The organism is Bradyrhizobium sp. UNPF46 (assembly GCF_006658625.1).
Lineage (GTDB): Bacteria > Pseudomonadota > Alphaproteobacteria > Rhizobiales > Xanthobacteraceae > Bradyrhizobium > Bradyrhizobium nitroreducens.
The window spans coordinates 1-40,452 of record NZ_LFJB01000064.1; the positions used below are offsets into that span (position 1 = coordinate 1).

Consider the following 40,452-nt stretch of genomic DNA (forward strand, 5'->3'; position numbering starts at 1 on the left):
AATTCGGCGACATCGATCACGGCGACCTCGCCGGCGGGGACCGGCGTGGCTGACGTCAGGGTCACGACCCCAGGCGGAACGTCGGCAACTTCGGCTGCCGACCAGTTCACTTATGTCGGCACGCCGACAGTCACATCGATCTCGCCGACGGCTGGTCCGCAGACCGGCGGCACGACCGTGGTCATCACCGGCACAAACCTTTCCGGCGCGAGCGCGGTCACGTTCGGAGCAACGGCGGCAACAGGCTTCACGGTCAATTCGGCGACCTCGATCACCGCCACGTCCCCCGCCGGCACCGGCACGGTTGATATCAGGGTGACGACTACGGGCGGCACGTCGGCGACCTCCGCCGCCGACCAATTCACCTACGTCGCAGCACCAACCGTCACCTCGATCTCACCGACGTCGGGTCCGGGTGCGGGCGGCACCACCGTCACCGTCACCGGCACCAACTTCTCCGGTGCAACGGCCGTGACCTTCGGCGCAACGCCGGCGACCGGCTTCACCGTCAATTCGGCGACCCAGATCACGGCCACATCGCCGGCCGGCACCGGCACGGTTGACATCAGGGTGACGACCGCCGGCGGTACCTCAGCGACCTCTGCTGCGGACCAGTTCACCTATATCCCCTCGCCGACCGTCACCTCGATCTCGCCGACATCGGGCCCGGCGGTGGGCGGCACATCGGTGATCATCACAGGCACCAACTTCACGGGCGCCACAGCCGTGACCTTCGGGGCAACGGCTGCGACGGGCTTCACGGTCAATTCCGCGACATCGATCACCGCGACCTCGCCGGCCGGGGCCGGTGTCGTGGACGTCAGGGTGACGACGACGGGCGGCACGTCCGCGACTTCGGCGGCCGACCAGTTCACCTATTTCGGCACGCCGACGGTGACGTCGATTTCGCCGACCGCTGGCCCGCTCGCCGGCGGAACGTCTGTGACCGTCACAGGCACCAACTTCACCGGCACGACAGCCGTGAAGTTCGGCGCGACGAATGCGACCGGCTTCACGGTCAACTCCTCGACCTCGATCACCGCCACGTCCCCTGCCGGCACCGGCACGGTTGACGTCACGGTGACGACGCCAGGTGGGACGTCGGCCACCTCGGCTGCCGACCAGTTCAGCTACGCCGCAGCGCCGGCAGTCACGTCGGTTTCGCCGAACGCAGGGCCTGCAGCGGGCGGCACCTCTGTCACGATCACCGGTTCTGCACTGTCGGGTGCGACCGCCGTGAAGTTCGGCGCAACCAATGCCGCGAGCTTCACGGTCAATTCGGCAACCTCGATTACGGCAACCTCGCCCACCGGCACCGGCATCGTCGATGTGACCGTAACGACACCGGGCGGAACATCAGCCACATCGGCATCGGATCAATTCAGCTACACGCCCGCACCGTCCGTGACCTCGATTGCGCCGGCCTCCGGATCGGCGGTCGGCGGCACGTCAGTTGCAATCACGGGGACCGGATTCACCGGCACCACCGCAGTAAAATTCGGCACCAACAATGCAACGAGCTTCACGGTGAACTCGGCAACGTCGATCACGGCGACATCGCCGCCCGGCGCCGGCACGGTCGACGTCACCGTGACGACAGGCGGTGGCGCATCGCCCACCTCGGCCGCAGACAGGTTCACTTATCTGTCCGCCACGACGGCGACGGCCCTCACCTCCTCGAAGAACCCGAGCAGCTACGGTGAGTCGGTGACGTTCACGGCGAACGTAAGCAGCTCCGGCGGGACGCCGACGGGAACGGTGACGTTTTTCGACGGCACGACACCGATCGGCACGTCCACATTGTCAGCCGGCATCGCCACCTTGGCAACCACGACGCTCGTCGTCGGCAATCACACGATGACGGCGACCTACAACGGCAGTCCCGCCTTCAATGCCTCGACATCCCCGGCGCTGACCCAGTCAGTCGACATTCCCGCCGACAGCGCCAGGCTGCGCGCGCTCCAGCTCAACGTCACCAAGGTGGTGGCGCAAAACTCCGGCCAGGCGATCTCCGGCGCGATCGACACCGCGATCTCGGAAGGGTTCAGCAGTGGCGGGCAATACGTCATGCCGGGCGCCGGCGGGCTGCGCGTCAACTTCGCCGCCGCGCCTGACGGTGACGAGGATGACGGCAAGCCCCAGTCCGCGTCCCAAAGCGCCAATGCCCATGCCGGGAGGGAAAGCTCCGGCCGGGGCGGCCGCGCCACGCGAGGCGCCTCGCGGATCGACGACGCCTTCGCCGCCATCGACCGGGCCGCGCCGAACACGGCGCCGGTCGCGCGCTTCAAGCAGCAAAAGGACTGGCTGTTCTGGATCGACGTGCGCGGCACCGGCATCGACCGATGGGGCTCGTCCGGTAATATCGGTCAGGGGGCAACCCAGGCCACGCTCTACGGCCAGCAGATCAACCTGCTGTCCGGCCTGACCTATCGGGCGGCGCCGAACCTGCTGGTCGGTATGACCGGCGGCTACGAGAACTTCCGCTACACCCAGACCGACATCAACGGGAAGCTGAAGGGCGACGGCTGGACTGTCGGCGCCTATCTCGGCTGGAAGATCATCCCGACGCTGCGCTACGACGTGGCGGTGACCTATTCCGGCATCGGCTATGACGGCACCGCCGGCACGGCCCAGGGCAATTTCAACGGCAATCGCTGGATGTTCGCGACCGGCTTCACCGGCACCTACAACTGGGCCAATTTCACCATCGAGCCGTCGGCCAAGGTGTACGCGCTGTGGGAGCATGAGAATGCCTATGTCGATTCGCTCGGCACCCAGCAGGCTGCCCGCACCTTCTCGAGCGGCCGTGCGTCTGCGGGCAACAGGATCTCCTATCCCGTGCCGTGGCTCGATAGTGTGCTGCTGGCGCCGTATGCCGGCGTCTATGCCGACTACTACTTCACCCAGGACGACGCGGCCGCGATCGTCGCTGCGGGCGGCATACCGCTGGCGTCCACACCGCTGCTCCAGGGCTGGTCGGCGCGGGTTACGGGCGGCATCGGTGCCAGGCTGGCGAGTGGGGCCGCGGTCGGCTTCGGCGCCGAGCTCGGCGGCATCGGCGGCAACACGCAGATATGGACGTTCTCGGGACGCGCACGCATCCCGTTCTGATCCCGGGAGATGACGGCGAACCGGTGCGCGCGACGCCGCCAGCCAGATCTGCTTGCTTGGTGCCTGCGGCTAGTAGAGCCCGCGACCGCTCAGGATGCTGCGGGCCTCGGCGGCGCCGTCGGCCGATGAGGACGTGCTCTCGGCGGCGTAGCGGCCGTCCGTGTCATAGGATACCGCGCGGGCGTTCTGGAGCGCCCGGCCCCGGCTGCGGCTCGAAGCCGACATTTCCGAGGTCGCATTGAGCGAGGCCATGTCGGCGGAGGTGGTTCCGAGATTATAGGGCCGCCCCTCCGGCATCGGCACGTCGCCGCGAATGGCACTGCGGCTCGATCCCGGCAATTCCGGCACGAAGGGTCTTGCCGAGGCGACCCGGACCATCGAGGGCGACGGCGCCGGAACGCCGGTGCGCAGGGTCGCCAGGAGCTGGCGGTCGTCGGAGCCTTCGAGCGGCGCCCGGCCGACATATTCGACACGGACCTTGGCGACACCATTTCCTTTGAATTCAAGGAGTTCGGCGGCCTTGTTCGAGACGTCGATGAGCCGGTTGCCGTGATAGGGCCCGCGGTCATTGACGCGGACGATCAGCGACTTGCCGTTCGAGATGTTGGTGACCCGGGCGTAGGACGGCATCGGCAGGGTCGGATGCGCCGCGGTCAGCGACGTCATGTCGAACACCTCGCCATTGGCGGTCAGGCGGCCGTGGAAGTCATCGCCGTACCAGGACGCCATGCCCTCAGCGCGGTAGTTGACGTCTTCCTCCGGAACGTAGGTCCTGCCCGCCACGACATAGGGCTTGCCGACGCGGTAGGTGCCGCCGCCCTTCGGGACCGGCTCGCCGAAAGCGACCACCCGGGGGCTCGAGGACACGCCGTATTTCGGATCGACGCGGTTGGCGAATTTGTTGGAGGAGGCGCAATTGGCAAGCGCAACGCAGGTTGCGACCGCCGCAACACCGCGCGCGGCCCGCAAAACCGAATCTGACCGTCGGATCCCCATTCGCCCCAAATACCATTCCGTCGGAGGTCTGCCCAATCCGCCTTGGCAGCGGCGCAGCCCGTCCGGTCCTTTGATCCGAGGCGGCCCACCACCGCGCCGGAAGCGGTAACGATAACGCAACCCGAACACGGCGGAAATGGGGAGCGCGCAGCGATCCCGCCGGGATGGTAAACGGGACGTTCGCATTTTTCCGTTGTTCTACGGAACATCCCGGACATTCTGTTGCGCCAAATCCTCACTCCACCCCCATTGTCGCCGGCTTCACTGGAATTCTTTTGACTGTGCAAGGCCGCACGCGTTCTCTCGGATGCAAGGGCGGGATTTGGAATTTAACGATGATCGAGACGGTTTCGGCACTGATGGGCTTGGTAAGCGCGGGGATCTTCCTGGCCCATGCGTTTGAAGGCTACCGCACGAGGGCCTGACGGCACTCGCGCGAGAGGCAAGCATCACCTCTTTCAAGACGGCACGTTCGGACAATTTTAATCGATCCGACCGAGCATCGAAGACGAGAGCGGCAGGTGTCCCATGCGCAACCATGATCTGGTCTCTGACGGCTTCCTGGCATTGACCGCCGGCGGTTTGGTCCTGCTCTGCTCGAGCCTCATGGCACTGGCCTTCGCCTGAGCGCCACACTCCCCTTCCGAATTTCCAACCCGCGGCACCACCGCGACGCGGCACGCAACGTGACCGGTACGGTCGCGCTCCCGTCTAGTTGATTGAATTTCCGAGTTCGGCGCCTCGACCTATTTCAAGAGGCCATCACCAACGAGGGTGACGCAAATGCTTGCCGAGAAGTTTTTCCTGGTTCTGGAATCGCTGATCCGCGGACACCGCACCTATCCCGACGGAAGCCCTCGAGTCATCAGCACCTCCCCGCACGTCCCGATGAGGCTGACTGGTCAGAAATAGTCGGACGATCGAGCGCACATCCGCTCAGCGCAGGCCCAGCAGGGAGCGGCGATAGCGGCCGTCGCGGGCCTCGGTCTGGCAGACGAAGCTGCCGTCGAATCCCTGGCCGTACCGCTTCTGGCCCTTTCGGTAGTAGACGCCCTTCCGAAAATCCAGCCAGACCACCCTGTCCTGCGGACAATGACGCTGTGCCTGCGCCTCGTAGCGAAACGGCGTCAGCGGTGTCGCCGACAGGTCCGTGGCGCCGGCGCCCATCATGATCGCACCGGCGAGCGCGACCCCGCCGGTCCACCTGCCGAAGCCGCGCTGAATCACGCCTCGCCTCCCGATCCGGGCCGCCACGCGACGGCCGCGGCACGCTAGCACGAAATGACGCGATCCGCCGACGCCGAGGCGCGCGGCGTCTTCCGCCGGCCATCTTGTCGGGCTAGATGAAAGCGAGATCGTTGCGATTGCGAGGATGCTGCCTGAATGTCGGTTGAGCCTGGGCCCCAATCCGAACCTCGTACCGAACCACGCCCGCCCCTGCCGCGCCTGGGTCTGCTGCCGATGATCATCTTCGGCTCGCGCTGGCTGCAATTGCCGCTCTATCTCGGGCTGATCGTGGCGCAGTGCGTCTACATCGCGTTGTTCCTCAAGGAGCTCTGGCACCTCTCCTGGCACGCGCTCGATCTCACCGAGCAGCAGATCATGATGAGCGTGCTGGCGCTGATCGACGTCGTGATGATCTCCAACCTGCTGGTGATGGTCATCGTCGGTGGCTACGAGACCTTCGTCTCGCGGCTCGACCTGCAGGGCCATCCGGACGAGCCGGAATGGCTCGGCCACGTCAATGCCAGCGTCCTCAAGATCAAGCTCGCCATGGCCATCATCGGCATTTCCTCGATCGCACTGCTGCGCACCTTCATCGAGGCTGGCAATCTCGGCTCGAACCGCGCCGGTTACACCGAGACCGGCGTGATGTGGCAGGTGCTGATCCACATCACCTTCATCGTCTCGGCGCTCGGCATCGCCTATGTCGACAAGATCAGCGACTCCGGAATGCGCAAACATGCCGAGTGACGCGCTCAATTTGCGATACACCTGCTGGATCCGGAGTCCACATGTCCACCGATGACGTCTCCTTCAGGCCGGCGCGTCCGGACGACGCAGAGACCGTGTTCAACATCACCAAAGCCTCGATCGCCGGCCTTGCACAGGGATGTTATTCACCGCTGCAGATCGAGAACTGGATGGGCGAACGGACACCCCGCTTCTATGAGGACCTCATCGCCAAGGGACGAATGACCGTCTGCCTTCGCAACGACGTCGTCGTCGGCTTCGTCGATGCCGAGCCCGGCGAGGTGACCCGATTGTTCATCCTGCCCGAGGCGGCCGGCTCCGGTCTCGGCCAGCGGCTGCTCGATATCGGCGTAGTCCAAGCGCGGCTGGGCCATACGGGGCCGATCCGTCTTGAAGCCACGATCAACGCGGAAGGCTTCTACCGACGATACGGCTTCAGAAGCACAGGCAGAGGGCAATTCTCGCACGGCCTCGGCGGCGAGCCCATCGAGATCGTGTACATGGAGCTGTGAGCAGCAAACCGCGCCTTGCTCAGGCCTTTGCTTCGAGTTGCTGAACGGCCTGATGCAGGCATTCCTGGAACTTCGCGGCGACCTGCTCGCGCGCCACACCCTTGGCGACGAGATCGCCTGACACCTTGTCCAGGACCTCGTCGATCGTCCGGCTCTCCAGATGGTCCGTCGCCAGCGCCGTCGCGTAGCTCGTCGCGGCATCGCCGCTGAGCCCGAGCTGGCCGGCAGCCCAGAGCCCGAGCAGCTTGTTGGACCGGGCCGTCGCCTTGAACATGAGCTCCTCGTCGTGGGCGAATTTGGCCTCAAAGCCCTGCTCGCGCTTGTCGAACGTGGTCATGGTCGGCTCCATTGCGTTTTCGCTGATGGGGATCGGACTGGCTGGGAGCGAACGTCTCCGTCATTCACGTCAGTTGAGGATCATTTGAATCTTCCGGCGGAAGGCAGACGGCGTCAAGCCTGCGCTGGTGGCAGGCCCAGCGCCTTTGCGGCGGCTACCAGCTTCGGGCCAGCCAGACCGGCTAAGGGAAGGTGTTTACCATTCGTTAAGCAGACTCAGCGCCGCATGGGTGCGTGGAAATCGAGAGCTGACGCATGAACAGAGAGCTGCGGGAGTTTCGACGACTTGAACGGGTCTGCCTGGAGCAGGCCGCCCTTTCCACCCTGGACCTTGCGCGAAGCGGATTGCTCAAGGTCGCCGACGATTGCCGCATCGCGGCGGAAGCTATCGAGGCCAAATCGCCTCGCGGCGCATTGGCAGGCGCCGTTGAGGCGCTGAAGCTGGCCTTGAGCGCGACGCGGGTCTCCCACCGGCACTAGCTCCGGTCATCCTCGGGCGATCAATCCAGGGCACGCCGACCGCGATCGGTCAGGCCTTTGCCGTTGCCGCCTCGCGTGCGAGCCGCTCGGCCCTCAGCCGCTCCTTATTGGCGTAGAACGCCTTCTGCGCCTCTTCGTGGTCGCGCATGGCCTTTTCGGCCTCGATCCGGCGTGCCGCATCGCGCGCCTGGCGCTGCTCGGGGGTCAGGGGTTTGCGTCGGAAAGAAAGGTCACCAGTCATGCCGAGATAACGCGGAGCTGAGGAAAGAGTTCCGCAGCGCCGCACCGGGCGCATCGCCCGAACCCAATTCAACTGCCCCCTACGCTCCCCGACAAAAACCGCAAAACAACCCCATGCACAGTAGCTAAGTCCCGGCGGCGTAACGTCTTTTTGAGTCCGCGAAAAGCACCCTCTGGCCCGCCGGGACCAGAAACTGACCGCCATCTTCGGAACATCCGTCCACGATGGAAAGTTCCCAAGGCTCGGAAAGCGTCGTCGTTGAGACAGGTCAATACGGGCAAGCCCAGGCTCTGCTGTCTTAGCTCCGGCAAGTAGATGGAGACGGCCATGTCACAGCAGAGCAGCATGCATTTCTACCTCAATTGGGCCAAGGAGCGGATCGACGAAATGGATGCCGCCTTGGCCTCGTTCGAGGTCAAGGCCGGCCAGGCCAAGGCTGAGTCCAAGGTCAAGACAGATCAGCTCCTGTCCGACCTGACGACGCGCCGTGACGCGTTTCAGGCAATGCTCAAGACCCAGGCCGAAGCAGGTGAAGCCGCCTGGACCGAGGCAAAGGCCGACCTGGAAAAGCAGTGGGCTGGCTTCGAAGCCCAGGTGAAGACCTATTTCGAAGGCGCCGGCAAACAATTCGAGCAGCAGCAGGCCACGTTCAAGGACGTTGCGGCCGCACAGGCAAAAGCCTGGCGCGAAGCCGCGGACAAATTCCGCGACGCCGCGGGCAAAGTGGCCTCAGCCCGCACCGTCGATGTCGATGCCGCGCTCAAGCAGATGAAATCCGATGCGTCCGAGGCCGAGGCGCGTCTGCAGAAGCTGAAGCAGGCCGGCAGCGAATCCTGGTCGGTCCTGAGCGACGCCCTCGCAGAGTCCCGGAAGGCCTTTGATCAAGCGAACCAGGCGGCATGGAACGCGCTGAAGGGTGCAAGTCCGAAGAGCTGAGGCTTTCGGTTCGTCGAAAGCCCCGAAGAGACGGGGCGCAAGAACCCGCGTGGCTCGTCCGGAGCCAAGCGCGGGTCACGCGCCCCTCTCCTCCACGACCAGCGCGCCGATCAATGCTGGCGGGCCGTGCACGACGACGATGAGCACTATGTCTACGAAAGCCACTCCAGCGGCACGTCCAAAGCCTTCGCGAGTTTCGCAATGGTTTCGGGGGTTCCCGTGCGACGCCCACTTTCGAGATCGGACAGATAGCCCTGACCGATACCTGTTTTGAAACTCAAATATAGTTGCGTCTCACCGCGCCAGTTGCGAATGGCTTTCAGCCGGCTCTCACCTCGAAGAATCGCAGCACTAACCTCCGGGGGCAGCACGACGCCGCCGGAAGCCAATTCGGCCTTCCGCGCATCGTAGATGGCGACGTCATCAGCATCCTCGGCCTCACGATCGGCGCGCTCAAGGAGTGCCTCATATTCGGCCCGGGGCAGCACCACGAGCTCTTCGCCGTTAGGCGTCCGAATGATCTGTGGTCCACTCATAGCCTTAGCTCCCTTTGTAAGTCGTCGTAGCCCTGCGGCCGATGTAGATCGCCAGGATCGTGGTAGCATCTTCATCGAAGATTACCCGGTAGCTGCCAATGCGAAGACGGTAGCCGTCACGGCCCTGAAGGGCCTTCACGTCGCCTTGGCCCGTCATGGCGTAGCGGTGAAGCCCAGCTTCGATCCGCTCGCGAGCGTCTTGCGGAAGGGCATCGAGATCCTTCGCGGCGCTCAACGTGAGGGCGATCGTTTTCATGGGCGATAATATCGCATTACTAGACGACTCGTCAAGCGATAATATCGCAAACCCCTGACCCATGAAAGAGATGTTCCGGCAGCATCGACGGGGCGCACGATTCACGGCGAGCCATCATAGCACCGGCCCAAATCGGCTATCGCATCGGGCTCCGACATGGGCCGTGGCGGACCGGAATTACGGTGATGCTGAATTACGGTGACACTGCTGGACTGCATTTCATCAGCACGCCGTCAGCATGGACGGCTGACATCGCCATGTTCTCAATTCCGGCCGAAGCCGCGCCCCTCAGCTTCCCTTGCGGACGGTCCCTGACTGCGTCCCGCCAAGGCCGGGATTGATGGCCAGCGACGCTCCGGCAGCGCCGCCGGCTTCATAGGCCGTCATCGAGACCATCCGGCTGGTGCTGCGCACTGTCCGGAGCTTGAGGTCGAGCTTGTCCAATTCTGCATCGACCACCGAGGTCTTGAGGACGACCAGCCCGCGGCCGGTGCTTTCGTTGACTTGATCGCGACTGGCCTTGATCGCCACCAGCCTGTCCGCGATCGAAGCCACCATCCCGAGCGCGAAGGAGGCGTTGGCCAGATGCCGCTGCTGGTGCCGGAACCTGCCGTAATCAACCGAGGTCTTGAAGCGTCCGAGTTCGGCGCGCACGGCGCCGTCGATCAGTTCGGCCAGATAGTGCGCGACCTCGACATCCGCGCCGAGACCGAAGAACACATAGATGTTCTCCCCGCTTGCGTTCTTCTCGCGCCAGACCCGGCAATCGCAGAAATGCGCGATCGCGCCGACGCAATCGTCCAGGGGAATTCGCTTCTTGCGATGGGTCTCGAAGACCCTCCGTTCGCACGGCGAGGCGCGCAGCTCGACGTCGGAGAGCGACAGATCGTGGCGATCCAAGAGCTCGGCGACCTTGGCGGCGGCCGACAGCGCCTCGTCCTCGGTGCAACCATTGGCGATCGTCTTGGCGCGCAACGCCTGAATGCGGAGCTTGAGCTTGTCGAGCGCGGCTGGACTGGACGTTTGATTCACTGGTCACCTGCTCGGGGAAAGCCTGGCCGACGGATCGCGGTCGGATCGAGTGGCGGATGGGCACCACATCTTCTCCTTGCCTTCACGATCGGGATATCGGACAGCGGTTGGTAGAAGGCTGTCATCACAGAAGGTCATGGAATGTCGAATAGGCGGTGGATGATCATCCTGCTGGTTACCGTGCTCGCCGTTTGCTCGATCGTGGCGGGCGCTCGGTACTATCTAAGCAGGTGCCATGGCATGGACGCGTGCGCAGCCGCCGAAGCCGAAAGCCATGAGCGCGATAAGCCAGCCGAGCCACAATAGTTTTTTGGTCCAAGGACACAATAGTTTTTCGGTCGAAGAATCAGGCTCGACACATCTTGCGCACGCGCTCCACGCCCATGCGCGCAGCTCGCCCATGAAGTTCGACATGATTGGATGGCCCGAAGGAAGAGGCCCGTCAGCCTGAAGCGCGCGCCTCTCTATCGAGCCGACTGGCGAGGGCAGATCTCAACGTTGCCGCCCGTGGGTACCGCACCTCCAGCAATGCCGGTTCGATATTCCAGTCGGCATCCACTTTTGACCGGACGACATCCTCTCGCGTCGCAAAGCACCTGTCCCGTCGCAGCCGCTGCATGTTGTGCCGAAGGCGCGGCAACTGCTGTGGTCTTGGCACCCAAGACTGCAAGCAATATCACTGCGTTCGTAGCCAAAAAACGGTTCAACATCGCATCATCCTGCCGCGGACTTCCTGTCCCCATCGGATGCCATTTGAGATTGCAGGGGAAACGGGGTCAAGACCAATGAAGCTTAGAACGAGATAATAGGACGCTTGCCATGTTCGCCTCCACAGAGCGCGCAATCGCGCTGCGGAAGCCCTCTCCTGAGTCGCGGCGGTAATGAAGTAGCCGCGAGCTTCCCACCTAAGAATGACAACATCCGGTGCGTTACGGCTTGCGCTATCGTTCCGGTTGCGATTGGATGACGCTTTAGGTCCGGGGGGCCAAAATGCGTAATTTGGGAATTGTGGTGCTTTGCGCGGCACTGGGCGGCTGTGCCGCCGCGCCAAAAATGGGATGGGTGCGGGTCGACGGCCAATCCTCTCGTGACAACCCCGTTCTACAAACGCAATTCGAAGTCGATAGGACTTCCTGCCTTGGAGAGCGTAACAAGGCCGCACTGTCTGGCGTGTCCGTTGCTAGCGGTGGTTTGGCGGCTGCTATGGCTGCTCAGGAGCGATCAAACGCCGCTGATACCGTTGGCCAAGGCTGCATGGCGGAGAAAGGATACCTCCTGGTAAAGGAGGAAGAGGCCGACGCTAAGCGCGCAGAGCTGGCAAGGGTTGCCGAGTTGAAGAAGCAGCAAGAAGCTTCGGCCGCAGCACCAGCGCCAGGCCAAAGAAGCCGGCCTCCACAGCAAAGCCGTCAAGCTGATCAGAAGAAATGAAGATTGCGATTCTATCGGCCGCCGACGTTGCTGGTTGTACACAGCGACGCTAATGGGGCGCGGACTATCTAAAGTAGACTTCCGGATTCGTGAAAGACCGATCGTTGATCGCGCGGGCCGCACTTGGCGCTTGGACGTTCTTGCTTAATAAAGTGACTGCCAATCGTCAATCAAGGTAGCGAGCTACGTTGCGCGGAATGAAGCATTTTGAACACGCGCGTTCGGAAGACGGAGGACCTATGACTGATCACGAGTTTGGCGACCAGCACACCGAGCTAAAGCTTTCGATAGTCGAAAAGTATCTTCACTTCTTTACGACCGCCCTGCGTAGGAAATTCCCAGAGCTTTGGTATATCGACGCCTTTGCAGGTACCGGCTATCGGACAGTTCGTCATGAGGCTATTCCAGCCAACTTGATTGACGCTGGTGAACCAGCGCGGATTGAGCGCCGCCGCGGCTCCGCGAAAATCGCAATCGATGTTACCCCCCGCTTTGATTTTCTGGTGTTCATCGAAAACAAACCGTCATATGTGCGAGCGCTCGAAGACCTGCGAGCGAGACACCCCAACAGGCGCATCGCAGTCGTGAAGAAAGACGCGAACGAAGGACTGAAGTCCCTGCTCGCGTCAAACAGCTGGGGATCGACCCGCGCTGTTCTCTTCCTCGATCCGTACGGCATGGAGGTCGACTGGTCGACTTTAGTGGCCATCGCGAAAACGCAAGCGATCGATGTCTGGTACTTGTTTTCGCTGGCAGGCTTCTACCGTCAAGCCACACGCGACCACGCCGACTTGGACGATGACAAAAGAGCAGCTTTAACGCGTATGCTGGGCACGGACGATTGGGAGCGCGATTTGTATTCTGCAAACACAACGTCCGACCTTTTTGGCGGCGATGACGGAGTGTCCCGGCGACGCGACGCTGATCTTGTGGCGTTAGAAGCCTATGCTAAGAAGCGGCTAGAGACGATCTTTGGTGCTGTCCTTGACCCTCTGCCGTTGCCACTGCACGAGCGGCCACAGCGTTTTTCTTTATTCTTTTGTATATCGAGCCAGAACCCCGCAGCCATCAGATTGGCGAGGAACGTCGGCAATCACATACTCAAGGCTGGCATCTCATCATAGGTGCGGCCGTCCAGCATGCGACCTGTAGCCTTCTTGTTCTTGCCGCCCCACTGTTTGAAGAAAAACGCTGTTTTGTGCCGTCGACAGGCGCGCTTGATCTCGCCAACCCACTCGGCATCCATCGGCCGGGCGCCGGGCCCGCTCTCGCCTCCCACAATTGCCCAATGAATATTCTTGAGGTTGGCGCCGGCCACTGGGCCGAGCAGCGGCTCAAACGAGATGAACCGTACCGCAGCGCGCACATTACGCAGTTCATCGATCCTGCCGAAATAATCCGCACTTTCGACACTAGTGCCTAGCCAAACGTTTTGCAGCACCGGCAGTCCTGATGTGATCTCAGCCATCCGATCCGGTCGCTTCGTGAGGATCTGGTAGGTGTGGCGTGGAGTCGCCGCCATAGTTGCCCAGACCTCGGCCACGAACGAAGCCGGCACGTTTGAATGGAAAAGATCGGACATCGAGTTTACAAAAATCTGGCGCGGTTTACTCCAACGCTTAGGCGTCTCCAGTGCCTTGCGATCAAGGAATAGTTTGCCGGTCCACTTAGCTCGGCCGCCAGTCTTACGAGTAAGGCCGCGGTACTTCTCCGCGCCCATCGCCTCCAAGCGTGCCGCCATCCGCATTGCGTAGCAATTGGTGCAACCAGGCGAGAGGATGCTGCAACCAGCCACTGGGTTCCACGTTGCATCGGTCCATTCGATGGAAGTTTCCGCCATGACGAGCACCTTTCAGGGCGTAGAGAATCACAGGAAAATGGTGAGATTTCTTTTAACCTACATGTCTCCTACGTCCTGCTCACCTTCCTACCAACGCTCGCCGTGGTTCTGCCTCGCCAACCCTAGGCCACGCGATCTCACTCTCGTCCTTTAGCTAGAAGTACGACGGCTTAGGAAAGAGTTTAGGAATTGATTGCTTATGCCGATTATTCTTTCAGCAGATCAACAAGTTATGAAGTTTTACTGGCGGAAGGGGTGGGATTCGAACCCACGGTACCCTTGCGGGCACGCCGGTTTTCAAGACCGGTGCCTTAAACCACTCGGCCACCCTTCCAAGCCTGGAATGGCTGTCGCTTAACGCAGTCGACGGCGCATGGCAACGCGAAGTTGGGCTGCTGTGTGATGGAGTTTGGGCGGCTGCGAGGGCGTTGTTGCCGCCCGGGACTTGGCGAGGCCCTGCTGCGGCCATCGTTTAAGACGCCTTGGCGCCTGCGGAGCGCACCTCTCCGTTGACCCGGATCAAAGGATTTCCGCCGCCCGTCGCTAGCGTGGGTTGATGCCATGGACGGAGGATGAAGATGAGGCTGAAGCGACTCCTGGTAGCCGTTGCGCTCTTGGTTGGATTTGCGACACCTGCAGTGGCGCAGCCGTTTCCGCGTCCGGTGCTTCAATTTACCGGTCAACTGGTCTTTGGCCCAACGCTCATTGTCGGGCTGACGGTGGTCAACTGGCGCAATTACTCGCCTGCGCTCTTCGCAGAATCACCAAAGCTGCCGCCGTGCGGGCTCAATACCTCGGCGTCGCGGACCTGGGTCGATATCTACAACGCCAGAAGCCAAAGGCTCTACGGATTCTGTGACTTCGCCGATCCGTCCAATCTCTCGCAACTCTATTTCTCGGTTCCCATCACCCAGCGGCCAAGGGCGGTTTACATCACGCTCACCGACCGGTTGCGGCGCCGCATAGTCGTGTCGAACAAGGTGGCGATTCCGTAAGCCGTGCAAAAGAAAACGCGGCGCCCGAGGGAGCGCCGCGTGAATTTCGTCGTTGCTGCGTTGGCCTCAGTACCCGCAGGACGCACACCCCATCTGCACCGGCGCGTAATACGAATAGCCCGGCGAGACCATCTCGACGCGCTGGCGCGTGGCGTATTGCGGCGGGATGCGCTGGTACTGGACGCTGGGCGGCGCGACCATCACGGTCTGCGGCACCATCACGGTGCGGTATTGCGCGGGCGTGCGGTGCGCGACTACGGCGCCCGGCGACACCATCACCGTCTCGTCGACGGTGCGGTATTGCGGCGCGACGTATTGCTGCTGATAGCAGGTCTGGCACGGCGGCGGTGCGTAGCAATTGTAGCAGCCGGCAGAGGCTGCGCCCGTCATGGAAATCGCAGCGACGGCGGTGGAGAAAACAACAGCAAGAGTACGCGACATTATGTGGTGCCCCAATTGCCCGAAATGGATTTGCGAAGGTTGGCGCAGTATACGCCGCAAAACCTTGCTTTGCCGAACTTCGTGGAGGCATCCTTAACGCGAACGGCCGGCGCAAGCCGGCCGTTCAGGACTCGTTGACCATTGATGCTGGCGCAACGACCAGATGAGTAGCCCGGATGGAGCGTAGCGCAATCCGGGACCGGTCTCTCGTCGCGCCTCGCATTTGCCCCGGATTACACCAACGGCTCGGCGCTTGACGCCGACCTGTTGGCTCCATCCGGGCTACAAGGCCCTTATTTCGGACGCCGCTTCACCTCGCGCACCGCGCCGCGCGCGGCGCTGGTGGTGAGCGCGGCGTAAGCCTGAAGCGCGGTCGAGACGTTGCGCTTGCGGCCCACGGCCTGCCAGGCGGTATCGCCCTTCGCCTCTTCCGCGGCGCGACGCTTGGCGAGCTCCTCGTCGGAGACCTCCAGCGTGATGCTGCGGTTCGGGATGTCGATGGCGATGATGTCGCCGGTGCGCACGAGACCGATGTTGCCGCCTTCGGCGGCTTCCGGCGACAGATGGCCGATCGACAGGCCGGACGAGCCGCCGGAGAAGCGGCCGTCGGTGACGAGCGCGCAGGCCTTTCCGAGGCCCATCGATTTCAGATAGCTGGTCGGATACAGCATCTCCTGCATGCCAGGGCCGCCGCGCGGGCCTTCGTAGATGATGACCACGACCTCGCCGGCGACGACCTTGCCGCCCAGGATGCCTTCCACGGCGGCGTCCTGACTCTCGAACACGCGCGCGGGGCCGGAGAATTTCAGGATCGAGGCATCGACGCCGGCGGTCTTCACGATGCAGCCGTCCTGCGCGAGATTGCCGTAGAGCACGGCGAGGCCGCCGTCCTTGCTGAAGGCATGCGCGAGATCACGCACGACGCCCTTCTCGCGGTCGGTATCGAGCTCGTCGTAGCGGCGCTCCTGGCTGAAGGCGACCTGCGTCGGGATGCCGCCGGGCGAAGCGCGGTAGAAGGTGCGCACCGTCTCGCTCTTGGTGCGCTTGATGTCCCAGCGCTCCAGCGCCTCCTTCATGGTCGGCGCATGCACCGTCGAGACCGCGGTGTCGATCAGACCGGCGCGATCGAGCTCGCCCAGGATGCCCATGATGCCGCCGGCGCGATGCACGTCCTCGACATGCACGTCGGCGACCGATGGCGCGACCTTGCAGAGCACGGGCACGCGGCGCGACAGCCGGTCGATGTCCTGCATGCTGAACTTAACCTCGCCTTCATGGGCGGCGGCGAGCAGATGCAGCACGGTGTTGGTGGAGCCGCCCATCGCGATGTCGAGCGTCATCGCGTTCTCGAACGCCGTGAAATTGGCGATGTTGCGCGGCAACACGCTCGCATCGTCCTGCTCGTAGTAGCGGCGCACGATATCGACGATGGTGTGGCCAGCCTCGACGAACAGCCGCTTGCGGTCGGCATGGGTCGCCACCACGGTGCCGTTGCCGGGCAGCGCGAGGCCCAGCGCCTCGGTCAGGCAGTTCATCGAGTTGGCGGTGAACATGCCCGAGCAGGAGCCGCAGGTCGGGCACGCCGAGCGCTCGATCACCTTGACGTCCTCGTCGCTGACCTTGGAGTCGGCGGCGGCCACCATGGCGTCGATGAGGTCGACGGCCTTGGTCTTGCCCTGCAGCTTGACCTTGCCGGCCTCCATCGGGCCGCCCGAGACGAACACGGCGGGGATGTTGAGCCGCAGCGCGGCCATCAGCATGCCGGGGGTGATCTTGTCGCAATTGGAGATGCAGACGAGGCCGTCGGCGCAGTGCGCGTTGGCCATGTATTCGACGCTGTCGGCGATCAGCTCGCGCGACGGCAGGCTGTAGAGCATGCCGTCATGGCCCATGGCGATGCCGTCGTCGACCGCGATGGTGTTGAACTCTTTCGCCACGCCCCCGGCCTGCTCGATCTCGCGGGCGACGAGCTGGCCGAGGTCCTTGAGGTGGACGTGGCCCGGCACGAACTGGGTGAAGGAGTTGACGACCGCGATGATCGGCTTGCCGAAATCGCCGTCCTTCATGCCGGTCGCGCGCCAGAGGCCGCGGGCGCCCGCCATGTTGCGGCCGTGAGTGGTGGTGCGGGAGCGATAGGCTGGCATGGCGGTTTCCGTCCTCGGGTTTGCGTGGGCCGGGCGGGAAAATATGGTGCCACCTCAGGCCTTTCCGGCCGGATAGCGCACGGGGGGAACGGGCGCAACGGGAACTTGGGGCGGACAGGGCTCCCCTGCTCCCGGCGCGGGGGCTGGTCCGTGCCCCGGACGCAGCGCAGCGTCATCCCGGCGATGCGAAGCATCGTCCGGCGCGACGGTGCGCTGCAGAGCCGGGGCCCATGTGGCCGCGTGTGCTGCGGCCTCCTGGGTCCCGGCTCGCGCTTCGCGCGTCCGGGACACGAGTGTGAGACCTACTGCAGCGTCGGATCGAGCCGATCGCGCAGCCAGTCGCCGATCACGGAGACCGCCAGCGTCGTCACCACGATGGTGGTGGCCGGCGCCAGCATGATCCAGGGCGCCCGGGTGAGGTATTCGCGGCCGTAGCCGACCATGTTGCCGAGGCTGGTCATCGGCGGCTGCACGCCAAGCCCGAGGAAGGACAGGCCCGACTCCATCAGGATCACTTCGGGGAAGACCAGCGTGGTCGAGACGATCAGGGTCGAGGCGATGTTGGGCAGGATGTGCCGGAGGTAAATCCGGGGCGGCGTCGCCCCCAACTGGCGGACGGCGGCGGCATAGCCTTGCGCGTTGGCCGAGATGGCAAGGCCGCGGGCGATCCGGGCGTAGCGCTCCCAGCCGAACAGGCCCATCAGGCCGATCAGCAGCGGCAGCGAATTGCCGAAGAAGGCGAGCACCGCGAGCGCCATGATCAGGAACGGCATGCTGGCCTGGAAGTCGGTCAGCATCAGCACGAATTGCTCGACGATCCCGCGGAAATGCGCGGCGAGGAAGCCGAGCGTGGTGCCGACGATCGCCGAGATCGCGGTCGCGCCGAAGGCGATCAGCAGCGAGATGCGGATCGAGACCAGCAGCCGCGACAGCACGTCGCGGCCGAGCTCGTCGGTGCCGAGCCAGTGCGCGACGTTGCCGGGTGCGGCGAGCCGGTTGCGCAGGTCGAGCTGAGTGTAGCCGTACGGCGCGAGCTTCTCGGCGAAAGCTGCGACCACCAGCATCGCGACGATCCAGGTGATCGCGAGCAGGACCGAGACCGGAATCGCTGGGAGATTGATGCGGCGGCCGCTGGCCGTGTCCTTCAACGTCGCGTCGGTCATGCGTGCGCTCCTTTGGCGCGCAGCCGCGGATCGAGGAAGCCGTAGAGGAAGTCGACGATCAGGTTCGACGTGACCATGGTCATCGCGACCAGCAGCAGGATGCATTGCACGACGGCGAGGTCGCGGTTGGCGACCGCAACGACGAGCAGCCGCCCTACTCCCGGCCATGCAAACACGCTCTCGACCACGACGGCGCCTGCGATCAGCGTGCCGACCATGAAGCCCAGAATGGTCACGGTCGGGATCGCCGCGTTCGGCAGCGCGTGCGAGGTCACCACCTTGCGCCACGGCACGCCTTTTGCGGACGCGGTGCGGATGTAGGGCTGGCCGAGCACTTCCAGCATGGCGCTGCGGGTGAAGCGTGCCAGCACCGCGGCGCCGCCGAGGCTCAGCGTGGCGATCGGCAGAATAGCATGGCGCCAGCTGTCCTGTCCGCCCGAGGGCAGCCAGCCGAGCTGCACGGCGAAGACGAGAACCAGCAGCAGCGCCAGCACAAAGCTTGGCACGGTGAAGCCGGCGACCGCCGTCATCATCACGGCGCGGTCGATGGCGGAGCCGCGATGCAGCGCGGCGTAGATGCCGGCGGGAACGCCGAGTGCGACCTTGAAGGCAAACGCCGGCAGCGTCAGCGCCAGCGTTGCCGGGATCCGCTCCAGCACCAGCTCGATCGCGGGGCGGCCGTCGCGCATGGAGCGGCCGAGCTCGCCCTTGGCGATAGCGTGGAAGTAATCGAGATACTGGAACCAGATGGGATCATCGAGGCCCCAGGCCTTGCGGAAGGCCGCGAGCACCTCGGGCGGCGCCTCGGGTCCCAGGATCATCAGCGCGGGATCGCCCGAGAGACGCAGCACGACGAAGGCGAAGGTCACGACGAGCACGATCGTGAGCGCGGCACGGCCAATGCGAAGGACGAAATAGCGTCCCATCACGCGGCGTCCCGCGCCTGCGTGCCCGTGACGAGATGACAGGCCACCTGCCTGTCACCGTCGACGGCCGAGAGCGCCGGCACCTCGCTCGTACAGCGCGTGATGGCGCGCGGGCAGCGCGGATGGAAGGCGCAGCCCTTGGGGCGTGCCGCCGGGTTCGGCGGATCGCCTGCCAGCACGATGCGGCCGGCACTGCGGCGGCCCGGCGCGGGCGATGCCGAGACCAGCGCCTGCGTGTAGGGATGCTCGGGGCGCGCAAAGAGATCGTCGGCGCTGCCGATCTCGACGATGCGGCCGAGATACATCACGGCGACGATCGTGCTGATCTGCCTGACGACGCGCAGATCGTGGCTGATGAACAGCAGCGTCAAGCCAAGCTGAGCCTGGAGATCGCAGAGCAGGTTCACCACCTGGGCCTGGATCGAGACGTCGAGCGCGCTGACGGGCTCGTCGCAGACGAGGAAATCAGGCTTTGTGGCCAGCGCGCGCGCCAGCACGATGCGCTGGCGCTGGCCGCCGGACAGCGCACCCGGGTAGCGCACGCCATGCACCGGCGTCAGCTCGACGGCGCGCAGCAATTCGCGCACCCGGTCCTCGCGCTCCGCGGCCGTGCCGAGGCCGTGAATGTCGAGCGGCTCGCGGATCTGCGTTGCCACCGGCAGGCGCCGGTCCAGCGCGCCGAGCGGGTCCTGGAAGATCATCTGCATGCGGGCGCGCTGCGCACGCCATGCGGCCGTCTCTAGCGTAGCCATCGGCTTGCCGTCGAACCGCACCTCGCCGCTGTCCGGCGGCTCGAGCCCGAGCACGATGCGCCCGGTTGTTGACTTGCCGGAGCCGGACTCGCCGACGAGGCCGAGCGTCTGGCCTTTGCGGATCGTCAGCGACACGCCATCGACCGCGTGCACGGCCGCAGCTCGGCCGAACATCCCGGAACGCATGGAATAACTGCGAGAGATCGCGGACACCTCGACGAGCGGCGGGTTCATTCGGCGGCGATCCCGAGCAGCGCGCGGCGCGAGGCTTCGGCGCGGATGCAGGCGACAGCCCGATCATCGGCGATGGGCGCCAGACTCGGCGCGGAAACACCGCACGCCTCGGCGGCCATCGCGCAACGCGGCGCGAAGGCGCAGCCAACGGGCATCTGCGCGGGATCGGGCACCGTGCCGGGGATGGCAGTGAGGCGCCGCCGCGGCCCGTCGAGCGGCGGCAGCGCGCCGATCAGGCCTTGCGCATAGGGATGCACGGGATCGGCGAACAGCTGGTTGCTCGGGGCCTGCTCGACGATGCGGCCGGCATACATCACGGCGACGCGGTCGCAGTTTTCCGCGACGACGCCGAGATCGTGGCTGATCAGCACCATCGCCATGTTCATCTCGCGGCGGATGGTGGAAAGCAGCTCCAGGATCTGCGCCTGGATGGTGGCGTCTAACGCCGTTGTGGGCTCGTCCGCGATCAAGAGGTCCGGATTTCCGGCGAGCGCCATCGCGATCATGATGCGCTGGACCTGGCCGCCGGAGAATTCGTGCGGATAGGCCTCCAGCCGCCGTGCCGCATCAGGAATGCCGACGAGATCGAGCAGCCGCCGCGCTTCCGCCTTCACGGCGTTGCCGGAAAGGTCGCGGTGCAGCGCCAGCGCTTCAGAGAGCTGCCTGCGGATGGTCAGCACCGGATTGAGCGCACTCGCGGGATCCTGGAAGATCATGGCAACGCGCCCGCCCCTGACCTGGTCGAGCTCGGCGGCCGGTGCGCCGAGGAGCTCGCGGCCATCGAGCCGGACCGAGCCCGAGACCCTCGCATGACGCGGCAAGAGCCCGAGCGCAGCAAGCCAGGTCACCGACTTGCCAGATCCGGACTCGCCGACGAGGCCGAGCGCTTCGCCCTTCTGCAGGGCGAGATCGACGCCGCGCAGGACCGGCACGCCGCTGAAGGCGACGCGCAGGTCCTCGATGCTGACCAGCGGCGACACCTCAGGCCTCGAAATTGCCGGCGCGGAAATCCATCGCGAAGGCGGGCGAGGCCTTCCACTTGATCGATTTCGGCTTGGCCGTGAAGGTCGCATTCTGGTGCAGCACCGTGTAAGCGGGGTCCTCGCGCTCGGCGATCTCCAGCATGCGGCGGAATGCCTTCTTGCGGGCGGCGCGATCGGTCGACGTCTCCAGGAACTCCGAGAGCTTGTTCAGCTCGACATTGGTCCACTCGCCGATCTGCTGCTGCTGGCCGTTCGGGCCGTGCTGGGCCACCAGCGAGGACACGGGATCGTTGAAGGCGGCCGAGTTCGACCAGTCGCGCACGGCGCGGGTCGGCGCACGCTCCATGATCTGCGACCAGTTCTCCTTGGTCTCGATCTGGACGTTGAGGCCGACAGACTTCCACATCTCGACCAGCACCTGCGCGGTCGCGACCTGGTTGGTGTAGTAGTTGTTGAGCAGGCGGTACGGAATCGGATCGCCCTTGTAATTGGCCTGCTTGAGCAGATCCTGCGCGAGCTTGGGATCATAGGCCGGTACGCTCCAGTCGGCGTTGAACATGTCGCCGTAGAATTCCCATTGCAGGCCCTTCGGCACGCGGGTGCGGCCCGCCCACAGGCTGTCGACGATGGCCTGACGGTCGATCGCATGGGTGAAGGCGCGGCGCACCAGGGGATTGGCGAGCACGGCGTGGTTCTTGTCGAACACGGTGAGGCGGTGATTGAGGATGGTGCCGCCCTGCACTTCGAACGCCGAATTCTTCTCGATGCCGGCGATCTGGTCCGGCGGGATGTCGCAGGCGAACTGGTATTCACCCGACAAGAGCCCGTTGATGCGGCTCGCCACTTCAGGCACTTCGAGGAAGCGGATGCGCTTGAGCGGCGGACGGCCGCCCCAATATTCGTCGTGCGCTTCCAGGGTCAGCGACACGTCGGGCTTGAGCTCGACGACCTTGTAGGGGCCGGTCGTCACGGGCTTGCGCGCCCAGTCGAGATAGCTTGCGGATTCCTCCCAGGCGCGGCGGTTCATGATGTCGGAGCCGTAGCGCGACAGCCGGCCCTCGATGGTGACGTCGGGCGTCGCGTTGTAGAAGCGCACGGTGTACTTGTCGACGGCATCGACGCGCACGAGGTCCGGCCAGATGCGGCGGGCAACCGCGGGCACGTCCGGCGGCAATTCCTTGCCCGGCCGCGGCGTCGGGATCTTCTCGAAGGCCTGGATGGTGCTTCGGCTCTTGGCCTCGGTCTCGCCGAACATGCGTTCGCGGCTGAAGGTGAAGACGACGTCTTCGGCCGTCAGCTCGTCGCCGTTGTGGAATTTGACGCCCTGGCGCAGCTTCACCTCGACGGTCTGGTCGTCGATGCGGCGCCATTCGGTGGCAAGGCCCGGCACGGCTTCGAGGTTGCCGCGCCAGTTCTTGGAGATCAGGCCTTCCCAGATCGAGGAGAAGAACACGCGCTCGCCGACGTTGGACTGCTCGCGCAGCACGTCGAGCACGTTCGCGTTGGTCACCTTCTGCACGGCAACCGTCACCGACGGGCGGTTGTCGCCTTGCGCGATGGCAAAGCGCGGCAGCAGCAGCGTGCTCGCGACAGCGCCTCCGGATTTCAGGATGGTGCGACGGGTAAATCTGCTCATGGCGGTAGCCCTGCCCTGGATGATACGATTATTCGGCGAGACCGAGCGCGGCGAGATGCGCCGCGCCCTTGCGGACGTCGTCGTGATTGCGAAGCTCGAGGATCAACCGCGGGTTGGAATTCAGCCGTCCGAGCGCGCGGAACACGGCGACCCAGGGGATGTTGCCTTCGCCCGGTGCCCAGTGCCGGTCGGCAAAGCCGTCGGTGTCCTGCAGATGCACATGCGTCAGCATGTCGCCGGCGGTTTCGACGTAATAGTCGACCGGCGGCGCGCCGGTGGAGATGTGGGCATAATTGGCGTGGCCGGTGTCGAGCGAGACGCGGACCTTGGCGCTCTCCAGCGCCTTGGCGAGGCGGACGCGGTCGCGCGGGTCCTTGTCCTCGATGTTCTCGATGACGATCTCGCAGCCGATGCTCTCGGCGCGCGCGATCACCTCGGCGAGCGTTGCCTTGACGCGTTCGACGATATTGGCGCGGTTGTCGGAATAGAGATCGAGATTGTTGTGGTCCCAGGTCGTGAACGGCGAATGGATCACCATCTGCGTCGCGCCGAGGAATTCGGCGGCATCGAGGCCCTGGATCAGGCGCTTGGTCACGGCCTGGCGGATCATGGGATCGTGGCTGTCGATCTTGAAGCCCCAGAACGGGCCGTGGATGCCGAGCCGGCCGGTATGGCCGGACAGCATCTGCTTGATGTCGGTCGCAGCACTCCGCCAGTCGCCGTCGAGCAGATCGGCGCGGAAGAAGTCCTGGATCTCGAGATCGCGCTGCCGGTCGAGAAGCCAGTCGCGATGCGCGGGGATCGATTTGATGGACAATGCTGCGCCCAGCACCGGCTTCGACATGGCTTGCTCCTTGACCGTCAACGATGACGGGAGCAGCGCTAGACCAGTTCAATGACAGGCCGGTGAAATGCAGGTTCCGCAGCGTGAGGAGGTGTGGACATCTCCTGGCGCGCTCCCGTTCCAGGCCATCGCGATCGCGGCGTCGATGCCGAACGGACACATGGCAAGCGGTATCTGTGTCCGTAGTGATCCGGAATGGAATCCTATCGCGATGTCACGTACATCGCGTGCATCGATCGGCGGCCACTTCCACGGGCATCACCCTCTGATCGCGCGACATGGGGTTGGGGGACCACATGGGGCGGGGGATTGAAGGCTGGGGCAAGGTGACGAGGTCCGGACTCCTAGGCACTCCGGACCTCGAAACTTTCTGACATTGAACGCAACTTCGCGCCGTCCGGCTGGGGCATCCGGGCGGCGCGTTGTCGTTTCAGGAGGGCGGCCGCTGGAGCCCGCTCACATTGCATCTTTCAGCGTCAGTCTCGCCGTGAATGTCACGCTGGTTTTGCCGACCAGGGCCATGCCTTCGACCTCGGCGCCGCCGGCAGAGTAGTCGCCCGAGAAGCCGCAGGTGACCTCCCTTCCGCCGAAGGCAAGCGTTCGGCCGACGGCTTCGGTGTGCTGGTTGACGATCATGTCGCCGCGCCACTTGCCGTTCCGGAAGGTGTAGCTGCCGGTGTAGTAGAAATAGCTGTCGCCGCCCATGATGCGTCCATCGCAGAGCACGACGACACCCCTCGCCTGACCGCGCTTGCCGTCGCGCATCTCGATGTCGAAGATGTAGAGGCCGTTGACGACTCTGGCCTCCGCCTTCGCTTCTTCCCCATCCGCCGCCGACATCAGGTCACCCCCAACGATCCGTCGCTCCGATCAGTTCGGCACGTTCCGCTCGAGGTCCTCGAGCCACGCCGCGGCACTCGAATCCGATGGCGCGCGCCAATCTCCGCGAGGCGACAACGAGCCGCCCGCCGAGACCTTCGGGCCGTTCGGCATCGCCGAACGCTTGAACTGGCTGAAGGCGAAGAAGCGGCGCAGGAACACCTCGAGCCAGCGGCGAATCTCCTTGAGGTCATAGGCCTTGCGCCGGTCGTTCGGAAACGCCGGCGGCCATTCGCCCTTGGCAACGTCCTTCCAGGCGTGCTGCGCCATGAAAGCGATCTTGGATGGGCGCATGCCGAAGCGCAGCGTGTAGAACAGGTTGAAATCCTGCAGCTCGTACGGCCCGACGGACGCTTCCGTGCTCTGCGGCTTCTGGCCGGGCTCCACCGGCACCAGCTCGGGCGAGATCTCGGCGGTGAGGATCGAACCGAGCGTGCGGTTGACGTCACCGCTGAACTGCTTCGATGCGATCACCCAGCGGATCAGATGCTGGATCAGCGTCTTCGGCACGCCGGCATTGACGTTGTAATGCGCCATCTGGTCGCCGACGCCGTAGGTGCACCAGCCGAGCGCGAGCTCGGAGAGATCGCCGGTTCCGATCACGATGCCGCCGTGATGGTTGGCGAGCCGGAACAGATAATCCGTGCGCAGGCCCGCCTGCACGTTCTCGAAGGTGACGTCATAGACCTTCTCTCCCCGGCCGAAGGGGTGACCGATGTCCTTCAGCATCTGCGTCGCGGTGGTGCGGATGTCGAGCTCCTGCCAGCTCGTGTGCAACGCCTGCATCAACGCCAGCGCATGGGTCTTGCTCTCGCTGCCGGTGGCGAAGCCCGGCATGGTATAGGCCAGGATGTTCTCGCGCGGCAGGCCGAGCAGATCGACCGCCTTTGCGGCGACGATCAAGGCGTGGGTGGAATCGAGCCCGCCGGAGACGCCAATGACGACGCGCTTGGTGCCGGTGGCGCGCATGCGCTGCACGAGGCCGGCGACCTGGATGTTGTAGGCCTCGTAGCAATCCTGCTCGAGCAGGCTTTCGTCGCTCGGCACGAAGGGAAAGCGCTCGACCTTGCGCAGGAAGCCGATATCGGCGGATGGCGGCCTCAAGGCGAACGTCACCCTGCGATAGAACGCCTCCCGTTGGCGGCGATTGTCGTCGAACGTGCCCATCAGGGCGCGCTCCTGCCTGAGCAGATCGAGATCGACGTCGGCAGTGGTGACCTGGCCGCCCTGGCGGAACCGCTCGCCCTCGGCCAGCAGCACGCCGTTCTCGTAGATCGAGGTCTGGCCGTCCCAGGACAGATCCGTGGTCGATTCCCCGGCGCCGGCAGCCGAGTAGACGTAAGCCGCAAGGCAGCGCGCCGACGTCGACTGGCACAACAGCGCGCGCGAGCGCGCCCGGCCGATCGTGATCGGGCTGCCGGAGAGATTGACCAGCACGCTGGCGCCAGCCAGCGCGAGCTCCGAGGCCGGCGTTACCGGAATCCACATGTCCTCGCAGATCTCGACGCCGATGGTGAGGCCCGGAACGTCCTCGGCCGAGAACAGGAGGTCGACGCCAAACGGCGCATGCAGCCCGCCGAACGCGATGGTCTCCCCGACCATGCCGGCGCCGGAGCCGAAATGCCGGCCCTCGTAGAACTCGCGATAGGTCGGCAAATAGGTCTTCGGCACCACGCCGAGCACGTTGCCGCAATGAATGACGACGGCGCAATTGTAGATGCGATGACCAAAGCGCAGCGGGGCGCCGACGATCAGGACCGGCATCAGCCCGGCTGAGGCCTCGACGATGCCGGCAAGGCCCCGCTCGACAGCGTCCAGCAGCGGATCCTGCTTGACCAGATCCTCGATCGCATAGCCGGACAGGCACAGCTCGGGAAACACGGCGACCGCCACCGACTGCTCGTGACAGGCATTGGCCGCCGCCAGCACGGCCTTGGCGTTGGCCGTGGGATCGGCGACATGGGAGGTGGTGACGCAGGCCGCCACGCGCGCAAATCCGTGAGCGTAGATCGAGTGGAAAGTCATCGAGCGCAGTACCCTTAAATCTCTTCGCGGCCGAAGCCGTCAGCTCCGGACCCTATGTAGCCCATCGGCCGCGGCCCGTGCAGGCCATCCGCCGTCATGCATAACGGATTTGCAGGGTCGCCTGGCCAGCGCCTGGCGATTTCAGGCGCGGCGGGCCAATACGCCGGGCAGGTCGTCGCGCAGCCAGGCGGCGATCCGCGGCCAGGCGTGCGCATGGGTGCGCGCACCCATGAAGAGGCCGAGGTGATTGCTCGGCTCCGAGGCCGCCGCGAGGAAGGCCGGCGGCGTGCCGAGGAGTCCCGCCGTGGCCAGCGCCTGCGCAGCCGGCACGACCTCGTCGTCGAGCCCGGCCAGCAGGAAGACCGGTGCCTTGACGTCCTTCAGATCGATCGTGCGACCAAGTGCGACGAAACTGCCGCCGGCGATCCGGTTCTCCCGGAATATCCGGTTGACGATCTCCAGATAATACGTGCCCGGCAGATCAAGCGTCTCCGCGTTCCAGCGCTCGAAGCGCGCGAGCAGAGCCGCACCCTCCTCGTCCGACAGGTATCTCTGCAAAGCCGCGACGATATCATCGCGGTTCGGCGCCTTGGACCACAAGCGCAGCATCTCCCCGCCGCTGACATTGCCGCCGCCGCGTGCGACGAGCTGGTGGTAGACCATCTCGGGTGCGTTGCGGGTGAGCCGGCGCAACGAGGACTCGATCGACAGGTCGACGGGAGCGCCTGCTAGCACCAGCCGCCGCACCTTGGCCGGAAAGCGCGCCGCATAGAGCAGCGACAACCAGCCGCCCTGGCACAGGCCGACCAGATCCACCGGCGCGCCGATCTCGTCGATGGCGACGTTGAGATCGCCGAGATAGCTGTCGATCGAGAGATAGCGCATGTCCGGCGTCGCCGAGCGCCAATCGGTCAGATAGACCCGGTCGATGCCGCCGGCTTGCAGGGACTGCACCACGCTGTGGCCGGGCGCGAAATCGGCGATCAGCGCCCGGTGCAATGCATAGGGCGCACAGACCAGCGCCGGCGGACCGGATTTGTCTTTCGAGCAATCGCGCAGGCGCATGGTCGCGAGCTCGAGCGCGACATCGTTCGGCGTCGTCCAGGCCAGACAGCTCTCGTCCTGCTCGACCGGGCTGCGCTCCAGCCACCAGAAGCAGGAATCCATGGCGAGGCGCGCCGCCGCGAACGGCCACAGCAGCGGATCCTCCGGGGTGGCGTCCTGTGCGCCCTTCTCTTTGCGGGCCTTGTCCACCATGGCTATCTCACGATCTTCACAGGAACGCCTCCAGGCCGACCACCGAAATGCCGCACTGTCGAAAGCTCTGATGCGTCGCGGCCACCGAACCGTCGAGATCAATGCCGCGGCAGGCCTCCTCGATGACGACGACCTCGAATCCCGCCTTGCGGGCGTCCTCTGCCGAGAAGCGGACGCAGAAATCGAGCGCAAGCCCGGCGACGAAGACGGTCTTCAGCTCGCGCTCGCGCAAATAGCCGAGCAGGCCGGTCGGCGTCCTCTTGTCGTTCTCGAACAAGGCCGAATAGGAATCGATGCCGCGGCGAAAGCCCTTGCGCACCACGAGGCTCGCGCGTGTGACGTCGAGATCGCGATGGAATTCGGCGCCGGAGCTGCCCTGCACGCAATGCGCCGGCCAGAGCACCTGGGTGCCGTAGTCGAGCTCAATGGTCTGGAACGGCTGCTTGCCCGCATGGTTCGGCGCAAACGAGACGTGGTCGCGCGGATGCCAGTCCTGGGTCAGAACCATAGTGCCGAATCTTTGGGCGATGCGGTTGATGGCAGGGACGACCTTCTCGCCGCCGGGAACGGCGAGCGCCCCACCGCTGCAGAAGTCGTTCTGCACGTCGATCGCCAGCAGCACGTCACGGTCGGAAATCTTCATCACCGGCCTCTTCGATGGCCCCGGCGCGGCGGCGCCGGACAAGCCCCCCTTAGTGTCGGTCTTCCCGCGCTGCTTCGCAACCGCCGTCGCCTTGCAACGCGAATTGGTCACCGGACGACCGCCAGCATGCAACGGTTTCGCCCCGTCCGTGTTGACTAGGCGCATCCCAGGGCGGATTCTCGCACGGTCGGCGACAGGCGGATCGGGTCGAAGGCGTGGAGGATAGGGTGCCGCGGCCAGCGGGCGGCGGCAGCCATGAGGTCATGAATACCGGCATGGATATCGGCAACACTGGACAGATACTTCTCGCCGATATCGGCGGCACCAATGCGCGCTTCGCGCTGAGCCGGAGCGAATTGGGCCTCGGCCGATTCGATCAAGCAAGCCCCATCGACTATGTGAAGGTCGCCGACTTCCCAACCGTCCGGGAGGCCATTGCGGACGTCCTCGCGCGGCGGGCCTGCGGCCAGCAGCCGCAAAGAGCAGTGCTGGCCGTGGCGGGTCCTGTCACCAACAACCGCTGCGTCATGACCAACAGCCCCTGGGTCATCGATGGCAACGAATTGCGACCGGCGCTCGGCTTCGACAGCGTCCATGTCCTCAACGATTTCGAGGTGGTCGCCTGGTCCCTCCCCGCCTTGCAGTCTGCCGATCTCATTCCGCTCGGCGGAGGCGACGGCCTGCCGGGAGAGCCGATGCTGGTGATCGGCCCGGGAACCGGCTTTGGCGTGTCCTGTCTGGTCGAGCGCCATGGCGCGCGCCTGGCCGTCGTCACCGAGGCCGGACACGCGACCCTGCCGGCCGAGAATGAGCGCGAGGAGCGTGCGATCGCGTGCCTTCGCCGACGGCTCGGCCACGTCTCCATCGAGCGCGGCGCGCTCTCGGGTTCCGGACTGCAAAACCTCTACGAGGCCTTGGCCGAGGTTGACGGCGCCCAGGTGCCGCACCGCGATGCTGCTGCTATCACCAAGGCCGCGCTGGAAGGCAGCTGTCCCGTCAGCCGCGAAGCGCTGGACATGTTTTGCGCCATCTTGGGCTCAGTCGCCGGCAATCTCGCGGTGACATTCGGCGCCCGAGGCGGCGTCTATGTCGCCGGCGGAATCGTGCCTCGCTTTCCCGAGTTCCTGATGGCTTCCGCATTCAGGGCCCGCTTCGAAGCCAAGGGACGCTTCCAGGATTATTTGCGCAACATCCCGACGCGGCTCGTGATCAAACCCGATGCGAGCTTCGTCGGCCTGAAGATGTTTGCCGATTCCCAGGCGGGTTGAGATCCGCCCGTCTCAGCTGCTGGCGGGTCCAGTCATGCACAGCTGATTGCTGCGCATGCGCCCCTCCGGACGGGATCCTGCTTGCGTGCCTGTTTCGGATGGGAAACAATCCCGCCGTGTGTGTGGCGTAGTTGCGGGGGCGTGACATGCGTAAGCAGGACGTGGGTTTCGACTATCACCGCTATCACCGCCTGCTGAGCGAGGCGGACGACGAAGACAAGCGGCTGGCACTGATCGACCTCCTGATCGAGGAAAAGGCGCGGGACCGGCTGGCCGCCCAGCGCGCTTCGGACCGGGCCGCCATGACCGCCCAGACCATTGCCACGGTGCTGAAGAACGGCCGCAACTGAGGCTTGCAATCCGGCCGCAGCCGGTGAGGACGCGAGCTTCGATTGCGACTCCGTTAACGACGCCTCGCAATCTCGTGTCAAACTTTTTGCTCTAGAAGTTCCCTCACCTGATGCAATTCAGGATCAACAAAGGGGGGAATGAACATGAGCATGATTTCGCTTGCCGCGATGCCGGCCGTCGCCGAAACGCGTTTTTCCGATTCGTCCTTCAAGACCATCTTGCTGCTGTGCTGCACGGGCCTGGTCGCCTCGTTCGGCCTGATGGCGTACGGCATCGACCTCGGCGCCGCCCTGGTGTGAGACCGCCACAAGTTCCATCGCCAAATGGCCGCCCTTGAGGGCGGCCATTTTCCTTATGGCTCAGTGCGGCGGTTGGGGCGCGGGACCCGGAAACATCGAATCAATCATCGCCTTGAGCTGATCCATCGCGATGGGCTTGCGCAGGATCGGCCTGCGCCGGAGCAAGGACGGCAGCAGTTCCGGCCCGTAGCCGGTGGCGAACAGAAACGGCTTGCCGCGACGCTCGATCAGGTCGGCGACGGGATCGACGTAGACGCCCATGAGATTGATGTCGAGGATGGCCAGATCATATTGAGCGGTCATCGCGAACGCGCTGGCGTCCCGGACATTGTCCGCTTCCGCGACGACGTGGTGGCCGAGTTCCACCACCATGTCGGCGATCATCATCCGGATCAACGCCTCGTCTTCGACCAGGAAAACGGAGAGTCCGTCCGCCATATCAACCCCGCAGTCAGCTTGCGAAGATAATCATACCTCAATTCCGGAGAGGATTCACGAATTCGTGGCAGGCGCCGTTAATTCAGACGCGCCCGATCCGATTCAACTTGATCAATCCAATCCCCGCTCGTGGCTCAGGCGCACCATCGCCTGGATGAAGACCTGCTTCTGCTTGTCGTCGAGGCTCGAATACAGCGGCTCGGCGGCGTCTGCGACATTGCGCTGATCGGCGGCACGGTCGATCAGGAACTGCGCCTCGTTGCGCATCTGCTCGATGATGTCGTCGGGCGGATCCCGCTTGGCGCGGGCAACCCGCAAGTTGAGCCGCTCTGCACCATTATGCCCCAAGTAGTGCATTGCGCTCGAGAAACCGTACCAATGCTTCTCCTGATCGGGCGTCAGGTTCAGCTCGGTCTTGATCCGCTCGATATAGGAATCGCTGTTGGCAACGATCTGTTCGGCGGTCTGCTGCGGCGCGCCGGGCTGTGTGAGGACCGTGACGTCCTTATTGTCCTTGCCCTGTGGTGCGTTCTTCGCCTCCTTGCTCGCCTTGGCGCCCTTTCCCGCCTTGGCGCTCTTGGCATCCTTGTCCTTGGCGGCACCCTGCTGCTTGGCATCCTTGCCCGTGTTGTCCTTGGCCGTGTTGTCCTTCGCCGCAGGAGCCTGATTGCCATTGTTGTTGCCGACACCGAGCACGCCGGTGAAGACGCCGACCACGCCGCCGATTGCGCCGCCGAGCACGCCACCGACCGGACCCGCCGCTTTGTTTCCGGCGGCCGCGCCATCCTGAACGCCTTTGACCAAACCTTGAGCATCGGCCACTGCGGCTCCACCGAGCAGCAGCGCGAGCACGGCCCCCAGCGCAAACCATCGCCGCATGTGAAGCCGCGCTGACGGCGCCGGGTTGATCATTCTCGTCTCCATCGTCGATCTGACTGGCCTGTTGGAGCGGGAGCTCCCCGCAACTGCAACTCTATCGTTTCCGCCGCGCCGCGGTCCAGACGCAGCCAAGTGCTGTCCACGTCCGAAAACTCTTTCGCGCGAAGCGGTTATGCAGGCTCATTCGAAACTGCGGCGTAATTGCGCACGGATCGTTCCAGGCCGGTTCACGTCAAGTGTGCATCGCAAACAAGCGATCGGGACGGACGAGCGGGCGCGACACGTGAGCGTTCCGGCACGCAACGTTAGTTCTATGCGCGGGCACGTTCGGCTTTCTCGACAGACGCGATCAATCATGATCTGATCGCGCTACCAATTTGCTGCGGCCTGCGTGAATTTCGATCGGGCCGACGGCACCAATAAGAAAATCGAACAACAAGAAACTCGGAAAAAGAAGTCTTAGAGGAAACTCCAACAACAACACCCAAGCGAGGAAACGAGATGTCACGCAAGACACTGACGCGACGTCAATTTGTGGCTGCCACTGCAATGTCCTCCGCGGCGCTGATCACGGCGCCCTACGTCCGGGGCGCTTACGCCGCCGGCAAGCTCTCGATCGGCTTCTGGGACCATTGGGTCCCCGGCGCCAACAAGGCCTCGACCGACCTCGTCAACGAATGGGCCGCCAAGGAGAAGGTCGAAGTTACGATCGACTACATCCCAAGCCAGGGCAACAAGAACCTGCTCACCATTGCCGCCGAAGCGCAAGCCAAGTCGGGCCATGATATTTTCGCGATGCCGACATGGTGGGCCCACTCCAACGCCGAGCAGTTGGAGGATGTCAGCGACATCATGAAGCCGATCATCGCCGAGAACGGAGAGGTGAACGGCACAGCCAAGTATCTCGGCACGGCCGGGACCAAGTGGCTCGGCGTTCCCGCCTGCGTCGGCAGTCAAATCAAGGGCCCCTGCTCCCGCATCGATTTGATGAAGAAGCACGCGGGCATCGACGTACAGGAGATGTATCCGGCCGGTTCTGAACCAAAGGCCGACAACTGGACGCTCGAAACGTTCCTGAAAGCTGCCGAAGCTTGTCACAAGGCAGGCTTCCCGTTCGGGATCGGCCTCGGCGAGACGACCGACAATGTCGATACGGCGGGCGCGATCTTCCTCTCGTTCGGCGCTCAGCTCGTCGATGCCAAGGGCAATCTCACGGTCAAGACCGATGCAGTTCGTCAGGCACTCGACTTCTACAAGAAGCTGATCAACTTCCTGCCGCCCGACGTCGCGGCCTGGGACGACGCATCCAACAATAAATGGCTGGTCTCCGGCAGGGGCGCGATGATCATGAACCCGCCGAGCGCCTGGGCCGTCGCCAAGCGCGACGCGCCGCAGGTTGCGGAGCAATGCTGGACGCACGGATTCCCGGCCGGACCCAAGGGGCGTTTTGCTCCCTACCTGCCATACTTCTGGAGCATCTGGAATTTCTCGAAGAACAAGGACGCGGCGAAGAGCCTCCTGGTTCATTTGTCGAAGCCGGCGGCCATCGAAAAGATGGTGGTCGCGAGCGGCGGCTACGACCTACCGGCCTATGAGAAACTGACGACGCTGAAGGTCTGGCAGGAGGAAGGGCCGCCGAAAGGCACGCTCTATCACTATCCGAACCCCTACAAGCATCAAACGCTGTCGATCGCAGCTTCGCCCGCGCCGCCGAAGATTGCACAGCAGATCTACGCGCAGGCCACGCTGACCAAGATGTGTTTGCGTTATCATCAGGGTGAAGCGATGGAAAAGACGCTCGCCTGGGCCGAAGGCGAGTGCGAAGGCTTCATGCGGAGCTGAGCCGGCCAGGTGTCGCCGCAAGCGGCCGCGTGTCGTCTTGCGGCGACCCTCCTCTCGAATGTTCCGTAACCGAGCTCTTTGAACCAGACCGCGCGAGGAAAATGCATCATGGCGGACGTCGCATTGCAGCCGGACAGGGTTGGCACAGCGCAACCGGCGCGAAAACGTTCCAGTCTGCAGAAGGCGCTCAAACGCAAATCCACCGCGGCGTTCCTGATGACGCTGCCGCTGATCATCCTCATCGCGCTTCTGGTGCTTTATCCTGCGTTCTATTCGCTGCATCTGGCGACCCTCAACAAGTCGATGCAGAGATTCGTCGGTCTCGGCAATTTCGAATTCCTGTTCAAGCGCGACACGTTCTGGCTGGTCGTCAAGCAATCCTGCATCTTCGCGATCACGGCCGTGTTCTTCAAGGCGCTGATCGGCTTCATCGTCGCGCACTTCGTCCATAACATTCCGGCCAAGGGTCAGCGCAAATGGCGCGGCATGCTGCTGGTGCCCTGGGTGATCCCACCCGCGATGAGTACGCTCGCATGGCTGTGGCTGTTCGATCCCTCCTACAGCGCGTTCAACTATACGCTGTCGTTTTTCGGAATCGGCCCGATCCCGTGGACCGGCGATGCGGCCTGGGCGCGCTTTTCCGTCATTCTGGTCAACGTCTGGTACGGCGCGCCGTTCTTCATGATCATGTATCTGGCCTCGCTGAAGTCGGTGCCCGAACAGCTCTATGAGGCGGCGGCGATCGACGGCGCCAATTGGTGGCAGCGCATCTGGTACGTAACGTTGCCGATGATGCGCAACATCATCGCGATCACGACGCTGTTTTCGCTGATCGTCACTTTTGCCAATTTCGACATCGTACGAATCCTGACCGCCGGCGGCCCTCTCGACCACACCCACATCTTCGCCACCTGGGCCTTCAGGATCGGCATCGAAGGGAGCGACATTCCGCTCGGTGCCAGCGTCTCCCTGTTCATGGTGCCGATCCTGGCGGTCGCAGCGATATTCATCCTGCGGGACGTCAACAAGCGCGGGAATGAAGCCTGATGAGCTCAGTCACGATCGACAAGGCCGCACCGACGCGCACCGTCAAGTATGGAAGCATGAGCCGCGACCGCAAATGGGCGCTGCGATGGTCGTACTTCTTTCTGACGCTGTTTGCGATCTTCTCGCTGCTGCCGCCCATCTACATGCTGATCACCTCGCTCAAGAGCAGCGCCGAAATCTCGGCGGCGACCAATCCTTGGTGGGTGTTCCACCCGACGCTCGAGAACTATGTCGGCCTGCTGACATCGAACCAGTTCCTGAGGTTCTTCTGGAATTCCGCGCTGGTTTCGATATTCGTGGTCACCATCACGATGCTGATCAGCGTGCCCGCGGCATTTGCCCTGGCGCGGATGCGGTTCTGGGGGTCGGCCACGCTGGCGACCGGCGTGTTCCTGACCTACCTCATCCCAGACAGCCTGCTTTTCATTCCGCTGTTCAAGGTGTTCGCGCTGTTCGGCGACTGGACTGGCATCCAGCTCATCAACCGGTGGTACGTCCTGCTCTTCATCTATCCGACGCTGACGGTCCCGTTCTGCACCTGGATCATGATCGGCTACTTCGCATCGATCCCCAAGGAGCTTGACGAGGCCGCCATCATCGATGGCGCGTCCTGGTTCCAGACGCTGACCCGGATCTTCATTCCGGTGGCGCTGCCGGGGCTGATCGCCGCGACCATCTTCGCCTTCACCGTGTCCTGGGCGCAGTTCCTCTATCCGCTCGTGTTCACGACCTCCACGGACCAGCTCGTGCTGCCCGTCGGCATCATTACCACGCTGATCAAGGGCGACGTCTTCAACTGGGGACAGATCATGACCGGCGCGCTGCTCGGCGCGGCGCCGCCGCTGATCATCTATGCGTTCCTGATGGACTACTACATTGCCGGCCTGACCGCCGGTGCGACAAAGGGTTGATGGTGAGGAGCTGAAGTTCGATGGCTGACGTTGCTCTGCGGAAGGTAGTCAAGCGTTACGACGACGTCGAGGCCGTGCGCGGCATCGACCTCGACATCGCCGACCACGAGTTCATCGTGCTGGTCGGCCCGTCCGGCTGCGGCAAGTCGACGACGCTGCGGATGATTGCAGGCCTCGAGGACATCAGCGACGGCGACATCATGATCGGCGGCGATGTCGTCAACGACGTGCCGCCGAAGGACCGCGACATCGCGATGGTGTTCCAGAACTACGCGCTCTATCCGCACATGACGGTCGCGGAGAACATGTCGTTCGGGCTGCGCCTGAAGCATTATCCCAAGGCCGAGATCAAGGCGCGGGTGACGGAGGCCGCCCGCCTGCTCGACATCACCGACCTGATCGACCGCAAGCCGAAGCAGCTCTCGGGCGGCCAGCGCCAGCGCGTCGCGATGGGCCGCGCCATCGTCCGCAACCCGAAGGTCTTCCTGTTCGACGAGCCGCTGTCCAATCTCGACGCCAAGCTGCGCGTGCAGATGCGGATCGAGATCAAGAAGGTGCACCAGAAGGTACGCACCACCACGGTCTACGTCACCCACGACCAGGTCGAGGCGATGACCCTGGCCGATCGCGTCGTGGTCATGAACAAGGGACGGATCGAGCAGATCGGCACGCCGAACGAACTCTACCACAAGCCGGCAACGCGCTTCGTCGCCGGCTTCATCGGCTCGCCCGCGATGAACTTCCTGCCGTGCCGGCTCGAGGATGTCGGCGGCACGCTGCAGATCCGTCTGACCGACCGCATCGCCTTCGCGCTACCGCCGGCACGCGCCGCGCGCTACAACACGCTGCCGCGCACGGAGAAGCTGCTCCTCGGCATCCGCCCCGAGCATCTCACCGAGTCGCACGCGCATCTCGGACCGGGCGTCGAGTCCTTCGACACCGTGCTCGACGTCACCGAGCCGATGGGCATGGAGACCCTGGTCTATTTCGGGCTCGACGGCACGCCGGTCTGCGGCCGCGTCGATCCCAATGCCGGCGCCAAGGACGGGGCTCCCATGCGTTTGGCGATGGACCTCAATAACATGCACCTGCTAAACGAGGCGACCGGCGCCGTGTTATGACGCCGGTTCAAGAAACTCGTGCAGGCAGGGGACGATGGCGACCAACAAGAAGAAGATTTTCGTTACACAAACTTTGTCGCAAGGGGCACGCGCCCTCCTCACCCAGCGCGACGATATCGAGCTCGTCGAGTTCGCGAACCTGATCTCGGCCCGGGATTTCGAGGCCTTGCTGAAGAGTCATGCGCCGGTCCACGGCGTCGCGCTCGGCGCGACCGCCTTCGGCGAGACCGAGCTCGAAGCCGCCGGGGACATGAAGGTGGTGACCCGCATCGGCGTCGGCTACGACGCCGTCGACGTGCCCGCCCTCTCCCGCCGCAAGGTGCCGCTGATGGTGGCAGGCAGCGCCAACTCGCCCTCGGTTGCCGAGCAGGCGCTGTTCATGATGCTGACGCTGGCCAAGCGCGCGCAGGAGCTGCATGCCTGCGTCAAGGACGGCAAATGGGCCGACCGGCTCGGCATGCTGCCGTTCGATCTCTACGGCAAGACCGTGCTCATCATCGGCTTCGGTCGCATCGGCACCCGTACCGCCAAGCGGTGCCTCGCCATGGAAATGAAAGTGCAGGTCTACGATCCCTACAAGCCCGCCGCCGAGATCAAGGCCGCCGGCTGCGAGCCGGTCGCGGACCTCGACGCAGCGCTGCCTCACGCCGATTTCGTCACCATCCACTGCCCGAAGACGCCGGAGACGGTCGGCCTGTTCGATGCTGACAGGATCGGCCGCATGAAGCCGAGATCCTATCTCATCAACACTGCACGCGGCGGCATCGTGAAGGAAGCAGCGCTCTACGACGCCCTGGTCTCCGGTAAGCTCGCCGGTGCCGGCATCGACGTGTTCGAGGTGGAGCCGCCGCCGGTCAGCAACGCGCTGTTCGCCCTGCCCAACGTCATCATCGCCCCGCACGTCGCCGGCGTCACGGTCGAGGCGGTCCAGCGCATGAGCGAGCAGACCGCGCGCAACATCCTGAGTGTGCTGGACGGGGATCCCATCACGCAGAACGTCATCAATCAGGACGTGCTGGGCTGAACGCGACCCAAGGCGGATGGTCAACCCATCCGCCTTCGGAAGGCCAGAATGCGTCCCATTTTGGTGCAGATCGAGCCCCAACTCAGCCTTAATCAAACGCGCGTAATAAGCTGAGCCGCGGCGGCAGTGGGACAGACTGGCCGGCCGCGTCGAGCTGGAGGATGGACCCTTGTCAGAGATCGACCCGACCGACCACGCGCTGGCGACCATCGCCAGCATCCTGGAGCCCGAGCCCGTTCTCGTCGTTCGCCAGACCGAGACCGAAATCGTGGTCGCCGGAGAGCGTGAGCACCTGGCTTCCGACGAGCAGGCAGACATCGACGAGCCGCGGGCTCTCGACGACCATCCCGTCGTCGAGGAGCAGCCGCTGGTGCCGGAGCACACCGACGCCGATGGTTATAGCAAGGTCGGGCCCGGCCCCATGGTGGCGATCCGGCTCAAATGGACGGTCCATCGCGGCGATGACGGCCAGTACTACGTGCACGAGACCATCGGCGAGCAATCCGCGCCCGTGGTCAGCGGCCCCATGACGAGCGAGGCCGCGGTGCATTTCGTCGACGTCCAGGAGGACGAGGCGCAGAGGCGCTTCGAGCTGCTGCGCAGCGAGATCGCCGGCCGCAGCTCGCTCGCCGACTACGAGCGCAAGGGCGAAGCCTAGAGCGTTTTCGAGCGAAGTGGACACCGGTTCGCGTGGAGAAAACGCGTCAAAACAAGAATCTAGAGCTTCGGTTCTGATTCAATCAGAACCGAAAATGCTCTAGAGCGCGAGTTAGCGCTCGCGCGGGCCGAGGAAGTCCCGCTTCACCAGCTCGACGCCTGCGTGCCGCAACAGGTCGTAGGCGGTCGTGACGTGAAAGAAGAATTGCGGGACGCTGAACGTCAGCAGCAGCGTCCGCCCGGTGAAGGGCAGCTCGGTCCCGTTCTTCAGCTTGAAGAAGACATTCCGCTCGGCCGCCGCGTCGATCTCCGCGCGCGGCAGGCTTTCAATGAACTCGATCGACGTCGCGATGCGCGCCTGCAGCCCGGCCATGTCGTGCTCGAGCGGGGGCAGCGCCACCGGCTCGCACTCTGCCAGCAAGGCCGGCGCGACCACGGCATGGCGGCAGGCCTCGCCGACCTGCTGCGCGAGGTCGTACATGTTCGGCGCAAGGCGCATGCCGAGCAGGACCGTCGGGTTGAACTTGCGCGCCTCGGCATAGGCGACGCCCTTGTCAAGCAGCGCAGACAGGTTGCGCAGGTAAGGCACGAACAGGCCGACCGAGGCCTCGTACATCGAGATCGTCACGTCGAGATTCCTTTCAATTCCGTCTCGCCAGCGACTGGCATCTGGTCTAAATCCAGCTTTGGAGAGCTGCACAATGACAGCTCGCGCAGGGGCGGAGAAGAGATGATCGTTCGAATCGTGGCAGCTGTAGCCGTAGCGTTGCTGGCAAACCTTTCGGCCTACGCGCAGCAGGCATCACCCTCGCGCCTCGACGAGATCGTCAAGCGCGGCACCCTGCGCGTCGGCATGACCGGCGACTACAAGCCCTTCACCTATCTGGACAAGGCGACGCAGAAATTCAGCGGCTTCGACGTCGACATGGCGGAAGCACTCGGCAAGGCGCTCGGGGTCAAGGTCGAGTTCGTAGCCACGGCCTGGCCGAAGCTGATGAAGGATTTCGAGGCCGACCAGTTCGACATCGCCATGGGGGGCGTCTCGGTCACGCTCGACCGGCAGAAGAAGGGCTTGTTCTCGACGCCCATCATGCGCGAGGGCAAGACGCCGATCACGCGCTGCGCCGACGTCGGCAAGTACCAGAGCATCGCCGACATCGACAAGAAGGGCACCCGCGTCATCGTCAATCCCGGCGGCACCAACGAGCGCTTCGCGCGCGCCAACATCAAGGACGCCGACATCACCGTCTTCCCCGACAACACCGTGATCTTCGACGAGATCGCCAAGGGCAATGCCGATCTGATGATGACGGACGCCTCCGAGACACGCTACCAGCAGAAGCAGCATCAGGGCGTGCTCTGCGCGGTGCATCCGGACAAACCGTTCGACTTCTCCGAGAAGGCCTATTGGCTCCAGCGCGACGTGGCCCTGAAGGCCTTCGTCGACCAATGGCTGCACATTTCCATGGAAGACGGCAGCTACAGGAAGATCTACGCCGCCTGGTTCGATTAGAACGTTCTCAAGGCGACGCGAAGGACCGGTCGCGTCTGGAAAGTTCGGTGACGTCGGAGGCTGGAATTCGTTCCAATTGCACCGGAACGGCGCTTCAGGCCGCGTCCTCCTGTCGCTTGCCGCGGCCTCACTTTGGACCGGCCCCTGAGCTATTGAACCCGGGACAGCGGGACGACGACTCATACCGAGACAGTGATCTAGATCACTTTTTGCGATCGGACCGTCGCCTAAGCGTCGGTGCGGGGACCATCTGTTGAGGAGATCCGAAATGAGGAAGCTGTTGGCTGCGGCCACATTCCTTTTGCTGGCGAGCACAGCTGCCCAGGCGCAGTACACCTTCGAGTATAACGGGCGCACCATCCGCATCGATCCGGACCGCGGCACGGTGCAGATTCCCGGCGTCTACGACAACACCGGCCAGCCCAAGGCCAAGAAGGCCAAGAAGAACGAGACGGCGCCGGGCCAGCAGCCGCCGCAGCAAGCCACGGTCGAGCCGCAGACG

Annotated in this window: 41 protein-coding genes, 1 tRNA gene and 1 pseudogene; 19 read left to right on the top strand and 24 right to left on the bottom strand. The window is 64.1% G+C overall.

Annotated features, from left to right (window positions below):
- The coding region (locus UNPF46_RS24145; protein WP_181770086.1) for an IPT/TIG domain-containing protein at positions 1-3,111 on the top strand (3,111 nt) is incomplete at its 5' end.
- A gap of 69 nt (positions 3,112-3,180) precedes the next feature.
- Here UNPF46_RS24145 and UNPF46_RS24150 read toward each other — a convergent pair.
- Complete coding sequence (locus tag UNPF46_RS24150; protein WP_142251672.1) at positions 3,181-4,107, bottom strand: septal ring lytic transglycosylase RlpA family protein; 927 nt, start codon at positions 4,105-4,107, stop codon at positions 3,181-3,183.
- 936 nt (positions 4,108-5,043) lie between these two features.
- Complete coding sequence (locus UNPF46_RS24160) at positions 5,044-5,277, bottom strand: hypothetical protein (protein ID WP_502705500.1); 234 nt, start codon at positions 5,275-5,277, stop codon at positions 5,044-5,046.
- A 213-nt stretch (positions 5,278-5,490) separates the two neighbouring features.
- On the opposite strand from UNPF46_RS24160, the gene UNPF46_RS24165 reads away from it, so the two are divergent.
- Both UNPF46_RS24165 and UNPF46_RS24170 read left to right on the top strand, forming a co-directional pair.
- On the top strand, positions 5,491-6,081 hold the full coding sequence (locus UNPF46_RS24165; RefSeq protein WP_100174731.1) for a TIGR00645 family protein: 591 nt from the start codon (positions 5,491-5,493) through the stop codon (positions 6,079-6,081).
- A gap of 41 nt (positions 6,082-6,122) precedes the next feature.
- Positions 6,123-6,593 carry a GNAT family N-acetyltransferase gene (locus UNPF46_RS24170; protein ID WP_100174732.1) on the top strand — a complete coding sequence of 157 codons (471 nt, stop codon included), beginning with the start codon at positions 6,123-6,125 and terminating at the stop codon, positions 6,591-6,593.
- Between the two features lie 19 nt (positions 6,594-6,612).
- Here UNPF46_RS24170 and UNPF46_RS24175 read toward each other — a convergent pair whose 3' ends face one another.
- Positions 6,613-6,930, bottom strand: a complete 318-nt coding sequence (locus tag UNPF46_RS24175; RefSeq protein WP_174718684.1) for a DUF1476 domain-containing protein — start codon at positions 6,928-6,930, stop codon at positions 6,613-6,615.
- Positions 6,931-7,184: 254 nt separating this feature from the next.
- Here UNPF46_RS24175 and UNPF46_RS24180 point away from each other — a divergent pair, with 254 nt between their 5' ends.
- Positions 7,185-7,409 carry a hypothetical protein gene (locus UNPF46_RS24180; protein WP_100174734.1) on the top strand — a complete coding sequence of 75 codons (225 nt, stop codon included), beginning with the start codon at positions 7,185-7,187 and terminating at the stop codon, positions 7,407-7,409.
- 49 nt (positions 7,410-7,458) lie between these two features.
- On the opposite strand, the gene UNPF46_RS24185 is transcribed toward UNPF46_RS24180, so the two are convergent.
- A complete protein-coding gene (locus UNPF46_RS24185; RefSeq protein WP_100174735.1) occupies positions 7,459-7,650 on the bottom strand; it encodes a hypothetical protein in 192 nt (63 codons plus the stop codon).
- A 327-nt stretch (positions 7,651-7,977) separates the two neighbouring features.
- On the opposite strand from UNPF46_RS24185, the gene UNPF46_RS24190 reads away from it, so the two are divergent.
- The gene (locus UNPF46_RS24190) at positions 7,978-8,586 is read left to right on the top strand and encodes a sll1863 family stress response protein (RefSeq protein ID WP_142251674.1); all 609 of its coding nucleotides are present in this window, start codon (positions 7,978-7,980) and stop codon (positions 8,584-8,586) included.
- Between the two features lie 152 nt (positions 8,587-8,738).
- Here UNPF46_RS24190 and UNPF46_RS24195 read toward each other — a convergent pair whose 3' ends face one another.
- The 3 genes from UNPF46_RS24195 to UNPF46_RS24205 form a co-directional block, all read right to left on the bottom strand.
- Positions 8,739-9,122 (bottom strand): helix-turn-helix domain-containing protein, encoded by a 384-nt coding sequence (locus UNPF46_RS24195; protein WP_142251675.1) that lies wholly within the window; start codon positions 9,120-9,122, stop codon positions 8,739-8,741.
- Positions 9,123-9,126: 4 nt separating this feature from the next.
- A complete protein-coding gene (locus UNPF46_RS24200; RefSeq protein ID WP_142251676.1) occupies positions 9,127-9,378 on the bottom strand; it encodes a type II toxin-antitoxin system RelE family toxin in 252 nt (83 codons plus the stop codon).
- Between the two features lie 288 nt (positions 9,379-9,666).
- Complete coding sequence (locus UNPF46_RS24205) at positions 9,667-10,410, bottom strand: DUF7168 domain-containing protein (RefSeq protein WP_142251677.1); 744 nt, start codon at positions 10,408-10,410, stop codon at positions 9,667-9,669.
- Between the two features lie 990 nt (positions 10,411-11,400).
- Between UNPF46_RS24205 and UNPF46_RS24210 the strand changes: the two genes are divergently transcribed.
- Complete coding sequence (locus tag UNPF46_RS24210) at positions 11,401-11,838, top strand: hypothetical protein (protein WP_142251678.1); 438 nt, start codon at positions 11,401-11,403, stop codon at positions 11,836-11,838.
- 239 nt (positions 11,839-12,077) lie between these two features.
- Positions 12,078-12,962, top strand: coding sequence for a three-Cys-motif partner protein TcmP (gene tcmP / locus UNPF46_RS24215; RefSeq protein ID WP_142251679.1), 885 nt, complete (start codon positions 12,078-12,080; stop codon positions 12,960-12,962).
- Here the strand turns inward: tcmP and UNPF46_RS24220 are convergent.
- Both UNPF46_RS24220 and UNPF46_RS24225 read right to left on the bottom strand, forming a co-directional pair.
- Positions 12,932-13,678 (bottom strand): DUF5131 family protein, encoded by a 747-nt coding sequence (locus UNPF46_RS24220; RefSeq protein WP_142251680.1) that lies wholly within the window; start codon positions 13,676-13,678, stop codon positions 12,932-12,934. The two genes, tcmP and UNPF46_RS24220, sit on opposite strands and share 31 nt — an antisense overlap.
- A gap of 244 nt (positions 13,679-13,922) precedes the next feature.
- Positions 13,923-14,012 (bottom strand) — tRNA-Ser (locus UNPF46_RS24225).
- Between the two features lie 238 nt (positions 14,013-14,250).
- On the opposite strand from UNPF46_RS24225, the gene UNPF46_RS24230 reads away from it, so the two are divergent.
- Complete coding sequence (locus UNPF46_RS24230) at positions 14,251-14,673, top strand: hypothetical protein (protein WP_142251681.1); 423 nt, start codon at positions 14,251-14,253, stop codon at positions 14,671-14,673.
- A gap of 66 nt (positions 14,674-14,739) precedes the next feature.
- Here the strand turns inward: UNPF46_RS24230 and UNPF46_RS24235 are convergent, their stop codons facing one another.
- From UNPF46_RS24235 to pncA, 12 genes are all read right to left on the bottom strand, one after another.
- Complete coding sequence (locus tag UNPF46_RS24235; protein WP_100174741.1) at positions 14,740-15,063, bottom strand: hypothetical protein; 324 nt, start codon at positions 15,061-15,063, stop codon at positions 14,740-14,742.
- Positions 15,064-15,407: 344 nt separating this feature from the next.
- Positions 15,408-17,258, bottom strand: a complete 1,851-nt coding sequence (gene ilvD, locus UNPF46_RS24240; protein ID WP_142251682.1) for a dihydroxy-acid dehydratase — start codon at positions 17,256-17,258, stop codon at positions 15,408-15,410.
- Between the two features lie 302 nt (positions 17,259-17,560).
- On the bottom strand, positions 17,561-18,421 hold the full coding sequence (locus UNPF46_RS24245; protein ID WP_142251683.1) for an ABC transporter permease: 861 nt from the start codon (positions 18,419-18,421) through the stop codon (positions 17,561-17,563).
- Positions 18,418-19,347, bottom strand: coding sequence for an ABC transporter permease (locus UNPF46_RS24250; RefSeq protein ID WP_181770087.1), 930 nt, complete (start codon positions 19,345-19,347; stop codon positions 18,418-18,420). The genes UNPF46_RS24245 and UNPF46_RS24250 overlap by 4 nt, the downstream gene beginning before the upstream one ends.
- The gene (locus UNPF46_RS24255; protein ID WP_142251685.1) at positions 19,347-20,333 is read right to left on the bottom strand and encodes an ABC transporter ATP-binding protein; all 987 of its coding nucleotides are present in this window, start codon (positions 20,331-20,333) and stop codon (positions 19,347-19,349) included. The genes UNPF46_RS24250 and UNPF46_RS24255 overlap by 1 nt, the downstream gene beginning before the upstream one ends.
- Positions 20,330-21,313: an ABC transporter ATP-binding protein gene (locus UNPF46_RS24260; protein ID WP_142251686.1), complete on the bottom strand. Its 984-nt coding sequence runs from the start codon at positions 21,311-21,313 to the stop codon at positions 20,330-20,332. Before UNPF46_RS24260 ends, UNPF46_RS24255 begins: the two co-directional genes overlap by 4 nt.
- 1 nt (position 21,314) lies before the next feature.
- Positions 21,315-22,952: an ABC transporter substrate-binding protein gene (locus UNPF46_RS24265; protein ID WP_142251687.1), complete on the bottom strand. Its 1,638-nt coding sequence runs from the start codon at positions 22,950-22,952 to the stop codon at positions 21,315-21,317.
- Positions 22,953-22,980: 28 nt separating this feature from the next.
- Positions 22,981-23,796, bottom strand: coding sequence for a sugar phosphate isomerase/epimerase family protein (locus tag UNPF46_RS24270; RefSeq protein ID WP_142251688.1), 816 nt, complete (start codon positions 23,794-23,796; stop codon positions 22,981-22,983).
- Between the two features lie 456 nt (positions 23,797-24,252).
- Positions 24,253-24,636 carry a GrlR family regulatory protein gene (locus UNPF46_RS24275; protein WP_100174748.1) on the bottom strand — a complete coding sequence of 128 codons (384 nt, stop codon included), beginning with the start codon at positions 24,634-24,636 and terminating at the stop codon, positions 24,253-24,255.
- Positions 24,637-24,666: 30 nt separating this feature from the next.
- A complete protein-coding gene (locus UNPF46_RS24280) occupies positions 24,667-26,700 on the bottom strand; it encodes an NAD(+) synthase (RefSeq protein WP_142251689.1) in 2,034 nt (677 codons plus the stop codon).
- A gap of 141 nt (positions 26,701-26,841) precedes the next feature.
- Complete coding sequence (locus UNPF46_RS24285; RefSeq protein WP_142251690.1) at positions 26,842-27,957, bottom strand: alpha/beta fold hydrolase; 1,116 nt, start codon at positions 27,955-27,957, stop codon at positions 26,842-26,844.
- Between the two features lie 16 nt (positions 27,958-27,973).
- Positions 27,974-28,600 carry a bifunctional nicotinamidase/pyrazinamidase gene (gene pncA / locus UNPF46_RS24290; protein ID WP_142251691.1) on the bottom strand — a complete coding sequence of 209 codons (627 nt, stop codon included), beginning with the start codon at positions 28,598-28,600 and terminating at the stop codon, positions 27,974-27,976.
- A 275-nt stretch (positions 28,601-28,875) separates the two neighbouring features.
- Between pncA and glk the strand changes: the two genes are divergently transcribed.
- The 3 genes from glk to UNPF46_RS37640 all read left to right on the top strand — a co-directional run bounded on the left by glk (position 28,876) and on the right by UNPF46_RS37640 (position 30,518).
- A complete protein-coding gene (gene glk, locus UNPF46_RS24295; protein ID WP_142251694.1) occupies positions 28,876-29,868 on the top strand; it encodes a glucokinase in 993 nt (330 codons plus the stop codon).
- Between the two features lie 146 nt (positions 29,869-30,014).
- Entirely contained in the window at positions 30,015-30,218 is a 204-nt protein-coding gene (locus tag UNPF46_RS24300; RefSeq protein WP_100174751.1) for a hypothetical protein, read from the top strand.
- 144 nt (positions 30,219-30,362) lie between these two features.
- On the top strand, positions 30,363-30,518 hold the full coding sequence (locus UNPF46_RS37640; RefSeq protein ID WP_174718686.1) for a hypothetical protein: 156 nt from the start codon (positions 30,363-30,365) through the stop codon (positions 30,516-30,518).
- Positions 30,519-30,578: 60 nt separating this feature from the next.
- Here the strand turns inward: UNPF46_RS37640 and UNPF46_RS24305 are convergent, their stop codons facing one another.
- A complete protein-coding gene (locus UNPF46_RS24305) occupies positions 30,579-30,956 on the bottom strand; it encodes a response regulator (protein WP_100174752.1) in 378 nt (125 codons plus the stop codon).
- A 111-nt stretch (positions 30,957-31,067) separates the two neighbouring features.
- A complete protein-coding gene (locus UNPF46_RS24310) occupies positions 31,068-31,868 on the bottom strand; it encodes a Spy/CpxP family protein refolding chaperone (protein ID WP_142251692.1) in 801 nt (266 codons plus the stop codon).
- A 468-nt stretch (positions 31,869-32,336) separates the two neighbouring features.
- Between UNPF46_RS24310 and UNPF46_RS24315 the strand changes: the two genes are divergently transcribed.
- The 6 genes from UNPF46_RS24315 (at position 32,337) to UNPF46_RS37645 (ending at position 38,438) form a co-directional block, all read left to right on the top strand.
- Positions 32,337-33,677 (top strand): ABC transporter substrate-binding protein, encoded by a 1,341-nt coding sequence (locus UNPF46_RS24315; RefSeq protein ID WP_100174754.1) that lies wholly within the window; start codon positions 32,337-32,339, stop codon positions 33,675-33,677.
- Positions 33,678-33,785: 108 nt separating this feature from the next.
- Positions 33,786-34,724: a carbohydrate ABC transporter permease gene (locus tag UNPF46_RS24320; RefSeq protein WP_100174755.1), complete on the top strand. Its 939-nt coding sequence runs from the start codon at positions 33,786-33,788 to the stop codon at positions 34,722-34,724.
- Positions 34,724-35,635, top strand: coding sequence for a carbohydrate ABC transporter permease (locus tag UNPF46_RS24325; RefSeq protein ID WP_025036339.1), 912 nt, complete (start codon positions 34,724-34,726; stop codon positions 35,633-35,635). The genes UNPF46_RS24320 and UNPF46_RS24325 overlap by 1 nt, the downstream gene beginning before the upstream one ends.
- A 20-nt stretch (positions 35,636-35,655) precedes the next feature.
- Positions 35,656-36,756 (top strand): ABC transporter ATP-binding protein, encoded by a 1,101-nt coding sequence (locus UNPF46_RS24330; RefSeq protein ID WP_100174756.1) that lies wholly within the window; start codon positions 35,656-35,658, stop codon positions 36,754-36,756.
- 34 nt (positions 36,757-36,790) lie between these two features.
- Positions 36,791-37,780 (top strand): hydroxyacid dehydrogenase, encoded by a 990-nt coding sequence (locus UNPF46_RS24335; protein WP_142251693.1) that lies wholly within the window; start codon positions 36,791-36,793, stop codon positions 37,778-37,780.
- A 169-nt stretch (positions 37,781-37,949) separates the two neighbouring features.
- On the top strand, positions 37,950-38,438 hold the full coding sequence (locus tag UNPF46_RS37645; protein ID WP_174718687.1) for a hypothetical protein: 489 nt from the start codon (positions 37,950-37,952) through the stop codon (positions 38,436-38,438).
- A 111-nt stretch (positions 38,439-38,549) separates the two neighbouring features.
- Here UNPF46_RS37645 and UNPF46_RS24345 read toward each other — a convergent pair whose 3' ends face one another.
- Complete coding sequence (locus UNPF46_RS24345) at positions 38,550-39,053, bottom strand: DUF1993 domain-containing protein (protein ID WP_142251695.1); 504 nt, start codon at positions 39,051-39,053, stop codon at positions 38,550-38,552.
- A gap of 114 nt (positions 39,054-39,167) precedes the next feature.
- Here UNPF46_RS24345 and UNPF46_RS24350 point away from each other — a divergent pair, with 114 nt between their 5' ends.
- The gene (locus UNPF46_RS24350; RefSeq protein ID WP_100174759.1) at positions 39,168-39,950 is read left to right on the top strand and encodes a transporter substrate-binding domain-containing protein; all 783 of its coding nucleotides are present in this window, start codon (positions 39,168-39,170) and stop codon (positions 39,948-39,950) included.
- Between the two features lie 268 nt (positions 39,951-40,218).
- A pseudogene (locus UNPF46_RS24355) lies at positions 40,219-40,452 on the top strand (DUF2147 domain-containing protein); the annotation flags it as partial.

Excerpts from the sequence above, each read along its gene's own strand:
- UNPF46_RS24200 (WP_142251676.1), bottom strand. The coding sequence starts at position 9,378 with ATGAAAACGATCGCCCTCACGTTGAGCGCCGCGAAGGATCTCGATGCC.
- UNPF46_RS24190 (WP_142251674.1), top strand. The coding sequence starts at position 7,978 with ATGTCACAGCAGAGCAGCATGCATTTCTACCTCAATTGGGCCAAGGAG.
- UNPF46_RS24280 (WP_142251689.1), bottom strand. The coding sequence starts at position 26,700 with ATGACTTTCCACTCGATCTACGCTCACGGATTTGCGCGCGTGGCGGCC.
- UNPF46_RS24265 (WP_142251687.1), bottom strand. The coding sequence starts at position 22,952 with ATGAGCAGATTTACCCGTCGCACCATCCTGAAATCCGGAGGCGCTGTC.
- UNPF46_RS24185 (WP_100174735.1), bottom strand. The coding sequence starts at position 7,650 with ATGACTGGTGACCTTTCTTTCCGACGCAAACCCCTGACCCCCGAGCAG.
- UNPF46_RS24230 (WP_142251681.1), top strand. The coding sequence starts at position 14,251 with ATGAAGATGAGGCTGAAGCGACTCCTGGTAGCCGTTGCGCTCTTGGTT.
- UNPF46_RS37640 (WP_174718686.1), top strand. The coding sequence starts at position 30,363 with ATGAGCATGATTTCGCTTGCCGCGATGCCGGCCGTCGCCGAAACGCGT.
- glk (WP_142251694.1), top strand. The coding sequence starts at position 28,876 with ATGGATATCGGCAACACTGGACAGATACTTCTCGCCGATATCGGCGGC.
- UNPF46_RS24255 (WP_142251685.1), bottom strand. The coding sequence starts at position 20,333 with ATGAACCCGCCGCTCGTCGAGGTGTCCGCGATCTCTCGCAGTTATTCC.
- ilvD (WP_142251682.1), bottom strand. The coding sequence starts at position 17,258 with ATGCCAGCCTATCGCTCCCGCACCACCACTCACGGCCGCAACATGGCG.
- UNPF46_RS24350 (WP_100174759.1), top strand. The coding sequence starts at position 39,168 with ATGATCGTTCGAATCGTGGCAGCTGTAGCCGTAGCGTTGCTGGCAAAC.
- UNPF46_RS24300 (WP_100174751.1), top strand. The coding sequence starts at position 30,015 with ATGCGTAAGCAGGACGTGGGTTTCGACTATCACCGCTATCACCGCCTG.
- UNPF46_RS24335 (WP_142251693.1), top strand. The coding sequence starts at position 36,791 with ATGGCGACCAACAAGAAGAAGATTTTCGTTACACAAACTTTGTCGCAA.
- UNPF46_RS24325 (WP_025036339.1), top strand. The coding sequence starts at position 34,724 with ATGAGCTCAGTCACGATCGACAAGGCCGCACCGACGCGCACCGTCAAG.
- UNPF46_RS24170 (WP_100174732.1), top strand. The coding sequence starts at position 6,123 with ATGTCCACCGATGACGTCTCCTTCAGGCCGGCGCGTCCGGACGACGCA.
- UNPF46_RS24210 (WP_142251678.1), top strand. The coding sequence starts at position 11,401 with ATGCGTAATTTGGGAATTGTGGTGCTTTGCGCGGCACTGGGCGGCTGT.
- tcmP (WP_142251679.1), top strand. The coding sequence starts at position 12,078 with ATGACTGATCACGAGTTTGGCGACCAGCACACCGAGCTAAAGCTTTCG.
- UNPF46_RS24285 (WP_142251690.1), bottom strand. The coding sequence starts at position 27,957 with ATGGTGGACAAGGCCCGCAAAGAGAAGGGCGCACAGGACGCCACCCCG.
- UNPF46_RS24305 (WP_100174752.1), bottom strand. The coding sequence starts at position 30,956 with ATGGCGGACGGACTCTCCGTTTTCCTGGTCGAAGACGAGGCGTTGATC.
- UNPF46_RS24275 (WP_100174748.1), bottom strand. The coding sequence starts at position 24,636 with ATGTCGGCGGCGGATGGGGAAGAAGCGAAGGCGGAGGCCAGAGTCGTC.
- UNPF46_RS24150 (WP_142251672.1), bottom strand. The coding sequence starts at position 4,107 with ATGGGGATCCGACGGTCAGATTCGGTTTTGCGGGCCGCGCGCGGTGTT.
- UNPF46_RS24235 (WP_100174741.1), bottom strand. The coding sequence starts at position 15,063 with ATGACGGGCGCAGCCTCTGCCGGCTGCTACAATTGCTACGCACCGCCG.
- UNPF46_RS24270 (WP_142251688.1), bottom strand. The coding sequence starts at position 23,796 with ATGTCGAAGCCGGTGCTGGGCGCAGCATTGTCCATCAAATCGATCCCC.
- UNPF46_RS24165 (WP_100174731.1), top strand. The coding sequence starts at position 5,491 with ATGTCGGTTGAGCCTGGGCCCCAATCCGAACCTCGTACCGAACCACGC.
- UNPF46_RS24345 (WP_142251695.1), bottom strand. The coding sequence starts at position 39,053 with ATGTACGAGGCCTCGGTCGGCCTGTTCGTGCCTTACCTGCGCAACCTG.
- UNPF46_RS24310 (WP_142251692.1), bottom strand. The coding sequence starts at position 31,868 with ATGATCAACCCGGCGCCGTCAGCGCGGCTTCACATGCGGCGATGGTTT.
- UNPF46_RS24315 (WP_100174754.1), top strand. The coding sequence starts at position 32,337 with ATGTCACGCAAGACACTGACGCGACGTCAATTTGTGGCTGCCACTGCA.
- UNPF46_RS24220 (WP_142251680.1), bottom strand. The coding sequence starts at position 13,678 with ATGGCGGAAACTTCCATCGAATGGACCGATGCAACGTGGAACCCAGTG.
- UNPF46_RS24320 (WP_100174755.1), top strand. The coding sequence starts at position 33,786 with ATGGCGGACGTCGCATTGCAGCCGGACAGGGTTGGCACAGCGCAACCG.
- UNPF46_RS24195 (WP_142251675.1), bottom strand. The coding sequence starts at position 9,122 with ATGAGTGGACCACAGATCATTCGGACGCCTAACGGCGAAGAGCTCGTG.
- UNPF46_RS24180 (WP_100174734.1), top strand. The coding sequence starts at position 7,185 with ATGAACAGAGAGCTGCGGGAGTTTCGACGACTTGAACGGGTCTGCCTG.
- UNPF46_RS24250 (WP_181770087.1), bottom strand. The coding sequence starts at position 19,347 with ATGGGACGCTATTTCGTCCTTCGCATTGGCCGTGCCGCGCTCACGATC.
- UNPF46_RS24330 (WP_100174756.1), top strand. The coding sequence starts at position 35,656 with ATGGCTGACGTTGCTCTGCGGAAGGTAGTCAAGCGTTACGACGACGTC.
- UNPF46_RS24245 (WP_142251683.1), bottom strand. The coding sequence starts at position 18,421 with ATGACCGACGCGACGTTGAAGGACACGGCCAGCGGCCGCCGCATCAAT.
- UNPF46_RS24175 (WP_174718684.1), bottom strand. The coding sequence starts at position 6,930 with ATGACCACGTTCGACAAGCGCGAGCAGGGCTTTGAGGCCAAATTCGCC.
- UNPF46_RS24160 (WP_502705500.1), bottom strand. The coding sequence starts at position 5,277 with ATGATGGGCGCCGGCGCCACGGACCTGTCGGCGACACCGCTGACGCCG.
- pncA (WP_142251691.1), bottom strand. The coding sequence starts at position 28,600 with ATGAAGATTTCCGACCGTGACGTGCTGCTGGCGATCGACGTGCAGAAC.